This is a genomic window from Comamonas sp. 23 (assembly GCF_049601575.1).
In the GTDB taxonomy this organism is placed as follows: Bacteria; Pseudomonadota; Gammaproteobacteria; order Burkholderiales; family Burkholderiaceae_C; genus Comamonas; species Comamonas squillarum.
Window position 1 is genome coordinate 1,433,255 of the sequence record NZ_CP187127.1, and the last position, 57,671, is coordinate 1,490,925.

Sequence of the window (57,671 nt, forward strand, 5' to 3'; positions counted from 1 at the left end):
GGCGGGGGGGAACAGGTCGCGCACCACCGCGCGCGAGACCACAATGCCCGCGCCCGTGGTGCAGCCTTGCAGTGCGCGGAACACGATCAGTTGCTCGGGCGTCTGGGCCAGTGCGCAGCCGGCCGATGTCAGCGCAAAGGTGGCCAGCCCCCACAGCACGACGGGGCGGCGGCCAAAGCTGTCCGACAGCGCGCCGTGGAACAGGTTCATGAACGCAAAGCCAAACAGATAGGCCGACAGCGTCTGCTGCATCTGCAGCGGCGAAGCCTGGAGCGAGGCGGCAATCCCGTCAAAGGCGGGCAGGTAGGTGTCGATCGAGAAGGGCCCCAGCATGCCCAGCAGGGCCAGCATGACCGCCAGAATCCATTGCGGTGTGGGCTGGGCGGATGCGTCTGCGGGGCGTGGTGGGTTCATGGCCTGCGCGCCACCGGCCGTGGGCAGGGAGCGTCGTCAAAAAAAGGGGAAAGAGCGTGGGCTGCTGCAGCCTGGGGTCTGCCCGGTGCGCTAGCAGCAGGCGCCGAGCTTACCTCAAGCGCCAGCGCGCTGCAGTCGCTGCGGTATGGGCGGCAGCGCAGTGTGGAGCGGTCTAGCGGGGCTGTACTTCGTCGGGCAGCATCGCGGCGATGATGTCCAGGGTGTCGAGCATTTGCGAGGGGTTGCGCGGGTCGGCGCTGAGCACGGGCACGGCGCATTCGGCATGGGCCGAGAGGCGCACCGTGAACATCTCCTGCTGCGCGGCCGATGCAGGCCGGGCAATCAGCACCACGACAGCCTGGATATTGGGCGCCGCATGGCACTGCTGGATCAGATCGATGGTTTGCTCCATCGCCTGGGGCTCATGGATATCGACCATCACGATGGCACCAAAGGCCAGCGACAGCGCCCATTCGCGCACAAAGTCGTAGCGCTCCTGGCCGGGGCAGCCGTAGACCTGCAAGGTATCCTCATCGTCGAGCTTGATTTCGCCAAAATCCAGGCCCACCGTGGTGGTCTCTTTGGCGTGAGCCTGCTTGTCCAGGTTGGGGACATCGCACTCGATGGCCAGACTGCCGCAGAGGCTGCGGATCGCCGTGGTCTTGCCGATGCCCATGGGGCCCAGCAGCACGATGCGTTTGATGGGGTGGTGCATGCGGTCCTCCCGTCAGGTGGTCAATGCGGGTCGCTGGCCCGGTTCTGGTGGATCCAGCGGCTCAGTTGTCGGAAAAGGCCCAGCTTGGCCGCTGCCGGGCCGGGCTCGGCGGTGTGGGTTGCCGGGGGTGCAAGGGTGGCCAGGGCCACCGGTTCAGCAGCTGCCGGTGCTGCCGTCTCTACCAGCACGCCTTTGCCGCGCAAGACCTGCAGCACGCGCAGGATCTCGCCGCGCTCGAGCTGGGTGCGTTCGGCCAGTTCGTCCAGACCGCGGTCACCGGAGATCATCGCGGCCAGCAGCTGCCGGTGCGCCTGGCCTGCCATGCTGCCGGTCAGCTGGGTCCAGCGCTTGATGCGAAAACGCGTGCCCGGAGCGGGCAGGTTGCCCAGGGCGGCAGCGGGGGCTGTGGCAGTTGTGGCGGGCGCCTCCAGCACGGGCTCGGGTGCAGGCTCGGCCACCACCAGCGTGGGCTGGTTCAGGTCGGTGGCCTTGAGGAAGGCGGCATCGGCATTCTTGACCTGCACATCATGCGACAGGGTCATGCTGTGCTGGCGGCGGGTCTTGAGGGTCTCACGCAGCCGTTTGCCATGCGCTTGCACGCTGATATGTTCGAGCAGCTGGGTCAGGCGCCCCACGCTGTAGTCGGGCGGCAGTTGGGCATCGATCTGGTCAGGCCACTGCGCGCGCGCAGCCTGGGCCTGGTCATCGGTGGCGATCAGCAGCACGAAGGAGCTGTTGGAGCGGTTCTGGATGGCGTCGGGCGCGCTGTGGGCGTCGATCACCCACAACTCAGTGGCGGTCTTGGCGGTCTGAGAAGGCTGTTTGTCGCGCCAGTGCTTGGCTGCGACTTCAAACAAATAGCTAAAGCGCAGTTGATGGGCTTCACTCAAATGGGCGGCATGCAGGATCAACTCGGACATAACAACTCTCCCTGGCACATTCACCTTCAAGCGTTGCGGAAACAGCAGCTCGTGCAAGACATGCCTTGCATGGACGCCGTTCCATTTTCAAAGCTTGTAATAATATGTCAATATCTCGGATATATTAATAATGAACAATTGATGGAGCACAACTATAGTACGCTCTCTGAGCCAGATTATTCGCGGGCATGCTTGAAAAGTGTAACTAGCTTTCTTGGCAGCTATGTGGCGAAGCCCCGGGTACACCCTTGAGTTGTATACAAAGGCTTATTTAGTGCTCAAATAAACAACAGGCCTGATCAGGCCTGCTGCTGTAATCCATCAGTGCTGGTGCTGGTGGCCGCCTGATGCCGGTGGGTGCGCGCTGGCTGCCGGAGCCAGGGCTCGCACCGGGGCGCTGACGGCAATGCTCTCCTTGGCGCCGTCGGCGTGCAGCACTTCGAGCGTCAGGTCGACGTTTTCGCCAGCGGTCAGCGGTTTTTTCAGGCCCATCAGCATGATGTGGTAGCCGCCCGGCTTGAGGCTTACGGTCTGGCCGCTGGGCAGGCTGACGCTGGGCACAGCCCGCATCTTCATCACGTTGTCTTCCATGCGCATCTCGTGCACTTCGGCGCTGCTGGCCGCGTCGGTCTTCACGCCCACGAGCTGGGCATTGTCATGCGCCGAGCGCAGCTCCATGAACACGCCCGAGGCCTGTTGCTGCGCGACCGTGGCGCGTGCCCAGGGATTGCTGACCGTGACATGGGCAAAAGCGCTGGAGGCGGTTGCAAACGCAAAGGCGGCGAGCAAGGAGGGGAACAGGGGACGCATGGTAGGGGCTGAGGAGAAATAGCGATGGGATAGGACGGATTCCTGCATTCTACAAGCGCAGGGTGATCACGCACCGCACGCGCTGGTGCGTTGCTTGAGGGACGGGCGGGCGAGGAAATAAAAAACGGCCTAGGCGATAAGCCTAGGCCGTTGAACTTGGTGGGCCCTGAGTGATTCGAACACTCGACCAACGGATTAAGAGTCCGCTGCTCTACCAACTGAGCTAAGAGCCCGAAACTGTCGCACCTTGGAAATGCTTTGTTTCGTTGGCCTGCGCGGTCAATCGCAAGCCTAAAAATGTGGTGGGCCCTGAGTGATTCGAACACTCGACCAACGGATTAAGAGTCCGCTGCTCTACCAACTGAGCTAAGAGCCCACATTTTTTGCTGTCAGCAGTGCGCTGCAGCAAGCCTTGTATTATGCACTAATTTTTAAGCCTGCTCGGAAAAATACCGATATCAACTCCGGTTTTTTCAGGCAGGCCCGTTGCCGCAGAGGCAAAAATGGCCCGCAAGCTGCCGGGCCGTGCCCGTTCGAGCCAGTCCGGGCCTGGCTCGCGCGAGGAAGGCGCTTACATCAGCAGATGTTCGCCGGCGTTGTCGCCGCCCAAGATCACATAGTTCACCTTGCGGATGTCCATCAGGTGCTTGCCGCCTGCGTAGCTGATCGAGGACTGCACGTCCTGCTCCATCTCGATCAGCGTGTCCTGCAGCTTGCCCTTGATGGGCTCGAGGATGCGCTTGCCTTCGACGTGCTTGTACTCGCCCTTGTTGAAGTCGCTGGCCGAGCCGTAGTACTCCTTGAACAGCTCGCCGTCGAGCTCAACGGTCTTGCCGGGTGATTCTTCATGGCCAGCGAACAGCGAGCCGATCATCACCATGGTGGCGCCAAAGCGGATGCTCTTGGCGATGTCGCCATGGCTGCGGATGCCGCCGTCGGCAATGATGGGCTTCGTCGCCACGCGTGCGCACCATTTGAGCGCCGACAGCTGCCAGCCGCCCGTGCCAAAACCGGTCTTGAGCTTGGTGATGCAGACCTTGCCCGGGCCCACGCCCACCTTGGTGGCATCGGCGCCCCAGTTTTCCAGGTCGATCACGGCCTCGGGCGTGGCCACGTTGCCGGCAATCACAAAGGCCTCGGGCAGCTTTGCCTTCAGGTAGCCGATCATGTTCTTCACGCTGTCGGCATGGCCATGGGCGATGTCGATGGTGATGTATTCGGGGCAGATGTCGTCGGCGACAAAGCGGTCGACCACGTCGTAGTCCGCTTGCTTGACGCCCAGCGAGATCGAGGCGAACAGGCCTTGCGACTGCATGGCCTTGGTGAAGGCCACATTGTCGATGTCAAAGCGGTGCATCACATAGAAGTAGCCGTGTTGCGCCAAAAACTTGCAGATCTTCTCGTCCAGCACGGTCTTCATGTTGGCAGGCACCACCGGCAGGCGGAAGGTGCGGTTGCCCAGGACAACGCTGGCGTCACATTCGGAGCGGCTCTCCACGCGGCACTTGCGGGGCAGCAAAAGAATGTTGTCGTAGTCGAAGATTTCCATTTGATTCCAAGCTCCATAAAAGGTCGCAGCGAACTATTTCGCAGCGATGGGGCGCTTGGCTTGGAGACCGGTCGGAGCAGGGCGCTTCGCGTCGGAAGCCCCCTTTTTGCGCTGTTGCGGGCACAAAAAAACCGGGTCACAAGAAACTTGGGCCCGGTGACTGATTCTAGCAGCATGCACCGGCTTTGCAAAAGCCTTGCCGGCCGCTGCAGTATGCGCAGGCGGTGAGCAAGACCACCAAGCGCTTGCCGGGCGGGTGCCTCGCCGGCCTGCCGATCTCCCTACAATGCTGGCATGGATTCGAATGATTTGTTTGCGCTGCCGCCCGATGCCGGTGGTTCTGGCCATTTGCCACTGCTCAATGGCCTCAACGACGAGCAGCTCGCCGCTGCCACCTTGGAGGGCGGCCATGCGCTGATTCTGGCCGGCGCCGGCTCGGGCAAGACCCGGGTGCTGACCACGCGCATCGCCTGGCTGCTGCAGACGGGCCGTGCCACGCCCGGCGGCATTCTGGCGGTGACCTTTACGAACAAGGCCGCCAAGGAGATGCTCACCCGCCTGTCGGCGATGCTGCCCATCAATGTGCGCGGCATGTGGATCGGCACCTTCCACGGGCTGTGCAACCGCATGCTGCGCGCGCATTACAAATCGGCCAACCTGCCCCAGACCTTCCAGATCCTGGACACGCAAGACCAGCTCTCGGCCATCAAGCGCCTGTGCAAGCAGTTCCAGGTCGATGAGGAGGCGCTCCCACCCAAGCAGCTGCAGTACTTCATCAGCGGCTGCAAGGAAGAGGGGCTGCGCCCGTCGGATGTGCAGGCCCGCGACATGGCCGAGCGCAAGAAGGTCGAGCTCTACCAGCTCTACGAAGAGCAATGTCTGCGCGAAGGCGTGGTCGATTTTGGCGAGCTGATGCTGCGCTCCTACGAGCTGCTGCGCGACAACCTGCCGATCCGCCAGCACTACCAGCACCGTTTTCGCCATATGCTGGTCGACGAGTTCCAGGACACCAACCGCCTGCAGTACCTCTGGCTCAAGCAGCTGGCCGGCGACATGGTGGGCGGCAAGTTCCAGTCCCACAGCAGCGTGATTGCCGTGGGCGACGACGACCAGAGCATCTATGCCTTCCGCGGAGCGCGCGTGGGCAATATGCAGGATTTTGTGCGTGAGTTCGAGGTGCGCCAGCAGATCAAGCTCGAGCAGAACTACCGCAGCTACAGCAACATCCTCGACAGCGCCAATGCGCTGATCAGCCACAACAGCAACCGCCTGGGTAAGAACCTGCGCACCGACCAGGGCCCGGGCGAGCCGGTGCGGGTGTCCGAGAGCGCCACCGACATGGCCGAGGCGCAGTGGATGGTCGAGGAGATCAAGTCGCTGATCAAGAGCGATGGCTTTGCGCGTAGCGAGATTGCCGTGCTCTACCGCAGCAATGCCCAAAGCCGGATTCTGGAAACCAGCCTGTTCAATGCCGGTGTGCCCTACCGCGTGTATGGCGGCCTGCGCTTTTTCGAGCGTGCGGAAATCAAGCATGCGCTGGCCTATCTGCGCCTGCTCGAGAACCCGCATGACGACACCAGCTTCATGCGGGTGGTGAACTTTCCGCCACGCGGCATTGGTGCGCGCACCACCGAGCAACTGCAGGAAGGCGCGCAGGCCGCTGGTTGCTCCTTGTACGACGCGGTCACCGCCGTCGCCGGCAAGGCGGGCACCAAGCTGCAGTCCTTTGTCGCGATGATCGATGTGCTGCGCGAGGAAACCCAGGGCAAGACCTTGCGCGAGACCATCGAGCGCATGCTGGTGGTGAGCGGCCTGATCGAGCACTACCAGAGCGAAAAGGAAGGCGCCGACCGCATCGACAACCTGGGCGAGTTGGTGACCGCCGCCGAGAGCTTTGTCACGCAGGAAGGCTTTGGCAAGGATGCCATAGCGATACCGCTTGATGAGCAGCACGCCATGGGCGTGCCAGGCAGTGGCCAAAGCCCCGTGAGCCAAGGGCTGGACCCGGATGCCCCGCTGCTCGATACCCCGCTGCCCGATGCCGCCAATCCGGCGATGGTGAACCCCGACACCGGCGAGACCTTGTCGCCGCTCGTGGCATTCCTCACGCATGCCGCACTGGAGGCCGGTGACAACCAGGCCCAGGCGGGCCAGGATGCCGTGCAGATGATGACCGTGCATGCCAGCAAGGGCCTGGAGTTTGATGTGGTCTTTATCGGCGGGCTCGAAGAGGGCCTGTTCCCGCACGAGAATGCGATGACCGACACCGGCGGGCTCGAAGAAGAGCGCCGCCTGATGTATGTGGCCATCACCCGGGCGCGCAAGCGCCTGTACCTGAGCACCTCGCAGACGCGCATGCTCCACGGCACGACGCGCTACAACGTGAGGAGCCGCTTTCTCGATGAGCTGCCCGAAGGCGCGCTCAAATGGCTCACGCCCAAGCATTCGGGCTTTGGCAGTGGCATGGGCAGCCTGGCTTACGGCGGGGGAGGCGGCGGCCGCTCATCGGGCGGTGGTTACGGCGATGCCGCGCCCAGCATGTGGGGCAAAACCCCCGTGCCAGCGCAAAAGGCCGAGCCCGCGCATGGCATCAAAAAGGGCGCCCATGTGTTCCACAACAAGTTTGGCGAAGGCAAGGTGCTGGCGGTGGAAGGCACGGGTGACGATGCGCGCGCCCAGGTGAATTTTCCGCGCCATGGCACCAAGTGGCTGGCGCTGTCGGTGGCCAAGCTGACGGTGGTGTAAACCTCCATTGCAAGCCTGGCAGGTGGCTTTTGGATAGTGGGTACCAACCTCAGACTTGCCATTAATAGTTGCATAGGATACTATATCGCTTACTCATCGGCATGCGCAGCCTTGCCGCGTCCCGGTCCGGCATCCCTGCCAGGACCTGCGCGAGTCATCCTTGTACGCGCACAGGGATGGCGCCCATGCTGCTTTTTTAGCGGGTGAGTCTCCACTTTCCTATCCCAGCCAGACTGCCTGGCCGCTGCGCCGGCCGGTTTGCGCGTTGGTCAGGCGCTGGGTAGACGAGGATGTCCATGACCCCAGTCCGCAAGATCGATATGTCCACCCCCGCCATTGGCCGCCACCAGGCGCTGCGCCACCTGCTGTCGCTGCGCCAGCTGCGTGACAGCGTCCGCCTGCAACCGCTTCCCTCCCTGCACATTGCGCTGGTCGCGGCCATGCAGGCAGCACTTGCAGTGCTGCTGGCCCTGGTGGTGGCGCGCCTGTCGCCCTGGCCACAGCTGGTGGGGCCCTTGGGGCTAGGTGCGTTGGCCGCCTTGTTTGGTCGTTTTGCCGCACCCGGTCGGCGCATGCGCATCGTTGGTATTTGCGCGGTCATGCTGTGCGCGGCGGTGTTTGTGCCATCGCTTGCCTCCTGGGCCGGGATGCCCGCCCAGGGCATGGTCGCGGTGCTGGCGCTGGTGGCGGGAGCGGCCACCTTGGCCGTCAGCCACTGGCGCCTGGGTGGGCCGGGCGCGGTGATTGTGGTGTTCGCAGCTGGTGCGTCACTGGCGCCAGTGCACAGCGGGCAGCAGCTGCTGGAGCGGACCTTGGGCACCTTGGCCGGTGGCCTGCTGGCCGCGCTGGTCTGCTGGGCCACCGATGGCCTGCGCCATAACGCGGTGCAGCGCGTGCAGCTGCCTGCGCAGCCGCAGCAGCCCTGGCCCGCCGAGCTGGCCGCTGCCGGCCGCATTGTGCTCGGTGCCGGTCTGGCCGCCTGGGTGGCCCAGGCCGCTGGCTGGCAGCATCCGGCCTGGGCGGCGATTGGTGCCACCGCGGTGATGCAGGGCAGCCATCTGCACATCACGATGAATCGGGCGCTGCAGCGCATGGTGGGCACGATGCTGGGCGCGCTGGTCGCTGGTCTGATTCTGGCGTTGGATCCATCGTTTTGGTGGATTGCCGCTGCCATCGTCGCGCTGCAGTTCATCACCGAGGTGAGCATTGGCTACAACTACGCCTTGGGCCAGATCACCGTCACGCCGATGGCCTTGCTGATGACGCACCTGGCTTCTTCGCCCCAGGCCCCCTTGGCCATGCCGCTGGAGCGGGTGCTCGACACGGTACTGGGCGCGGCGCTGGGCATTGTGTTTGCGCTGGCGCTGTCCAGCCTGGAAGACCGCACGAACCTGCACCGCCTGCACCACGGCGAAGGCTCCCAGCGATGAAAAAAGCCCGGGCTGTGGGGCACAGGCCGGGCTGGGATATGCGGGTGGGATTCAGAGTGCGATGCTGTCGGTCTGCTCCGGCGCTTCAAAGCAGTCGCGAAAGCTAAACACCACCGAGGTCAGAAACATGGCGGCCAGCATCAGCGAGCCGGCAATGGCAATGGCGGCGGCGGCCCAGGCGCCCAGCAAAGTGCCCAGCAAGGCTGACAGCAGCGCCATCGCGATGCCAAAGCCGATGCCTACAGCCATCCAGGCCAGGCCAAACATCGTGAAGGCGCCGATATTGCGGCTGCAGGCGATCAGGCTGAAGAACACGGCCTTGATGGCAGGCACGCGGTGCCAGTAAATGAGGCCAGGCGCATGCCAGAACAGCAGCGACAGCGGGATGTACAGCAGCATCGTGGCGAACATGGCCTGCTGGAAAGCGGGCTGCTCGACGATCTCACGCGTGATCTCGCCGCCCATCAGGTTCAGGCGCGCGAACTGGCCGCCATCAAACAGCGCAGAAAACCCCAACACCAGCAGGAACGACAGCGCATAAAAGACGCCCAGCACGACAAAAGCGTTGCGCCGCTCCTTGTCGACACGCAGCGCAGCCAGCACCACCGGCAAGGTCGGGCGCGTGCCCTGCGTGCTCAACGCGGCGCCAATCATCATGCACAGCGTGGAAACCGGCAGCAGCGCCAGCGCGATAAAGGTGCCGGCAATCGGGATGGCGCCGATCAGGGACATCACCATCATCGACAGAAAGAACAGCGAGGTCAGGGCCAGGGCCTGTGTCTTGAAGGTTTTGAAGCCGTCTTGCACCCAGGCAACACCCTGGCGGGCAGTGGCGATACGAAGTTTCATGCACCAGCGCGCTGCAGCGTGGGCTGCAGCGATAAAAAATCAAAGGGGATGGCGCACTGTAACCCATGCGCCCAAGGGGCAGGCGCCTATATGGGCATGGTGCGCGCGGGCGCGCCCTGCGTGGCTTTGAGCAGGTCGCTTATTTCAGCTGGTAAGGCGTGGCCAGGCGCTCGCGCAGCACCCGCTCGAAATGGGTCGGGTCGTGCGGCTTGAGCAGCGAGGCTTCGCGCGGCAGGTAGAAGTCCCAGAGGCGCGAGATCCAAAAACGCAGCGCGCCTGCGCGCAGCATGGCGTTGAGCAGTTCGCGCTCGCAGGCCTGCAGCGGGCGCACGGCCTGGTAGGCGGCCAGCAGCGCATCAGCACGTGTCAGGTCGATGGCGCCGGTGGCCAGGTCGATGCACCAGTCGTTGATGACGACGGCGATGTCGAACAGCCAGGTGTCGACGCCGGCGAAATAGAAATCAAAGATGCCGGTCAAGGTCTCGCCCTCGAACATGGCGTTGTCGCGGAACAGGTCGGCATGCACCGGGCCGCGCGGCAGCGCGGTATAGGCCGAGCTTTGCGCCACATGGTTCTGGTAGGCCAGCTCGCTGCGCAGCAGCTCGGCGGTCGCGCTGTCCAGGTAGGGCAGCACGACGGGCACGGTCTCGTTCCACCAGGGCAGGCCACGCAGATTGGGCTGCTGGCGCGGGTAGTCGAGGGCGGCCTGGTGCATTTTGGCCAGCATCTCGCCCAGCGACTGGCAATGCGCCGCTTGCGGCGCCAGCTGGCTCTTGCCGGGCAGCTTGCCAACGATGGCCGCGGGCTTGCCCTCAACCTGCAGCAGGATGTCGCCGGTCTTGCCATCGGCCTGGGGATCGGGCACGGGTACGCCGGCCTTGGCCAGGTGCTTCATCAGGTACAGATAAAACGGCAGCTGGTCGGCGCGCAGGCGCTCAAACAGGGTCAAGACATACTCGCCCTGGCTGGTGGTCAGAAAGTAGTTGGTGTTTTCAATACCGCCTTCAATACCGCGCAACGAGACGAAATCGCCCAGCGGGACGCGCTTGAGCAAGGCCTTGGCAGCCTTGTCGGATACTTCGGTGAAAACAGCCATGGATGTATATCGTCACTACAAAAACAAGGCCAGCCTCTGTGGCTGGCCTGGCCCGCAAAGCGGCGGGTGCAAAGGGGCGATTATCGCAAGCCTGCGCGGCGCTGGGCTATTCGCTCTGGTATCGCGCTCAGAAATTGCCGATGTTCCAGACGCGCTTCTTGCTTGGGGTGTCGCCAAAACCGTCAGGGCGGGCGCGGGCACCGTCGGTGGGCTTGACCTCGTAGGCGGGCATATTGCCCACCTTGGGCTGCACATGGATGCTCTGGGTCTGGCCACCAATGCGCACCTCGTCGATGCGGCTGCCCGCGTCTTCCACCCGGATGTACTCGGCCTTCTGGTTGTACTTGTCGTTGGCGGGCGCCGCGTCGGCAGGGGCCGCAGGCTGTGCAGCGGGTTGCGCCGCAGGCGCCGGGGCAGGAGCTGCGGGTTGCTGGGCCAGCGCAGGGGCTGCCAGCACCAGTGCCAGGGCCTGGGCGATGAAAGAAGTGGTAATTGCGCGCATGGCTCAATTGTAAGTTGTCACCCGGTGTTTGCGTACCGGGCACAATGTCAATATGCGTAATCCTCCTACTTTAGTGCTGGTGGACGGTTCCAGCTATCTGTACCGTGCCTACCATGCCATGCCCGATCTTCGGGCGGTTCCCGGCGATCCTGCCAGCCCGGCCACCGGCGCCATCCGCGGCATGGTCAACATGATGCAGGCGTTGCGTAAAGACATACAGGCCGACTACGCGGTCTGTGTTTTCGATGCCAGTGGCCCGACCTTCCGCGACACGCTCTACACCGAGTACAAGGCTACGCGCTCGCCGATGCCCGATGATCTGCGCTCGCAGATCGCCCCGATCCACGAGGTGGTGCAGCTGCTGGGCTGGAAGATTCTGGCCGTGCCCGGTGTCGAGGCCGATGACGTGATCGCCACCTTGGCGCAGATGGCGTCGCAGCAAGGCATCCAGGTGATCGTCTCCAGCGGTGACAAGGATTTGAGCCAGCTGGTCAATGAGCATGTGACCATCATCGACACGATGAACGGCAAGCGCCGCGATGTCGCCGGCGTCACCGCCGAGTTTGGCGTGCCGCCCTCGCAGATGGTCGACTACCAGGCCCTGGTAGGCGATACGGTCGACAACGTGCCCGGCGTCAGCAAGGTGGGCCCCAAGACCGCTGCCAAATGGCTGGAGGAGCACGGCTCGCTCGACCAGTTGATCGCCAAGGCCGACACGATCAAGGGCGTTGCCGGTCAGAACCTGCGCGATGCCATCGCCAGCGGCCAGTTGGCGCTCAGCCGCCAACTGGTGACGATGAAGACCGATTGCGCGCTGGACGACTATATCCAGGGCCTGCCTGCGTTCGATGGCATCACCTTGGGCGAGCCCGATGCCGTGGCCTTGGTGCCGTTCTACGAGCAATATGGCTTCAAGGGCCTGGCGCGTGCGCTGGGCTCTGCCGCTGCCCCGGCGTCGGCCAAGGCGGCGGGCGACAGCGCTTCCGGCCAGGCGGGCCTGTTTGACAGCGCCGATGCCGCCGTGACCGAGGTGGCCATCGAGGCCCAGCAGCGCGATGTGGTCTACCACACCATCCTGACCGAGGCCGATCTGGATGCCTGGCTGCGCAAGCTGCAGGCAGCCGAGCTGACCGCGCTGGATACCGAAACCGATTCGCTCGACGAAATGCAGGCCCGCATTGTCGGCATCTCGTTCAGCGTGCAGGTGGGTGAGGCCGCCTACGTGCCGCTGCGCCATGAAGGCCTGGATGTGCCCGAGCAGTTGCCCATCGACCTGGTGCTGGCCAAGCTCAAGCCCTGGCTGGAAGACGCCAGCAAAAAGAAGCTGGGCCAGCATGTCAAATACGACCAGCATGTGCTGGCCAACCATGGCATCCGCGTGCAGGGCTATGCGCATGACACCATGCTGCAGTCCTATGTGCTCGAAGCCGACCGCCCCCACAACCTGGGCAGCCTGGCGCTGCGCCACACGGGCCGCACCGGCATCAGCTACGAAGACCTCTGCGGCAAGGGCAAGGGCCAGATCCCATTTGCCCAGGTGCCGGTGGACAAGGCCGCAGCCTACAGCTGCGAAGACTCGGACCAGACCCTGGATGTACACCGCGTGCTGTGGCCGCGCATCGAGGCCAATGCCGGCCTCGCGCACATCTACGCGCTGGAGATGCAGACCAGCGAGGCGCTGTTCCGCATCGAGCGCAATGGCGTGCGCATCGATGCGCCCGAGCTGGCGCGTCAGAGCAATGACCTGGGCCGGCGCATTCTGGCGCTGGAGGCCGAGGCCTATGAGATCGCCGGCCAGCAGTTCAACCTGAGCAGCCCCAAGCAGCTGGGCGAGATCTTTTTTGACAAGCTCGGCCTGCCGGTGGTGAAGAAAACCGCCACCGGCGCGCGCAGCACCGACGAGGAAGTGCTGGAAAAGCTGGCCGAGGACTACCCGCTGCCGGCCAAGATTCTGGAGCACCGCTCGCTGTCCAAGCTCAAGGGCACCTATACCGACAAACTCGCGCAGATGGCTTTGCCCAGCGATGGCCGCGTGCACACCCACTATGCGCAGGCGGTGGCCGTGACGGGCCGCTTGTCCAGCAACGACCCCAACCTGCAGAACATTCCTGTGCGCACCGCCGAAGGCCGCCGCATCCGCGAAGCCTTTGTTGCGCCCGAGGGCAAGCTGATTGCCAGTGCCGACTACTCGCAGATCGAGCTGCGCATCATGGCGCATCTGTCGGGTGACGAGGCGCTGCTCAACGCCTTCCGCGATGGCCTGGATGTGCACCGCGCCACCGCCGCCGAGGTGTTTGGCGTGGCGCTGGACCAGGTCAGCAGCGAGCAGCGCCGCTATGCCAAGGTCATCAACTTTGGCCTGATCTATGGCATGAGCAGCTTTGGCCTGGCCAAGAACCTGGGCATCGAGACCAAGGCCGCTGCCGCCTATATCGACAAGTACTTCCAGCGCTACCCCGGCGTCAAGCGCTATATGGACCAGACCGTGGAGCTGGCCCATGCGCAGGGCTATGTCGAGACCGTGTTCGGCCGGCGCCTGGTGCTGCCCGAGATCAATGGCGGCAATGGCCCGCGCAAGAAAGCGGCCGAGCGCGCTGCGATCAATGCCCCCATGCAGGGCACGGCGGCCGATTTGATCAAGAAGGCCATGGTCGCTGTGCAGGCCAAGCTCGATGCAGACAAGCCCGAGGTGCTGGTCATCATGCAGGTGCACGATGAACTGGTGTTCGAGCTGCCCGCTGCCGAGCAGGAATGGCTGCGCACGGAGATCCCGGCCATCATGGCCAGCGTGGCCGACCTGAAGGTGCCGTTGATCGCCGAGATCGGCTTTGGCCCGAACTGGGAAAAGGCGCACTGACGCCGGTGTCCACAATCCTGGGTGGTGCTCGCAGTCGCAGAGGTTCCACTGGGGCCGCCCCAAGTCCTGTCACCTGCACAGGATTTGGGGCGGTTAATGCAACTGCGTTGCAACAAAGTGCTACCATGCGCGGCATGTTGGAGGGGGCACGGGTGCCCGGGGGCTGCGCGGATGAGCGATGGGCCGGCCCGGGTTGTCGGCGTTTTTGCCAAGCCCGGCCCCGCTGAAGGATGGTTTCATGACTTTGATCGCAATCGTGCTGGCGACCCTTGCTGCCGGTTTGGGCAGTGTGTGGGTGGCCGCAGCGCTGATGCGCACGGGCATTGGCAGCCAGGGCAGCCGCTTTGGTGCCCAGCACCTGCTGAGCCTGGCCGCAGGCGCCTTGCTCGCTACCGCCTTTGTGCATTTGCTGCCCGAGGCTTTCGAGAGCCAGATCAACCCCAAGGCGCTGTTTGTGGTGCTGCTGCTGGGGCTGGTGTTTTTCTTTTTGCTGGACAAGGCGGAGCTCTGGCACCACGGCCATGAGCACCGCCATGCGCTGCCCGAAGAGCGCGGCCATGCCCATGGCGAGCATGCGGACGGCGAGCACGCCGATGGCCCGCATGGCGACCACCACCACCACCACCACCACGGCCACACGCACAACAACAGCGCGGGCGGCTGGTCGCTGCTGACCGGCGACAGCGTGCACTGCTTTGGCGACGGCATCCTGATTGCGTCGGCCTTCATGGCCGATATGTGGCTGGGCATTGTGGCGGCCATCTCGGTGCTGGCCCATGAGGTGCCCCACCACATGGGCGATCTGGTCGTGCTGTCGGGCAACGGCAGCCGCAGCCAGAGCAAGGTGGCGCTGCTCAAGCTATCGCTCGCGGGCGCGGTGACGGCGCTGGGCGGCGTCGTCGGCTATTTCCTGGTCAGCTCACTGGCGGACTTTCTACCGTACTTTCTGGCCATTGCGTCGAGCAGCTTTATCTATGTGGCCCTCGCCGATCTGATCCCGCAGCTGCAGCGCCAGCTGACGGCCAAGCAGACGGTGCAGCAGGTGGTCTGGCTGGCCATCGGCATGGTGGTGGTGAGCGCGGTCAGCACCTGGGCGCATGGCGACCATGACCACCATGGGCATGGCCCGGCCGCGCAGCATGAGGCCCATGGCGCGAATGACGCGCATAGCGACCACGACGGGCACAAACACTGAGGCAGAAGAGGGCGGGTATCAGGCGCCTGCGCGCAGGCCGCTGCCCTTGTTGGCCAGCAAGGCCCGCACCACCGGCAGCTGGCGCCGCGAGACCAGCAGCACATCCTCGATGCCAAACAGGCGCAGCTGCCAGCCGTCGCTGTCGTCCCCACCCCAGGCTTTTTCCAGGCAGCGTATTGCAGAAGGCGCGACCAGCGCATTGCGGTGCACGCGCAAATAGCGCTTGGCAAAGCGCGTCTCCAGATCATTGAGGCTGCCCGACCACAGGTAGGCATGGGTGGCGGTGCGCACGGTCACATATTTCAGCTCGGATTTGAAATACAGCACATCGGCCAGGCGCACCCGTTCGGTGCGGCCCCGGTCGGTGATCAGCAAGGTGTCGGTCTCGGCATCCGGCTCGGTCTGGGCCGGCGCCTGGCGCAGCGCATGGGCCTGGGCGACCAGGGCCACCTTGTGCAGCGCAGCGGCCAGGCGCTCGCGCCGCACCGGCTTGGTCAGGTAGTCGGCGGCATTGACCTCGAAGGCGCTCAGCGCATGCTCCGGGTGGGCGGTGACAAAGACCACGGCGGGGGCTGTGGGCTGCTGCTGCAGCTGGCGCGCCAGGTCCATGCCGCTGTGGCCCGGCATATGGATGTCCAGCAGCAGCACATCAAAGGGCAGGCTCTGCGCCGAGGCGCTGGCCAGCGCCTGCAGTGCCTCTGCGGCGTTGGCGGCCTCGTGCACGGCGCTGGGCGCTGGTGTTATCTCGACCAGCAGGCGCCGCAGCCGGCTTCGGGCCAGCGCTTCATCATCCACAATCAATACTCGCATGGCCGCTATGCTAGCGGAGCCCGGTGCCGCCTGCCAACACCGGCCGTCGTGTATTTGCCCCCGCTCAGGCGGGGATGCTGATGCGCACCATGTAGATGCCGTCCTTGCTCGTCGCCTTGAAGTCGTATTCGAGGTCGTAGAGCAGGCGCAGGCGCTTTTTCACATTCAGGATGGCCGTGCCGGTGCCGGCGCGCCGCTCGGGCTGGGGGGCGCTAAATGGGCGTGGCGTGGTGTTGATGATCTGGATCTGCACCATATTGCCCCGCCGGCGCGTGGCAATGCTGATGCGGCCATGGCCATGGCTGGGCTCGATGCCGTGCTTGACGGCGTTCTCCACCAGCGGCTGCAAAAACAGCGGCGGCACGGTGGCGTCATCGGCGCGCGAGTCCAGGTTCCAGCGCACGGCCATGCGGTCGTCAAAGCGGATTTGCTCGATCGACAGGTAGCGGCGCGCCAGCATCACCTCCTCGGCCAGGGTCGAGGCCTCGCGCTTTTCGGTCAGTGCATGGCGGAACAGGTCGCTCAGGTCTTCGAGCATGGCCTCGGCTTTTTGCGGGTGGTCCTGCACCAGCGCAATGGCGCTGTTGAGCGCATTGAAGAGGAAGTGCGGGCGGATGCGCGCCTGCAGCTCGGCCAGGCGCGCGGTGGTGGCCGCCGGCGTGCGGGCCTGGGCGCGCCACTGCAGGCCCACCACCACCATCGCTGCCAAGAAGCCCCCGGCCGCTGCGCTGGCCAGCCAGGCCGTTTGCGCCGACAAGGTGGTCCACTGGTAGAGCATGGCTGCCAAGAGCCCGCAGACCACGCCCAGCGCGGCGCCCGCCAGGTACTGCACGCGCGTGCTGCAGCGCTGCAGCAGCTTTTTTTGCTGGCAGGCCAGCACCAGCCACAGCAGGCTGGCGGGCAGAACCACGGCGGTAAGCAGGGCGAGTTGAAAGAACCAGTCAGCCAGGCCGCTGGCACCAAAGGCGGCGGCAATGGCCACCACGGTCTCGACCAGGGCCACGGTGCGGCCGATCACGCTGGCGGTGCAGGCATCAAACACATAGGCGGTGCCGACGATGGCTTCGCGCGGTGCTGGATTAGTTGATGTTGCTGGCATGGTCCTGCAGGGTCGATAAAATCCTGGTTTTTCGCCCAGGGCTTTGGCGGGCCTCAGGCACAGCACCGCGGGCTGTGTTTCCGCAGCGCAACTGGCAGCTTAACCCGAATATTGCGACCTTCATGTCTACACCACAAGCTTCGTCTCCTTCGCACAACCAGCTCGATTCCAAGTCCGAAGCCTGGTCGGCGCTGTTCTCCGAACCCATGAGCGATCTGGTCAAGCGCTACACCTCCAGTGTGTTTTTCGACAAGCGCCTGTGGCAGGCAGACATCCAGGGCAGCCTGGCCCACGCGCAGATGCTCTGCGCCCAGAAGATCATCGGCGAGCAGGACCTGGCCTCCATCGAGCAGGGCATGGCGCAGATCACCTCGGAGATCGAAGCGGGCAGCTTTGAGTGGAAGCTGGACCTCGAAGACGTGCACCTGAACATCGAGGCGCGCCTGACCCAGCTGGTGGGCGACGCGGGCAAGCGCCTGCACACGGGCCGCAGCCGCAATGACCAAGTCGCCACCGACGTGCGCCTGTGGCTGCGCGGTGAGATCGACCTGATCGAAGGCCTGCTGGGCGAGCTGCAGCTGTCACTGGTCGAAGTGGCCGAGAAGAATGTCGACGTGATCCTGCCGGGCTTTACCCACCTGCAGGTGGCCCAGCCGGTGAGCTTTGCCCACCATCTGCTGGCCTATGTGGAAATGTTCAAGCGCGATGCCGAGCGCATGCTGGATGTGCGCAAGCGCGTCAATGTGCTGCCGCTGGGCAGCGCCGCGCTGGCCGGCACCACCTACCCTCTGGACCGCGAGCGCGTGGCCCAGACGCTGGGCATGGAAGGCGTGTCCCAGAACTCGCTGGACGGCGTCAGCGACCGCGATTTCGCGATTGAGTTCACCGCAGCTGCCTCGCTGTGCATGGTGCACATCAGCCGCCTGTCGGAAGAGCTGATCATCTGGATGAGCCAGAACTTTGGCTTTGTGCGCATTGCCGACCGCTTCACCACCGGCTCGTCGATCATGCCGCAAAAGAAGAACCCTGATGTGCCCGAGCTGGCACGCGGCAAGACCGGCCGCGTGGTCGGCCACCTGATGGGCCTGATCACCTTGATGAAGGGCCAGCCGCTGGCCTACAACAAGGACAACCAGGAAGACAAGGAGCCGCTGTTCGACACCGTGGACACCCTGAAGGACACCTTGCGCATCTTCGCCGAGATGATCGGCGGCCAGGTCAACCCAGCGACTGGCGCCAAGGAAGGCGGCATCACCGTGAACGCCGACAATATGCGCGCCGCTGCGCTCAAGGGCTATGCCACCGCCACTGATCTGGCCGATTACCTGGTCAAGAAGGGCCTGCCTTTCCGCGATGCCCACGAGACCGTGGCCCATGCCGTCAAGCTGGCCTCGCAAAAGGGCGTGGACCTGACCGAGCTGCCACTGGCCGAGCTGCAGGCCTTCAACCCCAACATCGAAGCCAATGTGTTCGAGGCGCTGAGCCTCGAAGGCTCGCTGAACGCCCGCAACACGCTGGGGGGCACCGCGCCCGTGCAGGTGCGTGCCCAGCTGGCCAAGCACCGCACGCGCCTGGCATAAGCCTTGCTTGATTGGCTTGTCCTTCTTCTTGAAAGCTACGCATGTCCTTGAGCCGCCGCCTTGTCTCCCTGCAACTGCTGGCCGCTGCTGCGGCCGGGTGGCTGGCTGGCCCCAGCTGGGCAGCGGGCTACAACAAGGGCAAGCCGGTGCGGCTGCTGGTGGGCTTTCCACCGGGCGGCGGCACCGATGTGATCGCACGCCTGCTGGCCGAGAAGATGAAGGACAGCCTGGGCACCTCGGTCGTGGTCGAGAACAAGCCCGGCGCCGGCGGCCAGATTGCGGCCCAGATTCTCAAGGCCTCGCCAGCCGATGGCGCCAGCTTTTTCGTCACCCACGACCACACGATCTCCATCCTGCCCCAGGTCATCAAGAACCCGGGGTTTGACCCGCATGCGGACTTTGTGCCGGTGGCGGGCTTTGCCAGCTTTGTCAATGCGATTGCGGTCTCCGACGGCCTGGGCGTGCGCAGCTTCGAGGCCTATCTGCAGTGGCTCAAAAAGCAGGGCGGCAAGAGTGCAGTGGGTATTCCGGCGCCGGCATCGACGCCGGAGTTTCTGGTGCGGGTGCTGAACCAGCGCTTCAAGACCGACCTGGTGTCCGTGCCGTACCGGGGCAGCGCGCCCATGCTGGCCGACATGATGGGCAACCAGATCCCTGCAGGCATCGGCTCGGTGCAGGATTTCATCGAAAGCCACAAGGCCGGCAAGATCTGCGTGCTGGCCGTGCTGGGCGGCAAGCGCCAGCAGGCCTTGCCCGATGTGCCGACCTTGAGCGAACTGGGCCTGCCGGGCCTGGAAGACATGCCCTACTACGGCATATACGCCGCCGCCGGCACGCCCCCCGAGATGGTGCAGGCCGTATCGCAGGCGGTTGCCAAGGCCGTGGCCGCCCCCGATGTGCATGAGCAGTTGGTGGGCATGGGGCTGAGCGTGGGCTATATGACGCCCGAGCAGCTGCTGGCCCGCGAGCGCGCCTATTCGGCCGTCTGGGCCCGCATCATCCGCGACAGCGGCTTCCAGCCCCAGTGAGCTGGACTGTTGCTGTTGGACAGCATGGCATCCATCGGCAGAGCCCCGGCAAGCCATTGGCCTAATCCATAGCGTCATCTTGTTGCCAAATGAAACACCTGGCTGCCCTGGGCGGCCAGCCAACACTGGCGCAGGCTAATTTTGGTACGCTCTCACCATCCTAGGGGAGAGCTCCGTGAATACAACATTACAACGCTGGCTGACGGGCGCCGGCTGGGCCGCGCTGGGCCTGTCCGCCCATGCCACAAGCATCACATCGGTGTCACCGCAGGGCGAGGTGGCCCGGGTCCGGCAAATAGTCGTCAAGTTCGATGCGGCGGTGGTGCCGATGGGCGATCTGCGTGCGGCAGCGCCCGTCAAACTCGACTGCGACAACAAACAGGCCCAGAGCCAGGGGACGGGACGCTGGACGGGCCCGCGCGAATGGGTGTTTGACCTGGCCGATGACCTGCCGCCCGGTGTGCGTTGCACGGTCGAAAAGGTCGCCAACCTCAAGGATGTTGCCGGCGAGCCGGTCAAGGGCGCGGCCCAGTACCGCTTTGCCACCGGAGGGCCGTCGGTGACGCGCGTGGTGCCCAGCAGCTACCAGCCGCTCGACAGCCGCCAGTTCTTTGGCCTGCAGTTCAATGCCGATGTCGTGACCAGCTCGGTGCAGGACAACACCTGGTGCACGGTCAAGGGCATTGGGGAGCGCATTCCAGTGCGCATCCTCTCCGCCTCGGAGTCCGATGACTTCATGCAAAGCCAGTTTGGCCGCGATAGCTTGCAGCAGCGGCCACGCCGCCATGTCGCCTTGCAATGCCAGCGGGCCTTGCCCGAGGGCGCCCAGATGAGCCTGGTGGTGGGCGCGGGGGTGAGCACCGACAACGGCGTCAAGCAGACGCGTGAGCGCCGCTTCGACTACCAGGTGCGCCCGCCGTTCACGGCCGAGTTCAGCTGCGAGCGCGCCAATGCGCAGGCCGGCTGCCTGCCGATCCGCCCGCTCAACCTGCTTTTCAGCGCTTCGGTAGACCGCAAGCTCGCCGAAGGCATCTTCCTGGAGACTTCCAAGGGCCGGGTCAAGGCGAGCTTTCCCGATGACGGCGAAGAGGGCGAGGTCAACCGCCTGCAGTTTGCGCCGCCCTTTGGCGAGAAGGAGACGATGCGTATCGTGCTGCCCCAGGGCTTCAAGGACGAATCGGACCGGCCGCTGGCCAATGCCAACCTGTTCCCGCTGCAGGTGCAAAGCGGGCTGATGCCGCCGCTGGCCAAGTTTGCCGCCTCGCCGTTTGGCGTGGTCGAGCGCTTTGCCGAAGGCGACAAGGGCCCGGCGATGTTCCCGGTAACCCTGCGCAATGTGGAGCAGGACCTGCAGATCCAGGGCCTGTCGATCGAGGACAAGGGCACTGTCTCTACCTTGCAGCTGCAAAGCGATGCCGACATCATCCGCTGGTACCGCAAACTGCAGCGCTATGACAACTGGCAGGTCAGCCGCAAGCAGGCGGCGCAGGACAGCAAGATCCCGCTGCCCAATGTGCTGCCCGATGGCGACAAGAACTATGTCGAGACCCGCATGCTCTCGCTGCTCGAAGGCCAGGCCACCAGCAGGAAGCTGGCGCTGCCCAAGACAGACAGCAAGGACCCGCGCCCCTTCGAGGTCGTGGGCATTCCGCTGGAGACCGGCTTCCATGTGGTCGAGATCGCCTCGCCAATGCTGGGTGACGCGCTGCTCAACACCGACTACGACAGCGCCCGCCGCGTGATGTTTGTGCGTAGCTCGGCATTGGTGACCAACCTGGGCGTGCACTTCAAGCTGGGCCGTGAAAACGCGATGGCCTGGGTGACCAGCCTGGACAAGGGCAAGCCGGTGGCCAATGCGCAGGTGCGTATCTCCAGCTGCGACGGCAAGACGCTGGTGCAGGGCACGACCGACAAGGACGGCGTGGCCCGCTTTGACAAGCTCGACACCCAGGCGCAGGTGCGCTGCGAGGCCGGCTCCAACAGCGACACCAGCGCTGCCTACTTTGTGAGCGCGCGCGCCACGGTCGACGGCAAGCAGGACATGGCCTTTGTCTGGAGCGACTGGCAGCGCGGCATCGAGAGCTGGCGCTTCAACCTCGAGACCGACAGCAGCCCGGTGCAGGATGTGATCGCCCACACGGTGCTGGACCGCAGCCTGCTGCGCGCTGGCGAGACGGTGTCGATGAAGCACCTGATCCGCAGCCAGACCATGGGCGGCCTGGGGCTGCCCGGCAAGGAGCAGTTGCCCAACCAGGTGGTCATCACCCATGTGGGCAGCAATGATGAGTTTGAGCTGCCCATCAGCTGGGAGCGTCCGGGCCAGGGCCTGTCGGCCGTGTCCGAGTTCAAGATTCCCAAAGCCGCCAAGCTGGGCACCTACCGCATCACGCTCAAGGGCGGCAAGGGCAAATGGGGCTCGATGGAGATGCAGACCGGCTCGTTCCGGGTGGAAGAGTACCGCCTGCCGGTGTTCAAGGGCAGCGTGACGCCGGACCAGCCTGCACCCATCGTGCAGCCGGGCAAGCTCGGCGCCCAGGTGCAGCTGTCCTACCTCTCGGGCGGCGCAGCGGCCAAGGAGGCGGTCAAGGTCTCGGCCGCGATCCAGTCGCATGCGGTGAGCTTTGAGGACTATGACACGTTCTCGTTTGGCCGGCCTTATCTGAGCCGCAAGCTGCCCGGCGCGGGCAACGATGGCGAGGACTACAGCAATGACCGCCGCGTGATTGCAGACAAGCTGGCGCTGACCCTGGATGCCAATGGCGTGGGCAAGGCCGAGATCGAGCAGGTGCCCAGCTCGGTGGCGCCGCAGGATCTGCTGCTGGAGGCGAGTTTTTCCGACCCCAATGGCGAGGTGCAGACCATCAGCCACCACAGCGTGATCTGGCCTGCATCGGTGGTTGCTGGCATCAAGGCCGAGAACTGGGCCTCCACCGACAAGAAGCTGAGCTTCCAGGCGCTGTCGCTGACGCCGTCGGGCAAGCCCGTCTCGGGCGTCAAGCTGCAGGTGCGGGCGGTGGCGCGCATCGTCACCTCCACGCGCAAGCGCATGGTCGGGGGCTTTTACAGCTACGAGAACCATGAGAGCTACAAGGACCTGGGCGTCGTCTGCAGTGGCAAGAGTGATGCCAAGGGCCTGCTCGACTGCAGCACCCAGCTGAGCGAAGGCGGCGAGACCGAGCTGATCGCCGAGGCGACGGATGACAAGAGCCGCAGCTCCAAGGCTGCGACCTCGGTCTGGGTGACCAAGCAGGGCGAGCTCTGGTTTGGCGGTGAAGACACCGACCGCATGGACCTGCTGCCAGAGAAGAAATCCTACAAGGTGGGGGACACTGCGCGCTTTCAGGTGCGCATGCCCTTCCGCGAAGCGACGGCGCTGGTGACGGTGGAGCGCGAAGGCGTGCTCTCCAGCCAGGTGGTCACCCTGCGCGGCGATGACCCCACGGTCAACCTGAAGGTGCAAGAGGGCTGGGGCCCGAATGTCTACGTCAGCGTGATGGCGCTGCGTGGCCGCCTGCGCGAAGTGCCTTGGTACAGCTTCTTCACCTGGGGCTTCAAGTCGCCGCGTGAATGGTGGACCTCGTTCTGGTACGAGGGCAAGGAATATGTGGCGCCCACCGCCCTGGTGGACCTGTCCAAGCCCGCCTACCGCCTGGGCGCGGCCGAGATCCGTGTCGGCATTGCCGACCGCCAGCTGGCCGTGACCGTCAAGAGCGACAAGGAAAGCTACCGCATCCGCAATACCGCCAAGGTCACGATCGAAGCCAAGCTGCCCAATGGCAAGCCAGCTGCGGGCGCGGCCGTGTCGGTGGCGGCTGTGGACCAGGCCTTGCTCGAACTCAAGAGCAATGACACCTGGGCACTGCTCGAAGCCATGTACCAAAAGCGATCCTGGGGCGTGGAGACCTCCACCGCCCAGATGGAAATCATTGGCCGGCGCCACTATGGCCGCAAGGCCGTGGCAGCGGGCGGTGGTGGTGGCAATGGCCAGACCCGCGAGCTGCTCGACACCCTGCTGCTGTGGCAGCCCAATGTGGTGCTGGATGCGAATGGCCGCGCCGAGGTCGATGTGCCGCTCAACGACGCACTGACCAGCTTCAAGATCGTGGCCGTGGCCGAGAGCGGTCTGGAGCTGTTTGGCACCGGCACCACCCAGATCCGCACCACGCAGGAGCTGCAGATCATCAGCGGCCTGCCGCCTTTGGTGCGCGATGGTGACCGCTATGACGCCCAGGTCACCTTGCGCAATACCACCAGCAAGCCCATGCAGGTGCTGGTCACCCCCAAGGCCACCTTGCTGCAGCTCGAGCCGCAGACAGTGGACGTGGCCGCGAACGAGGCCCGCACCGTGAGCTGGAGCGTGACGGCGCCTGCCGACATGTCGCAAAGCCGCCAGGGCGAGCTGCTCTGGGAGATCAGCGCCAAGGACAAGCAGGGCGATGCCGCCGATGCGCTCAAGGTCAGCCAGCGCGTGGTGCCCGCTGTGGCGGTGGAGACCCTGCAGGCCACCCTGGTGCAGCTCGACGGCAGCCTGGAGATGCCCGTCAGCGCACCGGCCGATGCCTTGCCCGGCCGTGGCGGTTTGAAGCTGTCGCTGGTGCCGCGCCTGGCAGAAGGCTTGCCCGGTGTGCGTGACTGGTGGCGTGCCTACCCGTATGCCTGCCTGGAGCAGACCACCAGCAAATCCATCGGCATGCAGGATGCTGCGCTGTGGAAGAGCACGATGGAACGCCTGCCCACCTACCTCGATGGCGACGGCCTGGCCAACTACTTCCCGCCGCAAGCGGGCAGCAGCAACACCGGCAGCGATGCGCTGACCGCCCACCTGCTGCAGGCCGCTTTCGAGATGAAGCGCATCGACCCCGCCTTTGCGATCCCAGCTGCGCCGCTGGGCCGCATGCAGGAAGCGCTGTCCCGCTTCATCGATGGCCGCATCGAGCGCAAGTTCTGGAGCCCGCGCTCCGACCTGGAAGTGCGTAAGCTCGCTGCCATCAATGCGTTGGCGCTGTATGGCAAGGCCCAGCCGCGCATGCTGACCAGCATCCAGATTGCGCCCAACGACTGGCCCACCCAGACCGTGGTGGACTGGCTGTCGATCCTCGGCCATATGAAGGATGTGCCCAACCGCAGCAAGCTGCTCGAAGAGGCCAACCAGATCCTGCGTGCGCGCCTGAGCTACCAGGGCACCAAGGTGCTGTTCGCCAATGAGAACAACGACTACTGGTGGTGGCTGATGCAAAACGGCGATACCACCCTGGCGCGCTTCCTGCTGGTGGTGATGGACGACCCGGCCTGGAAGGACGACATGCCACGCCTGGCCAGCAGCTTCATCAGCCGCCAAAAGAGCGGTGCCTGGACGACGACCACGGCCAACCTCTGGGGCGCGCTGGCGCTGGAGCGCTTCTCGCGCACCTATGAGTCCACACCCATGACCGGCACGACCGAGGCCAGCATGGCCGGCAAGTCCGGTACGGTGGACTGGAGTCGCGTAACCAAGGCGCAGGACGCGATTGAGCTGCTGGCGCAGGGCGGCAAGCGCACGCCCGGCCCGACCGAGCAGGTCGCGCAGTGGCTCAACAACACCATTGACCTGCCGTGGGCCAATGGCAACCAGAGCCTGAAGGTACAGCAAAAAGGCACCGGCAAGCCCTGGTTGACCGTGCAGTCGCAGGCGGCCGTGCCGCTCAAGCAGCCGCTGTCGGCCGGCTACACCATCAGCAAGACCGTGGTGGCCGTCGAGCAGGCCAACAAGAACCTGCCCGCCGGCCAGTACACCCGGGGCGATGTGCTGCGCGTGACCCTGGAGGTCAACGCCAGCGCCAACATGACCTGGGTGGCGATCACCGATCCGATCCCGGGCGGCGCCACCATCCTGGGCAGCGGCCTGGGCCGGGACTCGGCACTGTCCACGGCGGGCGAGAAATCGACCGGCTGGGGCTGGAAGGCCTTTGAGGAGCGGTCCTTTGAGAGCTACCGCGCCTACTACGGCTACCTGCCCCAGGGCAAGCTCAGCCTGCAGTACAGCTACCGCGTCAACAACACCGGTGAGTTTGCGCTGCCATCGACCCGCGTCGAGGCGCTGTATGCGCCCGAGATGTTCGGCATGGCGCCCAACCCCAAGGTGACGGTTGTGCCCGTGGCGCCATGAGGCTGCGCGCTATAGCTCGCTGGCGGCTGCTGGCCCTGGCCTGCCTGGTGCATGCACCACTGGCCCAGGCCGTGCCCAGCTTTGGCGAGGTGCGGCAGGACTTCAGCTCGTCGGAGACGCGCGTGCTGTCGCGCGAAGGCGAACTGCTGCAGAGGGTGCGCACCGACAGCACGGTGCGCCGGGGCGATTGGGTGGCACTGGGCGATGTGTCGGCTGCGCTGCGCACCGCCATGCTGTTGAGCGAGGACAAGCGCTTTTACGAGCACAGTGGCGTGGACTGGGCTGCCGTCACATCGGCTGCCTGGGGCAACCTCTGGAACCAGCGCACACGCGGGGCCAGCACCATCAGCATGCAGCTGGCCGGCCTGCTTGACGGCGACTGGCGGCGCAGCAATGGTGGCCGCTCGGTGGTGCAAAAGGTCGGCCAGACGGTCGCTGCCCAGGTGCTGGATAGGCGCTGGCAGAAAACCCAGATCCTGGAGGCCTACCTGAACCTGGTGCCTTTCAGGGGCGAGCTGGTGGGCATTGATGCGCTGTCGCGCACCTTGTTTGACAAGGCTCCCCATGGCTTGGATGACCGCGAGGCGGCGGTGGCCGCCGCGCTGGTGCGCGCGCCCAATGCGCGGCCCAGCCAGGTGGGCCAGCGCGCCTGCGGGGTGCTCAAGGAGATGCGGCGCGATCCCAAGCTCGACTGCGAAGCGATCGTGTTCTTCACCGAGATCGCGCTGAAAAAGCGTGCCTTTGATGCCAGCGAAGGCATTGCGCCGCACTTCAGCCGCATTGCGCTGCGCGAGGCACGGCAAGGCGCGGATGGCAAAACCCAGCAGGCGGCCATGGCCAGCCTGCGCACCACCTTGAGCGCGCCGCTGCAGCGCTATGCGGTCGATATGCTGGGCCAGCACCTGCAGGCCTTGCAGGGCAGCAATGTGCAGGACGGCGCGGTGCTGGTGCTGGACAATGCCAGCGGCGAGGTGCTGGCCTGGGTCGGGTCCTCTGGCGCACTGAGCCAGGCACATGCTGTGGATGCGGTGCTGGCGCCGCGCCAGCCGGGCTCGACCTTGAAGCCCTTTCTCTATGGCCAGGCGATTGCCGAGCACAAGCTGACGGCTGCATCCTTGATCGAGGACTCGCCCGCGCGCATTCCGACGGCCAGCGGCCTCTATATTCCACAGAACTACGACCGCAGCTTCAAAGGCTGGGTGTCGGTGCGCACGGCGCTGGGCGCCTCGCTCAATGTGCCGGCGGTGCGCACCCTGGTGATGGTGGGTGTCGACGATTTCTTTGACCAGCTGGTGCGCCTGGGCATGCCGATGCGCGAGAGCGGCAGCTATTTTGGCTACAGCCTGGCGCTGGGCAGCCCCGATATTCCGCTGGTGCAGCTGACCAATGCCTACCGCGCGCTGGCCAACGGCGGGCGCTACAGCCCGGTGGCCTATACGCGTGGCGGCAAGCCGCAGTTCCGCCAGGCCATGGATGCGGGCGCCGCCTATGTGGTGGGCGATATGCTGGCCGACGGCAATGCCCGCGTGCGCACCTTTGGCCTCGATAGTGTGCTGGGCACGCGCAGCTGGGCGGCGGTGAAAACCGGCACCAGCAAGGACATGCGCGACAACTGGGCCGTCGGCTGGTCAGACCGCTACACGGTGGGCGTCTGGGTCGGCAATGCCAGTGGTGAAGCCATGCATTCGGTCAGCGGCACCAGCGGCGCGGCACCCGTCTGGGCCAGCATCATGGCCTTTTTGCACCAGGGCCAGCCCAGCCGCGCGCCCAAGGCGCCGGCCGGTTTGCAGGCGCAATGGGTGGATTTTGGCCCCGCGCCTGCTGGGCAATCGGGCGCCGGTTTTGCGCTGGAGGCGCGGCGTGAGGAGTGGTTCCTGGCCGGCACCGCGCAGCCGCGCTTTGCGCTCGATGGCCAGGCGACCAGGGTCGATGAGATGGTCGGCGGCCGCAGCGTTGCCGGGCGATCGGCTGACGGCAACGGCGCAGCAGCCCCGCCTGCAGTGCGCATTCTGGCCCCGGCCAACGGCACGATTGTCGCGGTGGACCCGGACATTCCACCCGAGCGCCAGCGCCTGCAGTTTGTCGCCGATTCGGCCGCTGCCCGCTGGCGCATCGATGGCAAGGATGTTGCGCGCGGCGCGCGCTGGGCCTGGCTGCCCTGGCCGGGCCGCCACCAGGTGGAGCTGGTCAATGCACAGGGCGAGGTGCTGGACAGCATCCGCCTGGAAGTGCGCGGCGCGGGCGTCAAACAGGCCAAGCGCTAACGATATGCGGCAGCCACCAAGGGGGCTGCTGCAGCGATGACAGCCGCTCTTAATCGACCACCACGGCCGTGCCGCTGGCCGATACCATCAGCATGCCGTTGTCCTTGCCCAGCACTTCGTAGTCGAGGTCGATGCCGACGACGGCATTGGCGCCCAGCGCCTTGGCGCGCTCCTGCAGCTCATTGAGTGCAATGTCTCTGGCCTTTTGCAGCTCTTTTTCGTAGGTGCCCGAGCGGCCGCCGACGATATCGCGGATGCCGGCAAACCAGTCCTTGAAAAAGTTGGCGCCCAAAATGGCTTCGCCGTTGACGATGCCGCAGTAGCGGCTGATGCGCTTGCCTTCAATGCTGGGGGTGGTGGTGACGATCATGGTGTGGCTCCAGCGGTATCAGTTGGCGAGCGAGCGCAGCAGCTTTTGGCCGGCGCGGCCATCGGCCTTCATGCCCAGGCGGTTTTGTTCGGCCTTGATGGCTTCGCGTGTCTTGGCGCCAATCATTCCATCGGGCTCGCCAATCGCATAGCCCCGGGTCAGCAGCGCCTGCTGCAGCTCCTTGTTCTGCGCGCGCGACAGGCCCAGGTCGTCGGTGGGCCAGGGGGTGACAAAGCTGATCTGGCGCTGCTGGGTGTCGGCCACCAGGTTGGACAGCTGCGCAATGGCCAGGCCATAGTTTTCCGAGGCGTTGTAGCTGTAGAGCGCATCAAAATTGCGCCCCACCAGGAAGGCGGGGCCGCCGGCGGCAGGGATCATCAGGCCGGCCGATGGCAGCGAATCGGGCAGTGGATCGCCATTGGCCAGGGTGACGCCGGACGAGCGCCAGAAGTCCAGCGGCTTCTTGTTCTTGCGGCCGGCATCGGCGGTGCTGAAGCCACTGGGCAGCTTGACTTCAAATCCCCAGGGCTGGCCCGGGCGGTAGCCGGCGTTCTTCAGGAACATGGCGGTCGAGGCCAACGCATCGGGCACGCTGTCGACGATGTCGCGGCGGCCATCGCCGTCAAAGTCCACGGCGCTGCGGAAAAAGGTGGAGGGCATGAACTGGGTCTGGCCAAAGGCGCCCGCCCAGGAGCCCACCAGCTTGGACTCGGCAATATGGCCTTCTTGCAGAATGCGCAGCGCGCTGGCGAACTCGCCCCGGAAATAGGCCTGGCGGCGGCCAAAGCAGGACAGGGTGCCCAGCGACTGCACCAGCGAGCGCCCGCCCAGGTTCTGGCCGAAGTTGCTCTCCACACCCCAGACGCCGATGACGATCTGCGGGGCAACGCCGGTGCTCTGTTCGATCTGGTCCAGGGTGTCCTTCCACTTGGCATAGGCGGCGCGGCCCTCGGCCACGCGCTGCTCGTCGACCAGCACGGCGATGTAGTCCCAGACGGGCATCGTGAACTCGGGCTGGCGGTTGAGCAGAGGCAGCACCGTGGCATCGGGCTGGAGCTGGGCGGTGTACTGGCTGAAGGTGGCCGGCGTGATTGCGGCAAAGGCCTTGCTGCTGCGCAGCTCGCTCAGACAGGACTGGAACTCGGCCTGGCTCAGATTCGGCGGCTCTTGCGGCGCGCTGGTCTGGGCAAATACGGCGCAGGCGGCAAGGCCCAGGCTGACGGCGGTGGCGAGCTGGCGCATCGCAGGGTGGGGGCGGCGGAACATCATCCAGGCAATATACCTGCTTGCCATGGCCGCAGCCCTGGTAAACCCGCAAGGCGCGACCATTGCTTACGTTTTTGCGGGCCAGAAAGATGCGGGTTAACCCAAAAATATACGCGCTGCACCATAGCGCCTATCGCTGGCTTGTTATGGCTGGCGCCGCGCGGCACACTACGCTTGTACACAGTTTTGCAGACCGGCGCGGCAATGCGCGACCGATCCCCACCATGAGCCCCATGACCGCCCCACAAGCCATCCGTTTTTACCACCAAGGCCGTATCACTGAAGTTGAAGGCCTGGCCCCCACGCGCAGTGTGCTGGACTGGCTGCGCGAGGATGCGCGCTGCACCGGCACCAAGGAGGGCTGCAATGAAGGCGATTGCGGCGCCTGCACGGTGATGCTCGCTGAGCTGGCCGAACCGGGCGATCCGCAGGCCGTGCAAGGCCTCAAGCTGCAGACCGTCAATGCCTGCATCCAGCTGCTGCCCAGCCTGCATGGCAAGGCGCTCTTTACGGTGGAAGACATGAAGACCAGCTGCCGCCCCAAAGATGCCGGCAAGGCTTGCGGCGATCTGCACCCGGTGCAGCAGGCCATGGTGGACTGCCATGGCTCGCAATGCGGCTTTTGCACGCCCGGTTTTGTCATGTCGCTGTGGTCCGTGTATGAGCGGCAGCAGGCCAGCCAGGGCGCGGCGCCCACGCGCCAGCAGCTGGCCGATGCGCTGAGCGGCAACCTCTGCCGCTGCACCGGCTACCGGCCGATTCTGGATGCCGGCCAGCAGATGCTGGACCTGCCCGCCCGCCAGCTGGATGCGGCGCCCGTGGTGACGGCCCTGCAGGCGCTGCGCAGCGATGCTGACTGGAGCTATGCCTACAGCCCCAGCGGCGGCCAGCCCCAACATTTCCACGCGCCGGCCAGCGTTGAGAGCCTGGCCCAGCTGCGCGCCGCGCTGCCCGATGCCCGCCTGATCGGCGGCACCACCGATGTGGCCTTGTGGATCAACAAGCAGTTCCGGCCGCTGGGCGATTTGATTGCCGTGGGGCGCGTGGCGGAGCTGCGCCGCATCGAAGAGCGCGATGGCATGCTCTGCATTGGTGCGGGTGCTTCGCTGGAATCGGCCTGGGCCGCACTAGCCCAGCGTTTTCCCTCGCTCACCGAGGTCTGGCTGCGCTTTGCATCGCCGCCCGTGCGCCATGCCGGCACCATGGGCGGCAATGTGGCCAATGGCTCGCCGATTGGCGATGCCCCGCCGGTGCTGATGGCGCTGGATGCCGAGATCGAGCTGCGCCTGGGCGAGCGCCTGCGGCGTATGCCGCTGACCGATTTTTATGTGGACTACATGAAGAACCAGCTGGAGCCCGGCGAGTGGGTGCAGGGCCTGCGCGTGCCGCTGGCGGTGCAGGCGCGCCAGGTGCGGGCCTACAAGATCAGCAAGCGCTTTGACTGCGATATCTCGGCACTGTGCGCGGGCTTTTCGCTGCAGCTGGATGCCCAGGGCCAGGTGGAGACCGTGCGCCTGGCCTTTGGCGGCATGGCGGCCACAGTGCGGCGCGCCGCCAAGGCAGAAGCTGCGCTGCTGGGCCAGGCCTGGACGGTGCAGGCCGTGCAGCGCGCCCAGGCCGCGCTGGCCGAGGATTTTCAACCAATGACCGACATGCGGGCGAGCGCCGCTTACCGCCTCAAGGTGGCGCAGAACCTGCTGCAGCGCCTGTGGCTGGAGACCCGGGCCGATGCCCCCTTGCCAGCCGATGCCACTACCGTCTGGGCCGCGATGCCGCATTGGGTCAGCAGCGCCCAGGCCCCGCAGGCCGCAGCCACCGGAGCCTGATATGAACACCTCGATCCCCAAGCATGTGTTGGCAGGCGCCGAAGCCTTTGCCGATTACCGCGACAACCAAAAGGCACGCATCGACGTGGCGCAGGAGGCGCGGGCGCGCCAGCAGGGCCACCAGGTTGGCATCAGCCGCAGCCATGAGTCTGCTGCCTGGCATGTGGCCGGCGAGGCCGCCTATATCGACGATATGCCTGAGCTGGCTGGCAGCCTGCATTGCGCGCTGGGCCTGTCGCCCATTGCCCATGGCCGCCTGCTCTCCATGGATGTGGACGCGCTGCGCGCCCAGCCCGGTGTGGTGGCGGTGCTGACGGCGGCCGATATTCCCGGTGTCAATGACTGCGGCTCCATCATCCATGACGACCCCATCCTCTGTGATGGCGAGATCCGCTACCTGGGCCAGCCCATGTTTGCGGTGCTGGCCCGCGACCGGCAAACCGCGCGGCGCGTGGCCGCGATGGCGCGCAAGCTGGCCACGGTCGAAGAGGCCGAGCCGGTGCTGACGCCGCAGCAGGCCCATGCGCTGGGCCAGTATGTGATGCCGCCGATGCAACTGGTGCGCGAGACCGATGCCGGCGGCGCCCCCCAGGCCATTGCCCAGGCCCCGCACCGCCTGCAGGGCAGCTGGGAAGTGGGCGGCCAGGAGCAGTTCTACCTCGAAGGCCAGATCAGCTACGCCATCCCCAAGGAGGGCGGCGCAATGCATGTGCTGTGCTCCACCCAGCATCCCAGCGAGATGCAGCACCTGGTCGCGCATGCGCTGGGTGTGCAGTCGCATGCGGTGCATGTGGAATGCCGGCGCATGGGCGGCGGCTTTGGCGGCAAGGAATCGCAATCGGCGCTGTTTGCCTGCGTGGCGGCGGTGGCGGCGCGCAAGCTGGGCCGGCCCGTCAAGCTGCGGCTGGACCGCGACGATGACTTCATGATCACCGGCCGGCGCCATTGCTTCTGGTACGAGTACGACATTGGCTATGACGATGCTGGCCGCATTCTGGGCGCCGAGGTGACCATGGTCTCGCGCGCCGGCCACTCGGCCGATCTGTCGGCGCCGGTGATGACCCGCGCGCTCTGCCATTTCGACAATGCCTACTGGCTGCCCAATGTGCGCATGCGCGGCTTCATGGGCAAGACCAATACCCAGAGCAATACCGCGTTTCGCGGCTTTGGCGGGCCGCAGGGCGCGATCGTGATGGAGAACATCATGGACTCGATCGCGCGGCAGCTGGGCAAGGATGCGCTCGATGTGCGCCGCGCCAATTTCTATGCCAAGGACAGCGGGCAGTGCACGCCCTATGGCCAGGAGGTGGACGACAACATCATCGACGAGCTGGTGGCGCAGCTGGAGGCGCGCAGCGACTACCGGGCGCGGCGCGCGCAGGTCGATGCCTTCAATGCCACGAGCCCCGTGCTCAAGCGTGGCCTGGCGCTGACACCGGTCAAGTTCGGCATCTCCTTCAACGTCAAGCACTTCAACCAGGCCGGCGCCCTGGTCCATGTCTACAACGATGGCTCCATCCTGGTCAATCATGGTGGCACCGAGATGGGCCAGGGCCTGAACACCAAGGTGGCCCAGGTGGTCGCGCATGAGCTGGGCGTGGCCTTTGAGCGGGTGCGGGTGACGGCTACCGACACGACCAAGGTGGCCAACACCTCGGCGACGGCGGCATCGACCGGTACCGACCTGAACGGCAAGGCCGCGCAGGATGCGGCGCGCCAGATCCGCGAACGCCTGGCGGCCTGCCTGGCGGCGCAGCACGGAGCCGACCCGGCATCGGTGCGCTTTGTCAATGACGAGGTGCATTGCGCGGGCCAGAGCCTGCGTTTTGAAGCCCTGGTCAAGCAGGCCTATCTGGAGCGGGTGCAGCTGTGGTCCGATGGCTTTTATGCGACGCCTGGCCTGTCCTGGGATGGGGCGGCAATGCGCGGCCGGCCCTTCTTCTACTTTGCCTACGGCGCGGCTGTGAGCGAAGTGGTGGTGGACACCTTGACCGGCGAGAGCAAGCTGCTGCGCGCCGATGTGATCCATGATGTGGGCCAGTCGCTGAACCCGGCCGTGGACATTGGCCAGGTCGAGGGCGCGTTTATCCAGGGCATGGGCTGGCTCACGATGGAGCAGCTGGTCTGGCACCCCAAGACCGGTGCCTTGATGACCCATGCCCCCAGCACCTACAAGATCCCGACCGCCAACGACTGCCCGCCCGTGCTGAACGTGCAGCTGTTTGACGGCGCCAACCCGCACGAGACCATCCACCGCAGCAAGGCGGTGGGCGAGCCGCCGCTGCTGCTGCCGTTCTCGGTGCTGTTTGCGATACGCGATGCGGTGGCTGCAACCGGCGCGCCCGGTTGCTGCCCACCGCTGCGCGCACCGGCCACGGCCGAGGCGGTGCTCGACGCCATCGCGGCCGTGCAGACAGGGCTTTGACGGCGCAGCCCGGCAGCCTGCGCGGGCAGCTGCGATACTCGCCGCCTTCGATACGAATCAGCTTCCCATTAACGATGCATAACCACGAGGAGCAGCCATGAGCGCGCTGGACAATTATTTCAAGCTGGGAGAGCACGGCACAACGGTGCGGACCGAGGTGCTGGCGGGGATCACCACCTTTTTGACGATGGCCTACATCATGTTCGTCAACCCCTCCATCCTGGGGGATGCGGGCATGCCCAAGGGCGCGGTGTTTGTCGCCACCTGCCTGATTGCGGCGCTGGGCTCGGTGCTGATGGGGCTGTATGCCAACTACCCGATTGCGGTGGCGCCCGGCATGGGGCTGAACGCCTACTTTGCCTATGTGGTGGTGCTGGGCATGGGCTACACCTGGCAGGCGGCGCTGGGGGCGGTGTTTGTCTCGGGGTGCCTGTTCTTGCTGGTGACCATCTTTCGCATACGCGACCAGATCATCAACGGCATACCGGCTTCGATCCGCGTGGCCATCACCGTCGGTATCGGGCTCTTTCTGGCGCTGATTGCGCTCAAGAGTGCCGGGGTGGTGGTCGAATCCAAGGCCACCTTGGTGACCTTGGGTGATCTGCATTCGCCGTCGGTGATCCTGTTCACGCTGGGCTTTTTCCTGATCGTGGTGCTCGACCGGCTGCGCGTGCCCGGCGCCATCCTGATCGGCATTCTGGCCGTCACCGTGGCCTCTTTCATCTTTGGCGGCAACCAGTTCCAGGGCGTGTTCTCGGCACCGCCATCGATCGCGCCCACCTTCCTGCAGCTCGATATCAAGACCGCGCTGTCCAGCGGCTTTCTGAATGTGGTGCTGGTGTTTTTTCTGGTCGAGCTGTTTGATGCCACCGGCACCCTGATGGGCGTGGCCAAGCGCGCCGGCCTCCTGGTGCCCGGCAAGATGGAGCGCTTTCACCGCTCGCTGCTGGCCGACAGTGGTGCGATCTTTGCCGGCTCGCTGCTGGGCACGTCCAGCGCCACCGCCTATGTCGAGAGCGCCTCGGGTGTGCAGGCCGGTGGCCGCACAGGCCTGACCGCTGTCACCGTGGCGGTGCTGTTCCTGGCCTGCTTGTTCATTGCGCCTTTGGCTGGCTCGGTACCCGCTTATGCCACTGCTCCTGCGCTGCTGTTCGTCGCCTGCCTGATGCTCAAAGAGCTGACCGAGGTGGACTGGGCCGATACGACCGAGGCCATTCCCGCTGCCATCACTGCGGTGATGATGCCCTTCACCTACTCGATCGCCAACGGCCTGGCCTTTGGCTTTATCTCCTATGCGGCCATCAAGCTGTTCACCGGCCGCGCCCGCGAGGTGCACTGGATGGTCTGGATTATTGCGGCGTTGTTCCTGTTCAAGTTTGCCTATATCGGCGGGCATTGAGGCCTGGCCCTATCGGTTTGCGGGAGGGGGATGACTGACAGCTGCGCAGCAGCCCGCGGGGATCCTCTGCAAAACTCCCTGCCGTGGTCTGAACGCGGTCTCGGGCGATCCGCTGCGTTGTCTTCCTTGTCAATAGCTACGGCTATTGACTGCAAAAGACGCCTTGCGTCTCATCCCGATCCGCATCCATCCCGCTTGGCGAGGGTTTTACAGAAGATCCCTAGAATTTGCCAAAGTGCCCTGACCCCGGTCGAGGCCCTTTGGCTTTTTTCATACCCGCAAAGGATTTATCAGATGCAGCTCAGCAGCCATAGCTTTCAAGACGGCCAGGCCATTCCTGGCGAGTTCGCTTTTGCCGTGCGCGATGCGACAGCCCATGTCTTGCTGTCGTCCAACCGCAATCCGCACCTGGCCTGGCGCGATGTGCCCGCCGGCACGCAGTCCTTTGTCATCGTCTGCCATGATCCCGATGTGCCCAGCCGGGGCGATGATGTGAACCAGGAAGGCCGCACGGTGCCGGCCGATCTGCCCCGGGTCGATTTCTTCCACTGGTTGCTGCTGGACATTCCAGTGGGCACCACCGAGATCGCCGCCGGTGCACAGTCAGACGGCATCACCGCCCATGGCAAGCCGGGCCCCGCTGCGCCCCAGGGCCTGCGCCATGGCATCAACGACTACACCGGCTGGTTTGCCGCCGATGCGCAGATGCAAGGCGAGTACTACGGCTATGACGGCCCCTGCCCACCCTGGAACGACAGCCTGGTGCACCACTATGTGTTCACGGTCTATGCGCTGGCCACGCCCAGCTTGTCAGTCGACGGTGCACTGACGGGTGCCAATGTGCGCGCCGCGCTGGCCAGGGCCCCGGTGCTGGGCCAGGCCAGCATTACCGGCTTGTACAGCCTGAACCCTGCGGTCCCTGCTGTTTAACAACTGGGATGCGATGAGCGGGGCTCCTCTGGGAGCCCCGTGGTGCTTACTTCACCACCATCAAGGTGAAGGGGTAGACATAGGCCTGCAAGGTGACAAAGATGCCCACCAAGGTGGCGAGCGCCACCGAGTGGAAGAACACATAGCGCAGGATGTCGCCCTCATGGTTGAACCAGCGCGTGGCAGTGGAAGCCACGACGATGGACTGCGCATCGATCATCTTGCCCATCACGCCGCCCGAGCTGTTGGCCGCGCCCATCAGGTTGGGTGACAGGCCCAGCTGCTCGGCAGCGACCTTCTGCATGCCGCCAAACAGCACGTTGGATGCCGTGTCCGAACCCGTCAGCGCCACGCCCAGCCAGCCCATCATCGTGCCAAAGAAGGGGTAGAACACGCCGGTGTTGGCAAAGGCCAGGCCCAAGGTGGTGTCGGTGCCGGAGTAGCGGGTGAGGGTGCCCAGCGCCAGCATCAGCACAATGGTCAGCAGCGAAAAGCGTACCAGCCAGATCGTCTTGAAGAACTGCTTGATGAGGGCCAGCGGGCTGTACCTCATCACCAGGCCGCCGACGATGGCCGACAGCAGAATGCCGGTGCCGGTGGCTGACAGCAGGTTGAGTACATAGACCGCGCCTTCCTTGGTGGGCTGAGGCACGACGGGTGGCACCTTCTCGATCATGTTGTGCAGCCCCGTCATCGGGAAGGATGGCGCAAACAGGCCGTTGAGCGCGGCCTTGACCGAGGGCAGGCCCCAGATGAACACAAACACCGTCAGGATGGCCCAGGGCGTCCAGGCGCGGATCACATCGGCGCGGGCATGGGCCACCACGGCGCGCGGCTTGGCCGTGCTGTCTTCGCTGGTGTCGCGGCTCTTGAGCGAGGTGCTGCGCCAGATGTTCTTGGGCTGCCACACGCGCAGAAATCCGATCAGGCAGCCCATGGAGACGATGGCGGCAATGATGTCAACCAACTCCGGGCCGATGAAGTTGGACACGAGATACTGCGGAATCGCAAACGACAGGCCGGTAACGAGGATGGCCGGCCAGATCTCCACCATGGCCTTGCGGCCTGCAAAGGCCCAGATCAGCCAGAACGGAACCAGCACCGAGAAGAAGGGCAGCTGGCGGCCCACCATCGCGGTGACCTCCATCAGGTCATAGCCATGGACCTTGGCCAAGGTGATCACCGGCGTGCCCAGCGCGCCAAAGGCGACGGGCGCGGTATTGGCAATCAGCGACAGGCCCGAGGCGGCCAGCGGCGAAAAACCCAGGCCGATCAGGATCGCCGCCGTGACTGCGACTGGCGTGCCAAAGCCTGCCGCACCTTCAAAAAAGGCGCCAAAGGCAAAGGCGATCAGCAGCAGCTGGATGCGCCGATCCTCGGTGATTCCGGCAATCGAGTCCTGGAGGATCTTGAAGCTGCCGTTGTGCTCCGTCAGCTGGTGCAAAAAGATGATGTTCAGCACGATCCAGCCAATGGGCAGCAGTCCGGTCAAACCGCCAAAGACCGCTGCGCGGCCCGCCATATCGGCCGGCATGCCATAGACGACGATCGCTATGAGCAGTGCGCAGACCAGGCCGGCGCCGGCCGCAATATGTGCCTTGAGGTGGAGAAAACCCAGCCCTACGAGCATCACCACCACCGGCAGCGCCGCCAGCAAGGTGGAGAGCACCATATTGCCCACCGGGTTGTAGATCTGTTGCCAAACCATGCCTGACTCCTCGTTGTAGCGCAGCGCAAGCGCGCGGCCGGAGGCCATGCACCACCAGGATGGCTATGCACTGCTGTTATGCCAAAAACACCTGGATGGATAGAACATCGACATAATGTCGGCCTAGCTGTCTGCCCGTAGTCCTGTAAAACCCCTAGCTCTTGTAACGAAGGTGTGGGGTTTGCCGCCTGCGTGACAAGGACGCCGGGCACAGCGGGTTACACAGGGGCCTGGCCACCAGCGCCGCTGCAGTGGCTTGATAACAAGGAAGATTTGTGGCTGATTTATCCAAGATCACATGTATTGAAGATTTGCGCGTCCTGGCTGAAAAGCGTGTGCCGCGGATGTTTTACGACTATGCGGACTCGGGCTCCTACACCCAGGGCACCTACCGCGACAACGAGGCAGCCTTCCACAAGATCAAGTTGCGCCAGCGCGTGGCAGTCAATATGGAAGGGCGCAGCACGCGCAGCACCATGGTGGGGCAAGAGGTCAGCATGCCCGTGGCCATTGCGCCCACGGGCCTCACGGGCATGCAGCATGCCGATGGCGAAATCCTGGCGGCCCGCGCGGCCAAGGCCTTTGGCATCCCGTTCACCTTGTCGACGATGAGCATCTGCTCGCTCGAAGATGTGGCCGAGCACACGGGCCGCCACCCCTTCTGGTTCCAGCTCTATGTGATGCGCGACCGGGGCTTTATGGAGCGCCTGATCGACCGCGCCAAGGCGGCCAATTGCTCGGCGCTGCAGCTAACGCTGGACCTGCAGATCCTGGGCCAGCGCCACAAGGACATCAAGAACGGCCTGTCCACACCGCCCAAGCCGACGATCAAGAACCTCATCAACCTGGCGACCAAGCCGCGCTGGTGCATGGGCATGCTGGGCACCAAGCGCCGCACTTTTGGCAATATCGTCGGCCATGTCGATGGCGTGGCCGATGTGAGCTCGCTGTCGTCGTGGACGGCCGACCAGTTCGACCCCTGCCTGAACTGGGGCGATGTGGAGTGGATCAAGAAGCGCTGGGGTGGCAAGCTGATCCTCAAGGGCATCATGGAGGCCGAGGATGCGCGGCTGGCTGCCGAGACCGGGGCCGATGCACTGATCGTCAGCAACCATGGCGGCCGCCAGCTCGATGGCGCGCCTGCGACGATTGATGCGCTGCCGTCCATCGTGCAGGCTGCCGGCAAGGACATCGAGGTCTGGCTGGACAGCGGCATCCGCAGTGGCCAGGATGTCCTCAAGGCCCGCGCGCTGGGCGCCCAGGGCACGTTGATCGGCCGCAGCTTTCTGTACGGCCTGGGCGCTTATGGCCAAGAGGGCGTGACGCGCGCGCTGCAGATCATCCACAAGGAGCTCGATGTGTCGATGGCCTTTTGCGGCCACACCAACATCAACAATGTGGACCCGCGCATTCTGGTGCCCGGCACCTATCCCCAGCCTTATTGAGCGGAGCAGGGGGCAGGCAGCGTGCTGGCCCCTCTTGATGCCGCAGGCTCGCATCGCCAAATGCAGGCGCACGGGTAGCGCCGATGGCCTACCATCGGTGGCCTTGTGATGAAGTGGATGCGGTAATGGCTGACGGAGCGGGAATGCAATGGGGTGGTTGGTGGATGGCGCTGGTGGTGTTTGCCGCCATCGCGCAGACGGCGCGCAATGCGGCGCAGCGCTCGCTGACCCGCGATCTGGGCACCTGGCCCGCCACCTTGGTGCGTTTTCTCTACGGCCTGCCGCTGGCTGCGCTGGCGCTGGTGCTGCTCTACACCTTGCCCGCCAAGGCGCCTGAGATTGCGCATTGGACTGGCGCCTATTTTGGCTGGCTGGCGCTGGGCGCGTTCTTCCAGATCGCCGCCACTGGCGCCTTGCTGCTGGCGATGCAGCAGCGCAATTTTGCCGTCGCCGTCACGCTGTCCAAGACCGAGGTGCTGCAGGTGGCGCTGTTTGGCGCGGTCTTTCTGGGCGAGCTGCCCACCTACTGGGCGCTGGCAGCGATGGCCATTGCCACCATTGGCGTGGCGCTGCTGTCCTTGCCGCCGCGCCAGATCGGCGCCAAGCTCGACTGGCGCAGCAAGGCTGCGATGTATGGCCTGATCTGCGGCGCCTGCTTTGCGATTGCGACAGTGGGCTTTCGCGGTGCGGCGCTGGCGCTCAATGCGCCCAGCGCGCTGCTGTCGGGCGCCTGGGGCGTGTTCATTGCGCAGTGCATGCAGACCTTGGCGATGGGCGCCTGGTTTGTCTGGCGTGACCGCAGCGTGCTGGTCCGCATTGCCCAGGCCTGGCGCGTGTCGCTGTTGGCGGGCTGCATGGGCAGTGCGGCGTCGCTCGCCTGGTTCAGCGCGTACGCGCTGCAAAGCGCCGCGTCGGTACGCACCCTGGGCATGGTCGAGGTGGTGTTCAGCTACCTGGTCTCGCGCCGGGTGCTCAAGGAGCAGCTGCGCCGCAATGAGAAATGGGGCATTGCGCTGATGCTGGTCGGTATTGTGGTGATCTGCACCCAGCTTTAGCCAATGGGGTGGGTGCGGGCGGTGGAAATTCAGCGCCCGTCTGACATCAGAGGGTCTCGCAGGCGGCGCATCATGGTCTGCATTGCTACACGGGACCATTCCAATGACAACACCCTCCGTGCCAGGATCTGGGCCATCGGCCGCCCAGACTTCGGCCAATACCCCTCCCCATTACAGCCCTGAAGAAAAGCGCCACCGCATTTTCTCTATCATGGCGGCCTCGTCGGGCAACCTGGTCGAATGGTTTGACTTCTATGTCTATGCGTTCTCGGCCATCTACTTTGCCGCCGCCTTCTTCCCTAAGGGTGATCCCACCGTACAGCTGCTCAACACCGCCGGGGTGTTTGCCGCCGGCTTTTTGATGCGCCCCATCGGCGGCTGGCTGTTTGGCCGCATTGCCGACAAGTACGGCCGCAAGAAGTCGATGCTGATCTCGGTGACCATGATGTGCGCCGGCTCCCTGGTGATTGCCTGCCTGCCCACCTATGCGCAGATTGGGGCATGGGCGCCGTTTTTGCTGCTGATGTGCCGCTTGTTCCAGGGCCTGTCGGTGGGCGGTGAATATGGCACGACAGCCACCTATATGAGCGAAGTGGCGCTCAAGGGCCAGCGCGGCTTTTTCTCGTCGTTCCAGTATGTGACCCTGATCGGCGGCCAGCTGCTGGCCGTGCTGCTGATTGTGATTTTGGAAGCGGTACTGACGGACGCCGAGCTGCGTGCCTGGGGCTGGCGCATTCCATTTGTAGTGGGCGCTGCGGCGGCCGTTGTGGCCATGCTGCTGCGCCGGACTCTGCATGAAACCCAGTCCACCGAGGCGATGCAGAACAAGGAAACCGGCACCCTGGCCAACTTGTTCAAGCACCACTGGCGCGCCTTTGTCACCGTGCTGGGCTATACGGCCGGCGGCTCGCTGATCTTCTACACCTTCACCACCTATATGCAGAAGTACCTGGTCAACAGCGTGGGCCTGCCGATCAAGACCGCCAGTTACGTGATGACCGTGTGCCTGTTTGTGTACATGTGCATGCAGCCGCTGTTTGGCGCGCTGTCCGACCGCATTGGCCGGCGCACCAGCATGATGCTGTTTGGTGCGCTGGGTGCGCTGGGCACCGTGCCGATTCTGACCACCATGCACCAGGCCTCGTCGCCGGTCACGGCTGGCCTGCTGATCCTGGTGGCGCTGGCGATTGTGAGCTTCTACACCTCGATCTCGGGCATCGTCAAAGCGGAGATGTTTCCGCCCGAGGTGCGCGCGCTGGGCGTGGGCCTGGCCTATGCGGTGGCCAATGCCATTTTTGGTGGCTCGGCCGAGTTTGTCGCGCTGGCGCTGAAGAACGCCGGCCATGAAAATGCCTTCTTCTGGTATGTGTCGGTGATGATGGTGATTGCCTTTTTGTTCAGCCTGCGCCTGCCCAAGCAGGCCGCCTATTTGCACCACGACCACTGACCGCCCGCAGCAGCCGGCTCGGCAGCCTCCGCTGCCGGTTTTGCGCGACTGGCGGCTGCAAGCCGCGCCGCGCTGGGAGACAATAGCCGGGTGTGCTCCTCCCCCTCGCCATCGCCTGTTGTTCTGCCGCCGCGCCGCCGCATTGCGCATCTGGACATGGATGCCTTCTATGCCTCGGCCGAGCTGCTGCGCTACCCGCAGCTCAAGGGGCTGCCCGTCATCATCGGCGGGGGCCGCCGGGCAGAAGATGAGGCGCTGAAAGCGCGCTATGGCGAGCGCCTGGACGAGATCCCGCCCGAGGCCTTTCCTCAGCTCAAAGACTATGTGGGCCGGGGCGTGATCACGACGGCCACCTACCCGGCGCGCGCCTTTGGCGTGGGCTCGGCCATGGGCATGATGAAGGCGGCCAAGCTCTGCCCGCAGGCTATTCTGCTGCCGGTGGACTTTGCGCGCTACCGGCATTTCTCGCGCCAGTTCAAGGCCATCATCACCGCGATGGCGCCTCAGATGGAGGACCGGGGCGTGGACGAGGTCTATATCGACTTCACCCATGTCGAAGGCGGCCAGGAAGACCATGGCCGCAGCCTGGCGTTGCGCATGCAGGCGGCCATTCATGCGGCCACCGGGCTGACCTGCTCGGTCGGGGTGGCCCCCAACAAGCAGCTGGCCAAGATGGCCAGCGAATTCAACAAGCCCAATGGCGTGTCCATTGTGCTCGAGAGCGATCTGCAAACGATGATCTGGCCGCTGGCCTGCCGCAAGATCAATGGCGTGGGCCCCAAGGCCGATGCCAAGCTGCAGGCACTGGGCATTAACACATTGGGCGATCTGGCCGCCAAGGACCTGCCCTGGTTGGTGGCACACTTTGGCCGCAGCTACGGCGCCTGGCTGCATGCATCGAGCTGGGGGCGGGACAGCCGGCCCGTGGTGACCGAGAGCGAGCCGGTATCGATGAGCCGCGAGACCACGTTTGACCGCGACCTGCATGCGGTGCGCGACAAGGCCGAGCTCGGCGCGATCTTTACCGAGCTGTGCCAGATGGTGGCGGCTGACCTGCAGCGCAAAGGCTATGTGGGGCGCACGATTGGCATCAAGCTGCGCTACCCGGACTTTCGCATCGCCACGCGCGACCACAGCCTGCCGCTCTACACCCAGGATGCCGCTGCCATCCGGCATGCGGCGGGCCAGTGCTTGAAGCGCGCGCCATTGGACCAGCGCCTGCGGCTCCTGGGGGTGCGGGTGGGTGGGCTGCTGCCGCTGGAGCAGGCCTTGGCGCAAGGCTTGGTGGGCGACTGGCAGGCCATGCGCCAGGCATTGCGCCAGGCCCAAAGCCGCCCGGCCATAGCCGAGCACAAGGCCGACCCCTACACCTTGCCGCTGTTCGGCGATCTGGACTGATTACTGGCGTGCGGTGCGGATATTGGCCGGCAGGGCCATCGGCTGGCTGGTGCGCAGCGGGTTGATGTCCAGGCCTCCCCGGCGCGTGTAACGGGCATAGACCGTCAGGCGGATCGGCTTGCAGTGCTTCCAGATATCGACAAACATGCGCTCGACACACTGCTCATGGAATTCGTTGTGGTTGCGAAAGCTCACGATGTACTGCAGCAGGCGTTCCTGGTCGATCGCCGGGCCGGTATAGCTGATGCGCACGCTGCCCCAGTCGGGCTGGCCGGTGACCAGGCAGTTGCTCTTGAGCAGGCGGCTGCTGAGCGTCTCGGTGACAGGCGCCTCATCAAAGGCGGCGCGCAGCAGCTGGGGTTGGGGCTGGTAGTGCTCGCAGTCGATGTCCAGCCGGTCCAGGTTCAGGCCGTCGAGCTCTTGCAGCGGCAGGGTGTCGAACACCTCCGGGTCGATCATCTGCACGCCGACGGAGGCCTGGTAGGGCGCGCCGCGCCATACGGCTTCGCTGATATCGGCGAGCAGCTTGGCGCGTACCTCATCGACTGAGCCAAAGCGGCTGTTGTTGAAGCTGTTGAGGTAGAGCTTGAAGGACTTGCTCTCGACGATATTGGGCGTCTCGCAAGGGATGGTGAAGCTCACCAGGGCCACCTGGGGCTTGCCGCGCAGGTTGAGCCAGGAGACCTCATAGGCCGTCCACAGGTCGGCGCCAAAAAAGGGCAGCTTGTCGGCTTGCAGGCCAATCTCGTCGCGCTTGGCCTGGCGCGGCAGCGGAAAGAGCAGGGTGGGGTCGTACTGGTCGATGTATGCGGAGCGCTGGCCCAGGGGCGATTGCTCGGGCGAAGGGGAGACGGTCATGCTGTGGAACAAAAAGCGGCCGCTGCCGGCGCGGGGGCCCGGCGGCGGCAGCGGTTTACTTGAATTCGCCCTCGCGCAACCACTTGGTGGCGATCCATTTCTCGCCGGCAATCACCGGTGAGCCGCCATGCAGGCTTTTGGTTGCGGGGTCGGGCGCGGGGTAGCTGAAGAACACCGCATTGCCGCGGCGCGGCGCCACTTCCAGCCCCACATCGGGGAAGCTGGTGCCGCCGCCGGCTTGCGGGTTGTTCAGGTAGATCACCAAGGTGGCCAGGCGCTGGCCGCCACGCTTCAAAATCGTCGGCGTGCCCGGCTGGGTCGGGTCGAAATAGTCGTAGTGCGGCTTGTACTCGGCGCCAGGCCGGTAGTGCAGCACCTGCAGGCCCTCGCCATGGTTTTCCGGCCAGTTGACCAGCTTGGCGATGCGGCGCTCCAGCGCGGCGACGGCGGGCGTCTCCTCGCGCTGGAAGAACATGCCGTCGCTGGTGCGGTCGGCATTGACTTCTTCGCCACCGGTCTGGGTCTCAACGGTCAGCGAGCGCTGCATGCGCGGCTCGGCCGCAGCGATGATGGCGTCGCACTCCTCGTCGGACAGCAGATTGCCGAATACGACGACGCGCGGGTGCTGCAGGGCCAGCAACACGCTGACCTCGCGGTCACCGACATCGATGGTGGAGGGCGATTGGCCCAGGTTGGGCTCGGGCAGGGGACGGGACAGGGCAGCTGGCAGGGAGGCCGCCGCAGCGGCGGTGTCCTTGCTCGCCTGCAACTGCGCGAGGTGCTCGGTCAGCACCGATTCCATCGCGGACTCGGCGACATCGGCGTTCCAGCCGGCATCGCACATGGCTTTGAAGACGCGGTCGGCGCTGACGCCGGCGCTGGCCTGATCAATGATCCAGGCGCGCAGTTCCGGGGTGAGGGGTTGCGAGGCTGTCATCAGATTCCTTTCGCGGCCCATTGTGCATCAAAGTCGCATCAATCGACTTTGCGCCTGAACACGAAATGGTCTTCACTCGAGGCCTCGGGCGCGAAGGCATAACCGGCGGTGCTGAACTTCTTCAAGGCCGCCGGCGTCTTGGTCTGGTGCTCGATGGCGTAGCGCGCCATCAGGCCGCGTGCCTTCTTGGCAAAGAAGCTGATGATCTTGTACTGGCCGTTCTTGTAGTCTTCAAAGCTGCAGTCGATGACGCGGGCGCGCAGCACCTTGCGGTCGACCGATTTGAAGTACTCCTGCGAGGCCAGGTTGACGACCACGGGCTTGTCTTCGTCCGCCTGCTGCGCATTGAGGTAGTCGGCGATCTGCGTGCCCCAGAAGTGGTAGAGGTTGCTGCCCTGGTCGGTCGCCAGGCGCGTGCCCATCTCCAGCCGGTAGGGCTGCATCAGGTCGAGCGGGCGCAGCACGCCGTAGAGGCCGCTGAGCATGCACAGGTGGGACTGCGCCCAGTCGAGCTGCTTGGCGCTCAAGGTGGGGGCCTGCAGGCCGTCGTAGACATCGCCGTTGAAAGCCATGATGGCCTGGCGCGCGTTCTTGCTGCTGAATTTGGGCGACCAGGCCTCATAGCGGGCCACATTCAGCGCAGCGAGCTTGTCGCTGATGTCCATCAGGCTGGCAATCTGCTGGGGCGACTGCGTGCGCAGCACTGCGATCAAGGCCTTGGACTGGGGAATGAACTGGGGCTGCGTGCTGGCGAGGCCCGCAGGCAGCGGGGTTTCATAGTCCAGAGATTTGGCGGGCGAGAGCAGAAACAGCATCAGGGGCTCCATCAATGAAACAGGCCGGATCGCTCCGGCCTGAGGGTTGCGGGGTCAGCGCTTTTTAAGCGGATTCGCGCTCAAAAGGCAGCACCAGGTCGGTCAGATCCTTGCGCGTCTCGACAAGGATCAGCGGGCCCTGGTCGATCTGCACCACGGGCTGGCGCTCACGCGGGACATGCACGGGCTTGGGCTCGGCCGCAATGGCCGCTTGCACGGCTGCGATCTTGTCGGCATCGGAGTTGATCCATTGCAGACCTGCGGTGCTGGCGATCTGGTGCAGTGCATCCAGGGGCAGCGCGTAGCTGGCAATCGCTGGCAGACCGGCCTTGGCAGGCGCTGCAGCGGCAGGCGCAGGGGCTGGGGCGGCGACCGGTGCTGCTGCGACAGGCGCCACAGGTGCAGCAGGCGCATCAGACACTGCGGGGGCTGCTGGAGCCACTGCGGGAGCAGCTTGCTGAGCGGCAACCGGTACCTCGCCCTGGGCCACAGGCGCAGGAGCTGCTGTCCCATCGGCCACCGCAGGCGCCGGGGTATCTGCCGATGCCGCGGCAGGCGCTGCGTTGAAGTAGCTGCGGCGGGGTGCCTCGTCGCCATCTTGCGACACGCTGGAGGAGGCCGGGACGACATCGGCGCCAAAGCCCGAGTCGGCGGCGGCGTTGTCGCCTTCGGCCTGCTCGTCGCGGCCATTGCGCTCGCGCTCACCACGGTTGCGGCGGTCGCGGCCATAGCGGTCACGCGAGCGGCGCTCACGGCGCTCAGGCGTTGCGCCATCTGCATCGGCGGCTGGGGCCGTCTGGTTGCCGGTCTCCAGGTCCAGCGATGGCAGCGAGGCAATCACCGCATCGGCGTTGATCGGCGCCGGTGCCACGGCGTTGAGGGGCTGGGCCGCCTCGTCACCGTTGTTGCGGCGGTCCTGGCGCTCACCACGTTCAGCACCACGGTCACGGCGGCCTTCACGCGGCTCGCGGGGAGCGCGCTCGGGGCGGGGTGCGCGTTCCTGGCGCTCGCCATTGGCTGCGGCGTTGTCGCCGGCTTGCGGGTTCAGCGGGGCGTCGTCACGGCGGTTGCGCTCCTGGCGGTCACCGCGCTCACCACGGCGGTTGCGGCCTTCCTGGTCGCCACCACGGGGGCTGCGGCTGCCATCGGCTGCGCCGTTGTTGCCGCGGCCATTGCGCTCGCCGCGTTGTTCGCCTTCGGCGCGCTCGCCACGGGCGGGGCGGTTGCCATCCTTGCGCTCACCGCGGTCGCCGCGCTCTGCACGGTCACCCCGGCCGCCACGGTTGTTGGCGTTGCGGCCATCGCGGTTTTCACGGCGGGCCTCGCCAGCAGGTGCTGCTGCGGGTGCAGGCACGGGCGCTGGTGCGGGCTCAGGGGCCATGCCGAAAAAGCGCTTGAGCCAGGCGAAGAAGCCCTTTTGCGGGGCAGCCACCGGTGCGGCAGCAGGCGCTGCGGCGGGGGTGCCAGCGGGCTTGCCGTTGTGCGGGCTGGCCGTACGGGCAGCGGGCGCCGGGCGTGGCTCGGCAATCGGTGCCGGTGCATCGGGCAGCACGCCCTTGATGACGGGGGTCTGCTTGTTGGTCGGCTCTTGCGAGCGGCGGGTAAAGCCCAGGCTTTCCTCTTCGGGGTCGGCCAGCTTGTAGCTCGCTTCCATCGAGTCCAGACGCGGGTCGTCGTGCTTCATGCGCTCGAGCTTGTAGTGCGGGGTCTCCAGTGCCTTGTTGGGCACCATGGTGACGGACACGCGCTGCTTGAGCTCGATCTTCTGGATTTCGGTGCGCTTTTCGTTGAGCAGGAAGGAGGCGACTTCGACAGGCACCTGGCAGTTCACCGCTGCCGTGTTGTCCTTCATCGACTCTTCCTGGATGATGCGCAGGATCTGCAGCGCCGAGCTTTCCGCATCGCGGATGTGGCCGGAGCCGCCGCAGCGTGGGCAGTTGATGTGGGCGCCTTCGCTCAGCGCCGGCTTGAGGCGCTGGCGGCTCATCTCCATCAGGCCGAACTTGCTGATGGTGCCGAACTGCACGCGGGCGCGGTCCTGGCGCAGCGCGTCACGCAGGCGGCTTTCCACATCGCGGCGGTTCTTCGACTCTTCCATGTCGATGAAGTCGATCACGATCAGGCCACCCAGGTCGCGCAGGCGCATCTGGCGGGCCACTTCGTCAGCGGCTTCCAGGTTGGTGCGGGTGGCGGTTTCCTCGATATCACCGCCCTTGATGGCGCGGGCCGAGTTCACGTCGATGGAGACCAGCGCTTCGGTGTGGTCGATCACGATGGCGCCGCCCGATGGCAGCGTCACGGTGCGCGAGTAGGCCGACTCGATCTGGTGCTCGATCTGGAAGCGGCTGAACAGCGGCGCGTCATCGCGGTAGCGCTTGACGCGGGCAGCGTGCTCAGGCATCACATGGGCCATGAACTGCTGGGCTTGTTCATAAATGTCATCGGTGTCGATCAGGATGTCGCCGATGTCATTGTGGAAATAGTCGCGGATCGCACGGATCACCAGGCTCGATTCCTGGTAGATCAGGAAGGCGCCCTTGCCCGACTTGGCTGCGCCGTCGATGGCGCCCCAGAGCTTGAGCAGGTAGTTCAGGTCCCATTGCAGCTCAGGCGCGCTGCGGCCAATGCCGGCCGTGCGCGCGATGATGGACATGCCCTTGGGGTATTCGAGCTGGTCCATGGCCTCCTTGAGCTCGGCGCGCTCGTCGCCCTCGATGCGGCGCGAGACACCACCACCCCGGGGGTTGTTGGGCATCAGCACCACATAGCGACCTGCCAGCGAGATGAAGGTGGTCAGGGCCGCGCCCTTGTTGCCACGCTCTTCCTTCTCGACCTGAACGATCAGCTCCTGGCCTTCCTTGATCACATCATTGATGCGGGCCTGGCTGGGGGAGACGCCTTCGGCGAAATACTGCTTGGAGATTTCCTTGAAGGGCAGAAAGCCGTGGCGGTCTTCGCCGTAGTCGACAAAGCAGGCTTCCAGGGAGGGCTCGACCCGGGTAACAACGGCTTTGTAGATATTGCCTTTGCGTTGTTCGCGGCCTTCGATTTCAATTTCGTAGTCCAGCAGCTTTTGGCCATCAACAATGGCGAGGCGGCGCTCTTCAGCTTGCGTGGCGTTGATCAGCATCCGTTTCATGATGCGCGTCCTTCGTAATGCGGGACAGGCTGCCTTTGTCAGTCAGGCACCTGTCTCCAATCCCAACAATAAACAGGCTCTTACTGGAGCCACAGATGCCGGGACAGACGCAGAGAAACGAAAGAATTCACAGAGCGTGTCATGTTTGCTGGTAATACTTATGTCAGCACAGGGGATCTAGGCACGCGGGAGAGGGCATGTAAATAAGCAGCCAGCCAGCGCTGGGCTGCCTCCGGCTGGGATATTTGCCCTGAGAACATGCGCACAGCGGGCACAGCAAGACGCACTGGCGCACAGCTGCTGCTGTGCCAGAGAGTTGCCATCCAAGCCCACAAAATCAACATGTTTGGTGTGAAGACGATCAGCTGGGCGGGGCCTGGTTGCAGGCCTTTGCGACAGCTGTCGCCAAAAATCTGTTTTTTCGTTGTTTCAATGTGTCTGTCCGCCTGATTCACTTGGCGTCCCCTGCGCAATCTTTTGGTATGCAGGTGGGGCGGCAAGGCGATCAGCCAGACATCGACCGGCCTGTGCGGGTACTGGTGGGTGAATTAAACTGCTCACCGGTAAACCAATAACTCTATCGCGCAGGTGAAACATATTATAGGGGGCAAACCGGGCGAGCCCCGTAGTCCACAAGCACCCCCAGTGGCTGTAAGGCTGGTCGAGGTCCACCCCGACGACGCAGGCCAGCGCCTGGACAATTTTCTGATGCGCCACCTCAAGGGCGTACCCAAGACCCATGTCTACCGCATCATCCGCCAGGGTGAAGTCCGTATCAACAAGGGCCGCGCGACAGCGGACACTCGCGTCCAGCCCGGCGATGTGGTGCGGATTCCGCCGGTGCGCGTCGCAGCAAAACCGGACGAAGCCGAGCGCGCGGTGCCAGCTAGGGAGTTTCCCTTGTTGCTCGATGACGATGTCATGCTGGCGATCAACAAACCCGCAGGCGTGGCCGTGCATGGGGGCTCGGGCGTCAGCTTTGGCGTGATCGAGCAGCTGCGCCGCGCCCACCCCGATGCCCGCTTTCTGGAGCTGGTGCACCGGCTCGACCGCGAAACCTCGGGCATCCTGCTGGTGGCCAAGAAGCGCTCGGCGCTGACCCATCTGCAGGACCAGTTCCGCGAGCGGGAGACCGGCAAGACCTACCTGGCGCTGGTCATCGGCGAATGGACGGCCAACAAGAAGGTGATCGACACCCCCCTGCGCAAATACCTGCTGCCCGATGGCGAGCGCCGCGTGCGCGCCACCACGGCCGATGACCCCGAGGGCATGCGCTCGGTCTCGCTGGTCAAGGTGCAACAGGTGTTTGCGGCCCGGCACCAGCTGGGCCTGCCAGCGATGAGCCTGCTGGAGGTGACCATCAAGACCGGCCGCACCCACCAGATCCGCGTGCACCTGGCCAGCAGCGGCCATGCGATTGCCGGCGATGAGAAATATGGCGACTTCGATCTGAACAAGCGCCTGGCCAAACATGGCCTCAAGCGCATGTTCCTGCACGCCTGGCGCCTGCAGTTCAACCACCCGCAGACGGCAGAGCGCGTGCAACTGGGCGCCGAGCTGCCGCTGGAGCTGGCAGACTTTGTGGCGGCGGCCTCGGCGGCCGATGGATCAGTTTTGTGACAGATATAGAAAGAGAACCCCATGGCCCGCCAATTTGACCTGATTGCCTTTGACTGGGATGGCACCCTGTTTGACTCGACCGCGGCCATTGCGCTATCGATCCAGGATGCGGTGCGGGATGTGGGTGGCACGGTGCCCAGCCTGGCGGATGCCAAGTATGTGATCGGCATGAGCCTGCAAAGCGCGCTGCGCCATGCCGCGCCCGATGTGCCGGAGGACCAGATGGTGGCGCTGACCAACCGCTACCGGCTGCATTTCCTCAAGCGCCAGGAGCAGGTGACCTTGTTTGACGGCGTGCTGGAGCTGCTCGACCAGCTGACCGCCAGCGGCCACCTGCTGGCCATTGCCACCGGCAAGAACCGCCGGGGGCTGGACCGTGTGCTGGATACGACCTTGCTCAAGGGGCGCTTCCATGCGACGCGCACCTCGGACGAGACGGCTGGCAAGCCCCATCCGCTGATGCTGCAGGAGCTGATGGCCGAGCTGGATGTGGCGCCCGAGCGTCTGCTGATGGTGGGCGACACCACGCATGACCTGCAAATGGCCGTCAATGCCGGCTGCGCCAGCGTGGGAGTGAGCTACGGCGCCCACCACCATGTGGGTTTTGAGGCCTTCAACCCCTTGTATGTGGCCCATACCGTTGCTGAACTGCAACAGTGGATGGCGGATCATGCCTAGCTATGGTGCAATTACTGTCTGTATGTACAGTCAGATGAACCTCGGTGAACAGGTGCGGTGATGGCGGAAGTACCGGCGCAGATGATTGCCTTGTGCCAGAGCGATGCGCTGCTGCACGGTGGGCGCGCGGTGGCCTTTGATGTGGTCTATGCCGGTCAGACCTGCCAGGCCTTTGCCATCCGCTACCACGCGGGAGTCCATGCCTATCTGAACCGATGCACCCATGTGGCGATGGAGATGGACTACCAGCCGGGGCGGTTTTTCGACGACACAGGTAATTGGTTGCTCTGCGCCACCCATGGCGCCGCCTATGTGCCCGATACTGGAGCCTGTGCCGGCGGTCCCTGTCGTGGCGGTTTGGTCAAGGTTGCGCTGAGTGAGAGTGATGGCGTGGTCTATTGGCACACGGATAACCGTCTCCAACCTCTTGATTTTTAAGATGAACCCCATGGACAACAACCCTCAGCACAATCCGCCGCCGGCGCCCGACCTGTGGGGGCAGACGGCCGCAGCGGCGCCTGCCGCTGCCGCAGCACCCAGCCCGGGCTGGGAGCGCTCGGTGCTGGAGCGCCTGGCCTTTGACACGCTCAAGGAGCAGCGCGCAGCGCGCCGCTGGAAGATTTTCTTTCGCCTGGTCTGGCTGGGCTTGGTGGTTGCGTTTGTCAGCTACCTGTTTGGCTCGGACGGATCGGCCGCCAAGACCTCGACCGAGCACACGGCTGTGGTCGAGCTCAAGGGGGAGATCGCCTCCGGCGCGGACGCCAGTGCCGAATTTGTGATTGCGGCCCTGCGCACCGCTTTTGAGGATGACGGCGCCAAGGCCGTGGTGCTGCTGATCAACTCGCCCGGTGGCAGCCCCGTGCAGGCGGGCATGATCAATGACGAGATCGTGCGCCTCAAGGCCCAGTACAAGAAGCCGATGTATGCGGTGGTCGAGGAGTCCTGCGCCTCTGCCGCGTATTACATTGCCTCTGCGGCTGACAGCATCTATGTCGACAAGGCCAGCATCGTCGGCAGCATTGGCGTGCTGATGGATGGTTTTGGTTTTACCGGCACGATGGAAAAGCTGGGCGTGGAGCGCCGCTTGCTCACCGCTGGCGCCAACAAGGGCATGCTCGATCCATTCAGCCCCATGAATGACAAGCAAAAGGCCTATGCGCAGCAGATGCTGAGCCAGATTCACCAGCAGTTCATCCAGGTCGTGCGCCAGGGCCGGGGTGACCGTTTGAAGGAAACCGAGGACACCTTCAGCGGCCTGTTCTGGACGGGCCAGGAGGCCGTGAAGCTGGGCCTGGCCGATGGCCTGGGCAGCCTCGACCAGGTGGCCCGCGATGTCGTGGGTGCCGAAGAGGTGGTGGACTACACGCGCCGCGACAATGTGGCCGAGCGCTTTGCCAAGCGTTTTGGTGCCTCGGTCGGCGCGGGCGCGGTCGGCACCCTGCGCTCGATGTCGCTGCTGCCCAGCGTGCGCTGACAGCCTTCAAGGCTTGAATGACAAAGCGGTGCCGAGGCACCGCTTTTTTCATGGGCGTGCCGCAACGGCTGCAGCCATTAACGGGGCTTAGCGGCCAATGGCAAACACCATGGGCGTGCGGTTGTCCAGGCTGGTGTTGAGTGGCTTCCACTGCTTGACCAGGCGGCTTTGCGTATTGGCGCTCTCCAGGGTCAGTCCGCTGGAGATGGACAGGCGCGTGTTGGGCTGCAGGGTTTGCAGCAGCGCACCCAGCAGCGCCTGGTTGCGGTAGGGCGTCTCGATGAAGATCTGGGTCTGGCCCTGGCGCAGCGCCAGTTGCTCGAGCTCACGCAGGCGGGCGCTGCGATCGGAGGCGTCGCTGGGCACATAGCCGACAAACGCAAAGTTCTGGCCATTGAGGCCGCTGGCGGCCAGTGCCAGCAGCAGCGAGGTGGGGCCAACCAGCGGAACCACGTCGATGCCTGCGTCATGGGCGGCGCGCACCACCGAGCTGCCGGGGTCGGCAATCGCGGGCATGCCCGCTTCGCTCACCAGGCCCATATCATGGCCTTGCAGCGCAGCGGCAATCAGGCTGCTGCTATCGCTCCCAGCGCTGGTCTGCGGGTGGTGGTCGCCTTTTTTATGGGCTTCGCGCGGCAGCTCGGCAATGTTTTGCTGCTGCAGCGGCAGCGCCAGGGGCGCCACCGCATCCACACGCTTGAGAAAGGCGCGGCAGCTTTTGGCGTTCTCGCAGATCCAGTGGGTGATGCGGGCGGCGGCTTGCACGGTGTGCAGCGGCAGCACATCGGTCAGCGGCGCCTCGGTGGCGCAGCCAAAATCGAGGGGGGTCGGCACCAGGAACAGGCGCCCTTTGGTTGTTTGTTGGTTCATGGCAACACCAATCCGGCAGCGCGCAGCAAACGGGCTGTGCGGATCAGGGGCAGGCCGATCAAGGCGGTGGGGTCGTCGCTCTCGATGGCGTCGAGCAGGGTGATGCCCAGGCCTTCGCTCTTGGCGCTGCCGGCGCAGTCATAGGGTGTTTCTGCCACCAGATAACGCTCGATCTCAGCGTCTTCGAGCGGGCGGAACACCGTGCGCACCACGGCGGTATCGGCCTGCGCAAAGCCAGTGGCCTGGCAGACCACGGCCACGGCGGTGTGGAACTGCATGCTTTGCCCGCTCATCGCGCGCAACTGCTCCACGGCTTTGTCATGCACCATCGGCTTGCCCAGCGGCTGGCCGTGCAGGTCGGCCACCTGGTCCGAGCCAATCACGATGGCATCGGGGTACTGGGCGGCCACCGCATGGGCCTTGGCCAGCGCCAGGCGCAGCGCCAGCGCGGCGGGGCTTTCGCCGGGCTGTGGGGTTTCATCCACATCGGGCGAGGCGGTCTCGAAGGGCAGGCGAAAGCGCGACAGAAGCTCTCGCCGGTAGCGGGAGGTGGAGCCCAGTACAAGGGCGCGGGGCATCAGGGATTCAGACATGCCCAGATTCTCTTACACTGGCGCGCATGACAAAGGAATTTTCTGTCAATCGCCTTGAGATCAAGGCTTTTGCCCACCAAAACGCGGCGCTGGAAGGCGAGCTGCCCCTGGGGCAGCTGGCCCGCTTGCTGGCCGAAGACCAGCGCGGCGAGGCCGCTGCCGCCGAGCCCGTGCGCTGGGTGCTCGATGGTGAATGGGTGGAATCGACCGGCGGCCCAGGCCAGGCCTGGCTGCATCTGCATGCCGAAACCCAGGTGCAGCTGCAGTGCCAGCGCTGCATGCGCCCGGTGGATGTGGCGGTGGAAAGCAGCCGCTCCTTTCGCTTTGTGAAGGACGAGGCCACGGCGGCAGCGCTCGATGACGAGAGCGAAGAGGATGTGCTGGTCCTGGCGCCCCAGATTGATGCGCTGGAGCTGATCGAGGATGAGTTGCTGATGGCACTGCCCATGGTGCCCATGCACGAAGTCTGCCCCGTCGATGTGAAGCTGGAGTCCGCCACCCAGGATTTTGACGACCGCCCTGCGGAAAAAGCCAATCCCTTCGCGGCGCTGGCATCGCTGCGCATTGATAAAACCCAATCCTAGTTCGGGTGGCTTGAAGCCTGCTTGCGATCTTTGCTATAATTTGAGGCTTCGCGCGAATCCCTCGTGTCTTTAATGGGCTAGTCGCGTAAATTTCGGGCATGCGTTTGTGATTGCGCAGGCCATGTCACCAACCCTTTCAAGACTCAGGAGCCATCATGGCTGTTCAACAAAACAAGAAATCCCCTTCCAAGCGCGGCATGCACCGTTCGCACAACGCACTGAACGTGCCTGGCATCGCTGTGGAACCCACCACCGGTGAAACCCATATGCGTCACCACATCAGCCCCAACGGTTTCTACCGTGGCCGCCAAGTGCTGAAGAACAAGTCGGAAGCCTAAGCCATAGCTGTATAAAAAAGGCCCGCAGCTACATAGTAGCGCGGGCCTTTTTTATTTCTTGCCAGTTTGCGGCGCGCTGCGCGCCGAGCTGGAACTCGGTGCGAACAACGTCAAAGAATTACCGAACGAATGATCACACTGGCCGTGGATTGCATGGGTGGGGACGCAGGTATCCGTGTCACGCTACCCGCATGCAAGAAGTTTTTGGATAGCCACCCTGATGCCCATCTGTTGATGGTCGGGCAGGCTGAGGCATTGCAGTCTTTTCAGCACGAGCGTGCCACCATCGTGCCTGCAAGCGAAGTGGTCACTATGGATGACCCGGTGGAAGTGGCGCTGCGCAAGAAGAAGGATTCTTCGATGCGGGTTGCCATCAGCCAGGTGAAGTCGGGCGCCGCACTGGCAGCCGTGTCGGCGGGCAATACCGGGGCGCTGATGGCCATTGCCCGTTATGTGCTCAAGACGCTGGAGGGCATTGACCGCCCGGCTATCGCCACCCAACTTCCCCACGCCAAGGGCGGCGCCACCACGGTGCTGGACCTGGGCGCCAATGTGGATTGCAGTGCAGAGCATCTGCTGCAGTTCGCCGTCATGGGCTCGGCCTTGGTCAGCGCCCTGGAAAACAAAGAAAACCCCACCGTTGGCCTGCTCAATATTGGTGAAGAAGCCATCAAGGGCAGCGAGGTCATTAAGCGCGCCGGCGAGCTGCTGCGCACCGCTGGCCAGTCGGGTTACCTCAATTTTTACGGCAATGTCGAAGGCAATGACATCTTCAAGGGCACGGTTGATATCGTGACCTGTGATGGCTTTGTCGGCAATGTCGCGCTCAAGGCCAGCGAAGGCGTGGCCAGCATGATCAGCAACGGGCTCAAACAAGAGTTCAAACGCAACCTGCTCACGAAGATCGCCGCAGTGATCGCTTACCCGGTGCTGGCGCGCTTGATGAAGCGGGTGGACCACCGCCGCTACAATGGGGCTGCATTGCTCGGATTGCGCGGCCTGGTTTTCAAAAGCCATGGCTCGGCCGACGCGGTGGCGTATGAGCATGCCTTGCGGCGCGCCTATGATGCCGCCCGCAATGATTTGCTGGGGCGTGTGCAGACCAAGATTCAGACGGCAGCGCCCCTGCTGATGTCGGCAGACAGCAATGCTGCTGCCAAAACCGTGACGTCTCCTACCTGAATTCGATGAGTATTTATTCCCGCATTATCGGCACTGGCAGCTATTTGCCGCCACGTCGTGTCACCAATGATGAGTTGGCCGCTGAGATGGCCACGCGCGGTCTGGAAACCTCCGACGAGTGGATTGTGGAGCGCACCGGTATCAAGGCGCGCCATTTTGCAGCGCCCGATGTCGTAGCCAGCGATCTGGCGCTGGAGGCGTCGAAGAACGCGCTCCAGGCCGCCAGTATCCAGGCCAGCGATATCGACCTGATCATTGTCGCGACCTCGACGCCGGACATGGTGTTCCCCTCGACCGCCGCGATCCTGCAGCACAAGCTGGGCATTGCCAATGGCTGCCCGGTGTTTGACATGCAGGCGGTGTGCAGCGGTTTTGTCTACGCACTGACGGTGGCGGACTCGATGATCAAGTCCGGCAGCGCCAAGCGCGTGCTGGTGGTGGGTGCCGAGGTGTTCAGCCGCATTCTCGACTTCAATGACCGCACGACCTGCGTGCTGTTTGGCGATGGCGCCGGCGCTGTGGTGCTGGAAGCGTCTGACAAGCCCGGCATCCTGGCCACCGAGCTGCATGCCGATGGCAGCCATGTCGACATTCTGTGCGTGCCGGGCAATGTCTCGGGTGGCCAGGTGATTGGCTCGCCGCTGCTGCGCATGGATGGCCAGGCGGTGTTCAAGCTCGCCGTCGGTGTGCTGGACAAGGCCGCACGCGCCGCGCTCGAAAAGGCCAAGATGCAGGAAGCCGATATCGATTGGCTGATTCCGCACCAGGCCAACCTGCGCATCATGATGAGCACGGCGCGCAAGCTCAAGCTCGCGCCGGAGAAGGTGGTCGTTACCGTCGACCAGCATGGCAACACCTCGGCGGCCTCGATCCCGCTGGCGCTAGACCACGCCGTGCGCAGCGGCCAGGTCAAGCCCGGGCAGAATGTGATGCTCGAAGGCGTGGGCGGTGGCTTCACCTGGGGTGCCGTGCTGCTCACGATGTAGCATGGCTCGGCGTTGCCGAGACCGCTGTCATCCGCTGATTGATAAAAACTGATTGAACCGAGACATGAGCGCTTTTGCATTTGTATTTCCGGGCCAAGGCTCGCAGTCTGTGGGCATGCTCGATGCCTGGGGTGGCCACCCCGCAGTGGTTCAGGCGCTGCAAGAGGCCTCGGATGCGCTGGGTGAAGACCTGGGCGCGCTGATCCAGAACGGCCCCAAAGAAACGCTGGCGCTGACCGCCAATACCCAACCGGTGATGCTGGTCGCTGGCGTGGCCGCATGGCGTGTCTGGCAAGCCGAAGGCGGCCCCATGCCGATAG

The 57,671-nt window shown here is 64.7% G+C and carries 44 protein-coding genes and 2 tRNA genes (2 of these 46 running past the window's edge); 25 read left to right on the forward strand and 21 right to left on the reverse strand.

Going from position 1 to position 57,671, the window contains the following annotated elements; translation table 11 throughout:
• The 7 genes from ACPEE1_RS06420 to ACPEE1_RS06450 all read right to left on the reverse strand — a co-directional run.
• Positions 1-414 carry the 5' portion of a multidrug effflux MFS transporter gene (locus tag ACPEE1_RS06420; RefSeq protein ID WP_116927517.1) on the reverse strand. It extends 825 nt beyond the left edge of the window, so 414 of the gene's 1,239 nt are visible here — the first part of the coding sequence; it begins with the start codon at positions 412-414; its stop codon lies beyond the left edge, outside the window.
• 172 nt (positions 415-586) lie between these two features.
• Positions 587-1,129 (reverse strand): GTP-binding protein, encoded by a 543-nt coding sequence (locus ACPEE1_RS06425; RefSeq protein ID WP_232539423.1) that lies wholly within the window; start codon positions 1,127-1,129, stop codon positions 587-589.
• A 20-nt stretch (positions 1,130-1,149) separates the two neighbouring features.
• Positions 1,150-2,049 carry a hypothetical protein gene (locus ACPEE1_RS06430; RefSeq protein WP_116927518.1) on the reverse strand — a complete coding sequence of 300 codons (900 nt, stop codon included), beginning with the start codon at positions 2,047-2,049 and terminating at the stop codon, positions 1,150-1,152.
• 321 nt (positions 2,050-2,370) lie between these two features.
• Entirely contained in the window at positions 2,371-2,859 is a 489-nt protein-coding gene (locus tag ACPEE1_RS06435; protein ID WP_116927519.1) for a copper chaperone PCu(A)C, read from the reverse strand.
• A gap of 157 nt (positions 2,860-3,016) precedes the next feature.
• Positions 3,017-3,092 (reverse strand) — tRNA-Lys (locus tag ACPEE1_RS06440).
• 67 nt (positions 3,093-3,159) lie between these two features.
• Positions 3,160-3,235 (reverse strand) — tRNA-Lys (locus tag ACPEE1_RS06445).
• 195 nt (positions 3,236-3,430) lie between these two features.
• Complete coding sequence (locus ACPEE1_RS06450; protein ID WP_021027940.1) at positions 3,431-4,408, reverse strand: GMP reductase; 978 nt, start codon at positions 4,406-4,408, stop codon at positions 3,431-3,433.
• A gap of 294 nt (positions 4,409-4,702) precedes the next feature.
• Between ACPEE1_RS06450 and ACPEE1_RS06455 the strand changes: the two genes are divergently transcribed.
• Entirely contained in the window at positions 4,703-7,153 is a 2,451-nt protein-coding gene (locus ACPEE1_RS06455; protein WP_423935599.1) for a UvrD-helicase domain-containing protein, read from the forward strand.
• Positions 7,154-7,449: 296 nt separating this feature from the next.
• On the forward strand, positions 7,450-8,583 hold the full coding sequence (locus tag ACPEE1_RS06460) for an FUSC family protein (protein WP_423935600.1): 1,134 nt from the start codon (positions 7,450-7,452) through the stop codon (positions 8,581-8,583).
• A gap of 51 nt (positions 8,584-8,634) precedes the next feature.
• Here the strand turns inward: ACPEE1_RS06460 and ACPEE1_RS06465 are convergent, their stop codons facing one another.
• From ACPEE1_RS06465 to ACPEE1_RS06475, 3 genes are all read right to left on the reverse strand, one after another.
• Positions 8,635-9,432, reverse strand: coding sequence for a BPSS1780 family membrane protein (locus tag ACPEE1_RS06465; protein ID WP_116927521.1), 798 nt, complete (start codon positions 9,430-9,432; stop codon positions 8,635-8,637).
• A gap of 139 nt (positions 9,433-9,571) precedes the next feature.
• On the reverse strand, positions 9,572-10,528 hold the full coding sequence (locus tag ACPEE1_RS06470) for a homoserine kinase (RefSeq protein WP_423935602.1): 957 nt from the start codon (positions 10,526-10,528) through the stop codon (positions 9,572-9,574).
• Positions 10,529-10,655: 127 nt separating this feature from the next.
• Complete coding sequence (locus tag ACPEE1_RS06475; protein WP_423935604.1) at positions 10,656-11,030, reverse strand: hypothetical protein; 375 nt, start codon at positions 11,028-11,030, stop codon at positions 10,656-10,658.
• A 52-nt stretch (positions 11,031-11,082) separates the two neighbouring features.
• Between ACPEE1_RS06475 and polA the strand changes: the two genes are divergently transcribed.
• Together polA and ACPEE1_RS06485 are read left to right on the forward strand one after the other, a co-directional pair.
• A complete protein-coding gene (polA, locus tag ACPEE1_RS06480) occupies positions 11,083-13,887 on the forward strand; it encodes a DNA polymerase I (RefSeq protein ID WP_182343228.1) in 2,805 nt (934 codons plus the stop codon).
• 238 nt (positions 13,888-14,125) lie between these two features.
• Entirely contained in the window at positions 14,126-15,082 is a 957-nt protein-coding gene (locus tag ACPEE1_RS06485) for a ZIP family metal transporter (RefSeq protein ID WP_423935606.1), read from the forward strand.
• An 18-nt stretch (positions 15,083-15,100) separates the two neighbouring features.
• Here the strand turns inward: ACPEE1_RS06485 and ACPEE1_RS06490 are convergent, their stop codons facing one another.
• The gene (locus ACPEE1_RS06490; protein ID WP_116927526.1) at positions 15,101-15,892 is read right to left on the reverse strand and encodes a LytR/AlgR family response regulator transcription factor; all 792 of its coding nucleotides are present in this window, start codon (positions 15,890-15,892) and stop codon (positions 15,101-15,103) included.
• Positions 15,893-15,956: 64 nt separating this feature from the next.
• Positions 15,957-16,991, reverse strand: a complete 1,035-nt coding sequence (locus ACPEE1_RS06495) for a sensor histidine kinase (RefSeq protein ID WP_116927527.1) — start codon at positions 16,989-16,991, stop codon at positions 15,957-15,959.
• Between the two features lie 122 nt (positions 16,992-17,113).
• Between ACPEE1_RS06495 and argH the strand changes: the two genes are divergently transcribed.
• The 4 genes from argH (at position 17,114) to pbpC (ending at position 28,008) form a co-directional block, all read left to right on the forward strand.
• A complete protein-coding gene (gene argH / locus ACPEE1_RS06500) occupies positions 17,114-18,571 on the forward strand; it encodes an argininosuccinate lyase (RefSeq protein ID WP_116927565.1) in 1,458 nt (485 codons plus the stop codon).
• Between the two features lie 41 nt (positions 18,572-18,612).
• On the forward strand, positions 18,613-19,599 hold the full coding sequence (locus ACPEE1_RS06505; protein WP_423935610.1) for a Bug family tripartite tricarboxylate transporter substrate binding protein: 987 nt from the start codon (positions 18,613-18,615) through the stop codon (positions 19,597-19,599).
• 175 nt (positions 19,600-19,774) lie between these two features.
• Positions 19,775-25,744 carry an MG2 domain-containing protein gene (locus tag ACPEE1_RS06510; protein WP_423935612.1) on the forward strand — a complete coding sequence of 1,990 codons (5,970 nt, stop codon included), beginning with the start codon at positions 19,775-19,777 and terminating at the stop codon, positions 25,742-25,744.
• Positions 25,741-28,008, forward strand: coding sequence for a penicillin-binding protein 1C (gene pbpC, locus ACPEE1_RS06515; protein WP_423935613.1), 2,268 nt, complete (start codon positions 25,741-25,743; stop codon positions 28,006-28,008). Before ACPEE1_RS06510 ends, pbpC begins: the two co-directional genes overlap by 4 nt.
• A gap of 49 nt (positions 28,009-28,057) precedes the next feature.
• On the opposite strand, the gene ACPEE1_RS06520 is transcribed toward pbpC, so the two are convergent.
• Positions 28,058-28,378 (reverse strand): heavy metal-binding domain-containing protein, encoded by a 321-nt coding sequence (locus tag ACPEE1_RS06520; protein ID WP_182343220.1) that lies wholly within the window; start codon positions 28,376-28,378, stop codon positions 28,058-28,060.
• Between the two features lie 18 nt (positions 28,379-28,396).
• A complete protein-coding gene (locus ACPEE1_RS06525) occupies positions 28,397-29,671 on the reverse strand; it encodes a lytic murein transglycosylase (RefSeq protein ID WP_423935616.1) in 1,275 nt (424 codons plus the stop codon).
• Between the two features lie 197 nt (positions 29,672-29,868).
• On the opposite strand from ACPEE1_RS06525, the gene xdhA reads away from it, so the two are divergent.
• The 4 genes from xdhA (at position 29,869) to ACPEE1_RS06545 (ending at position 36,224) form a co-directional block, all read left to right on the forward strand.
• Complete coding sequence (xdhA, locus tag ACPEE1_RS06530) at positions 29,869-31,470, forward strand: xanthine dehydrogenase small subunit (RefSeq protein ID WP_116927531.1); 1,602 nt, start codon at positions 29,869-29,871, stop codon at positions 31,468-31,470.
• A 1-nt stretch (position 31,471) separates the two neighbouring features.
• The gene (xdhB, locus tag ACPEE1_RS06535) at positions 31,472-33,895 is read left to right on the forward strand and encodes a xanthine dehydrogenase molybdopterin binding subunit (protein WP_423935618.1); all 2,424 of its coding nucleotides are present in this window, start codon (positions 31,472-31,474) and stop codon (positions 33,893-33,895) included.
• 97 nt (positions 33,896-33,992) lie between these two features.
• Positions 33,993-35,294 carry an NCS2 family permease gene (locus ACPEE1_RS06540; protein ID WP_116927533.1) on the forward strand — a complete coding sequence of 434 codons (1,302 nt, stop codon included), beginning with the start codon at positions 33,993-33,995 and terminating at the stop codon, positions 35,292-35,294.
• Between the two features lie 294 nt (positions 35,295-35,588).
• Positions 35,589-36,224: a YbhB/YbcL family Raf kinase inhibitor-like protein gene (locus tag ACPEE1_RS06545; protein WP_423935620.1), complete on the forward strand. Its 636-nt coding sequence runs from the start codon at positions 35,589-35,591 to the stop codon at positions 36,222-36,224.
• A 46-nt stretch (positions 36,225-36,270) separates the two neighbouring features.
• Here ACPEE1_RS06545 and ACPEE1_RS06550 read toward each other — a convergent pair whose 3' ends face one another.
• A complete protein-coding gene (locus ACPEE1_RS06550) occupies positions 36,271-37,932 on the reverse strand; it encodes an L-lactate permease (RefSeq protein WP_116927568.1) in 1,662 nt (553 codons plus the stop codon).
• A gap of 275 nt (positions 37,933-38,207) precedes the next feature.
• On the opposite strand from ACPEE1_RS06550, the gene ACPEE1_RS06555 reads away from it, so the two are divergent.
• The 4 genes from ACPEE1_RS06555 (at position 38,208) to ACPEE1_RS06570 (ending at position 43,277) form a co-directional block, all read left to right on the forward strand.
• Entirely contained in the window at positions 38,208-39,377 is a 1,170-nt protein-coding gene (locus ACPEE1_RS06555; RefSeq protein WP_116927535.1) for an alpha-hydroxy acid oxidase, read from the forward strand.
• A 143-nt stretch (positions 39,378-39,520) separates the two neighbouring features.
• A complete protein-coding gene (locus ACPEE1_RS06560; protein ID WP_260720195.1) occupies positions 39,521-40,432 on the forward strand; it encodes a DMT family transporter in 912 nt (303 codons plus the stop codon).
• Positions 40,433-40,535: 103 nt separating this feature from the next.
• Positions 40,536-41,879: an MFS family transporter gene (locus ACPEE1_RS06565; protein ID WP_116927537.1), complete on the forward strand. Its 1,344-nt coding sequence runs from the start codon at positions 40,536-40,538 to the stop codon at positions 41,877-41,879.
• Between the two features lie 156 nt (positions 41,880-42,035).
• Positions 42,036-43,277, forward strand: a complete 1,242-nt coding sequence (locus ACPEE1_RS06570; RefSeq protein WP_116927538.1) for a Y-family DNA polymerase — start codon at positions 42,036-42,038, stop codon at positions 43,275-43,277.
• Here the strand turns inward: ACPEE1_RS06570 and queF are convergent, their stop codons facing one another.
• The 4 genes from queF to ACPEE1_RS06590 all read right to left on the reverse strand — a co-directional run bounded on the left by queF (position 43,278) and on the right by ACPEE1_RS06590 (position 49,026).
• The gene (gene queF / locus ACPEE1_RS06575; RefSeq protein WP_182343205.1) at positions 43,278-44,135 is read right to left on the reverse strand and encodes an NADPH-dependent 7-cyano-7-deazaguanine reductase QueF; all 858 of its coding nucleotides are present in this window, start codon (positions 44,133-44,135) and stop codon (positions 43,278-43,280) included.
• A 55-nt stretch (positions 44,136-44,190) separates the two neighbouring features.
• Complete coding sequence (locus ACPEE1_RS06580; RefSeq protein ID WP_232539419.1) at positions 44,191-45,072, reverse strand: 2OG-Fe(II) oxygenase; 882 nt, start codon at positions 45,070-45,072, stop codon at positions 44,191-44,193.
• Positions 45,073-45,110: 38 nt separating this feature from the next.
• Positions 45,111-45,887 carry a peroxide stress protein YaaA gene (gene yaaA / locus ACPEE1_RS06585; RefSeq protein WP_182343201.1) on the reverse strand — a complete coding sequence of 259 codons (777 nt, stop codon included), beginning with the start codon at positions 45,885-45,887 and terminating at the stop codon, positions 45,111-45,113.
• Positions 45,888-45,951: 64 nt separating this feature from the next.
• Entirely contained in the window at positions 45,952-49,026 is a 3,075-nt protein-coding gene (locus ACPEE1_RS06590) for an Rne/Rng family ribonuclease (protein WP_423935624.1), read from the reverse strand.
• Positions 49,027-49,614: 588 nt separating this feature from the next.
• Between ACPEE1_RS06590 and ACPEE1_RS06595 the strand changes: the two genes are divergently transcribed.
• From ACPEE1_RS06595 to ACPEE1_RS06610, 4 genes are read left to right on the forward strand one after another with little or no spacing between them, the layout of a single operon-like run.
• A complete protein-coding gene (locus tag ACPEE1_RS06595; RefSeq protein WP_116927542.1) occupies positions 49,615-50,646 on the forward strand; it encodes an RluA family pseudouridine synthase in 1,032 nt (343 codons plus the stop codon).
• A gap of 21 nt (positions 50,647-50,667) precedes the next feature.
• Positions 50,668-51,324: an HAD-IA family hydrolase gene (locus ACPEE1_RS06600; protein WP_116927543.1), complete on the forward strand. Its 657-nt coding sequence runs from the start codon at positions 50,668-50,670 to the stop codon at positions 51,322-51,324.
• Between the two features lie 60 nt (positions 51,325-51,384).
• Positions 51,385-51,762, forward strand: coding sequence for a Rieske (2Fe-2S) protein (locus ACPEE1_RS06605; protein WP_021027944.1), 378 nt, complete (start codon positions 51,385-51,387; stop codon positions 51,760-51,762).
• Between the two features lies 1 nt (position 51,763).
• Positions 51,764-52,798, forward strand: a complete 1,035-nt coding sequence (locus ACPEE1_RS06610; protein WP_116927544.1) for a S49 family peptidase — start codon at positions 51,764-51,766, stop codon at positions 52,796-52,798.
• 87 nt (positions 52,799-52,885) lie between these two features.
• Here the strand turns inward: ACPEE1_RS06610 and ACPEE1_RS06615 are convergent, their stop codons facing one another.
• Positions 52,886-53,668: an SAM-dependent methyltransferase gene (locus ACPEE1_RS06615; protein ID WP_182343197.1), complete on the reverse strand. Its 783-nt coding sequence runs from the start codon at positions 53,666-53,668 to the stop codon at positions 52,886-52,888.
• Positions 53,665-54,261, reverse strand: a complete 597-nt coding sequence (locus ACPEE1_RS06620; RefSeq protein ID WP_116927546.1) for a Maf family nucleotide pyrophosphatase — start codon at positions 54,259-54,261, stop codon at positions 53,665-53,667. The genes ACPEE1_RS06615 and ACPEE1_RS06620 overlap by 4 nt, the downstream gene beginning before the upstream one ends.
• A 26-nt stretch (positions 54,262-54,287) precedes the next feature.
• On the opposite strand from ACPEE1_RS06620, the gene ACPEE1_RS06625 reads away from it, so the two are divergent.
• The 5 genes from ACPEE1_RS06625 to fabD form a co-directional block, all read left to right on the forward strand.
• The gene (locus tag ACPEE1_RS06625; protein ID WP_116927547.1) at positions 54,288-54,845 is read left to right on the forward strand and encodes a YceD family protein; all 558 of its coding nucleotides are present in this window, start codon (positions 54,288-54,290) and stop codon (positions 54,843-54,845) included.
• A 155-nt stretch (positions 54,846-55,000) separates the two neighbouring features.
• Complete coding sequence (gene rpmF, locus ACPEE1_RS06630; protein WP_021027949.1) at positions 55,001-55,183, forward strand: 50S ribosomal protein L32; 183 nt, start codon at positions 55,001-55,003, stop codon at positions 55,181-55,183.
• A gap of 129 nt (positions 55,184-55,312) precedes the next feature.
• Positions 55,313-56,365: a phosphate acyltransferase PlsX gene (plsX, locus tag ACPEE1_RS06635; RefSeq protein ID WP_116927548.1), complete on the forward strand. Its 1,053-nt coding sequence runs from the start codon at positions 55,313-55,315 to the stop codon at positions 56,363-56,365.
• A gap of 5 nt (positions 56,366-56,370) precedes the next feature.
• Positions 56,371-57,351 carry a beta-ketoacyl-ACP synthase III gene (locus ACPEE1_RS06640; protein WP_182343195.1) on the forward strand — a complete coding sequence of 327 codons (981 nt, stop codon included), beginning with the start codon at positions 56,371-56,373 and terminating at the stop codon, positions 57,349-57,351.
• A 64-nt stretch (positions 57,352-57,415) separates the two neighbouring features.
• Positions 57,416-57,671, forward strand: the beginning of a protein-coding gene (fabD, locus tag ACPEE1_RS06645) for an ACP S-malonyltransferase (protein WP_116927550.1). Its footprint extends 689 nt past the window's final position; 256 of the gene's 945 nt are visible here — the first part of the coding sequence; the start codon lies at positions 57,416-57,418; the stop codon falls past the right edge of the window.

Coding starts and splice junctions, on each gene's coding strand:
- ACPEE1_RS06425 (WP_232539423.1), bottom strand. CDS start 1,129: ATGCACCACCCCATCAAACGCATCGTGCTGCTGGGCCCCATGGGCATC.
- ACPEE1_RS06430 (WP_116927518.1), bottom strand. CDS start 2,049: ATGTCCGAGTTGATCCTGCATGCCGCCCATTTGAGTGAAGCCCATCAA.
- ACPEE1_RS06435 (WP_116927519.1), bottom strand. CDS start 2,859: ATGCGTCCCCTGTTCCCCTCCTTGCTCGCCGCCTTTGCGTTTGCAACC.
- ACPEE1_RS06450 (WP_021027940.1), bottom strand. CDS start 4,408: ATGGAAATCTTCGACTACGACAACATTCTTTTGCTGCCCCGCAAGTGC.
- ACPEE1_RS06455 (WP_423935599.1), top strand. CDS start 4,703: ATGGATTCGAATGATTTGTTTGCGCTGCCGCCCGATGCCGGTGGTTCT.
- ACPEE1_RS06460 (WP_423935600.1), top strand. CDS start 7,450: ATGACCCCAGTCCGCAAGATCGATATGTCCACCCCCGCCATTGGCCGC.
- ACPEE1_RS06465 (WP_116927521.1), bottom strand. CDS start 9,432: ATGAAACTTCGTATCGCCACTGCCCGCCAGGGTGTTGCCTGGGTGCAA.
- ACPEE1_RS06470 (WP_423935602.1), bottom strand. CDS start 10,528: ATGGCTGTTTTCACCGAAGTATCCGACAAGGCTGCCAAGGCCTTGCTC.
- ACPEE1_RS06475 (WP_423935604.1), bottom strand. CDS start 11,030: ATGCGCGCAATTACCACTTCTTTCATCGCCCAGGCCCTGGCACTGGTG.
- polA (WP_182343228.1), top strand. CDS start 11,083: ATGCGTAATCCTCCTACTTTAGTGCTGGTGGACGGTTCCAGCTATCTG.
- ACPEE1_RS06485 (WP_423935606.1), top strand. CDS start 14,126: ATGACTTTGATCGCAATCGTGCTGGCGACCCTTGCTGCCGGTTTGGGC.
- ACPEE1_RS06490 (WP_116927526.1), bottom strand. CDS start 15,892: ATGCGAGTATTGATTGTGGATGATGAAGCGCTGGCCCGAAGCCGGCTG.
- ACPEE1_RS06495 (WP_116927527.1), bottom strand. CDS start 16,991: ATGCCAGCAACATCAACTAATCCAGCACCGCGCGAAGCCATCGTCGGC.
- argH (WP_116927565.1), top strand. CDS start 17,114: ATGTCTACACCACAAGCTTCGTCTCCTTCGCACAACCAGCTCGATTCC.
- ACPEE1_RS06505 (WP_423935610.1), top strand. CDS start 18,613: ATGTCCTTGAGCCGCCGCCTTGTCTCCCTGCAACTGCTGGCCGCTGCT.
- pbpC (WP_423935613.1), top strand. CDS start 25,741: ATGAGGCTGCGCGCTATAGCTCGCTGGCGGCTGCTGGCCCTGGCCTGC.
- ACPEE1_RS06520 (WP_182343220.1), bottom strand. CDS start 28,378: ATGATCGTCACCACCACCCCCAGCATTGAAGGCAAGCGCATCAGCCGC.
- ACPEE1_RS06525 (WP_423935616.1), bottom strand. CDS start 29,671: ATGGCAAGCAGGTATATTGCCTGGATGATGTTCCGCCGCCCCCACCCT.
- xdhA (WP_116927531.1), top strand. CDS start 29,869: ATGAGCCCCATGACCGCCCCACAAGCCATCCGTTTTTACCACCAAGGC.
- xdhB (WP_423935618.1), top strand. CDS start 31,472: ATGAACACCTCGATCCCCAAGCATGTGTTGGCAGGCGCCGAAGCCTTT.
- ACPEE1_RS06540 (WP_116927533.1), top strand. CDS start 33,993: ATGAGCGCGCTGGACAATTATTTCAAGCTGGGAGAGCACGGCACAACG.
- ACPEE1_RS06545 (WP_423935620.1), top strand. CDS start 35,589: ATGCAGCTCAGCAGCCATAGCTTTCAAGACGGCCAGGCCATTCCTGGC.
- ACPEE1_RS06550 (WP_116927568.1), bottom strand. CDS start 37,932: ATGGTTTGGCAACAGATCTACAACCCGGTGGGCAATATGGTGCTCTCC.
- ACPEE1_RS06560 (WP_260720195.1), top strand. CDS start 39,521: ATGCAATGGGGTGGTTGGTGGATGGCGCTGGTGGTGTTTGCCGCCATC.
- ACPEE1_RS06565 (WP_116927537.1), top strand. CDS start 40,536: ATGACAACACCCTCCGTGCCAGGATCTGGGCCATCGGCCGCCCAGACT.
- ACPEE1_RS06570 (WP_116927538.1), top strand. CDS start 42,036: ATGGATGCCTTCTATGCCTCGGCCGAGCTGCTGCGCTACCCGCAGCTC.
- queF (WP_182343205.1), bottom strand. CDS start 44,135: ATGACCGTCTCCCCTTCGCCCGAGCAATCGCCCCTGGGCCAGCGCTCC.
- ACPEE1_RS06580 (WP_232539419.1), bottom strand. CDS start 45,072: ATGACAGCCTCGCAACCCCTCACCCCGGAACTGCGCGCCTGGATCATT.
- yaaA (WP_182343201.1), bottom strand. CDS start 45,887: ATGCTGTTTCTGCTCTCGCCCGCCAAATCTCTGGACTATGAAACCCCG.
- ACPEE1_RS06590 (WP_423935624.1), bottom strand. CDS start 49,026: ATGAAACGGATGCTGATCAACGCCACGCAAGCTGAAGAGCGCCGCCTC.
- ACPEE1_RS06600 (WP_116927543.1), top strand. CDS start 50,668: ATGGCCCGCCAATTTGACCTGATTGCCTTTGACTGGGATGGCACCCTG.
- ACPEE1_RS06605 (WP_021027944.1), top strand. CDS start 51,385: ATGGCGGAAGTACCGGCGCAGATGATTGCCTTGTGCCAGAGCGATGCG.
- ACPEE1_RS06610 (WP_116927544.1), top strand. CDS start 51,764: ATGAACCCCATGGACAACAACCCTCAGCACAATCCGCCGCCGGCGCCC.
- ACPEE1_RS06615 (WP_182343197.1), bottom strand. CDS start 53,668: ATGAACCAACAAACAACCAAAGGGCGCCTGTTCCTGGTGCCGACCCCC.
- ACPEE1_RS06620 (WP_116927546.1), bottom strand. CDS start 54,261: ATGTCTGAATCCCTGATGCCCCGCGCCCTTGTACTGGGCTCCACCTCC.
- ACPEE1_RS06625 (WP_116927547.1), top strand. CDS start 54,288: ATGACAAAGGAATTTTCTGTCAATCGCCTTGAGATCAAGGCTTTTGCC.
- rpmF (WP_021027949.1), top strand. CDS start 55,001: ATGGCTGTTCAACAAAACAAGAAATCCCCTTCCAAGCGCGGCATGCAC.
- plsX (WP_116927548.1), top strand. CDS start 55,313: ATGATCACACTGGCCGTGGATTGCATGGGTGGGGACGCAGGTATCCGT.
- ACPEE1_RS06640 (WP_182343195.1), top strand. CDS start 56,371: ATGAGTATTTATTCCCGCATTATCGGCACTGGCAGCTATTTGCCGCCA.